Annotated in this window: 55 protein-coding genes, 2 tRNA genes and 1 pseudogene (2 of these 58 running past the window's edge); 30 read left to right on the top strand and 28 right to left on the bottom strand. The window is 63.8% G+C overall.

The window, feature by feature from the left end; translation table 11 throughout:
* The 3 genes in view from J2753_RS06160 to J2753_RS06150 are tightly spaced (at most 2 nt apart) and all read right to left on the bottom strand, a layout consistent with a single transcriptional unit that may run on beyond the window.
* A protein-coding gene (locus J2753_RS06160; RefSeq protein WP_209491048.1) for a helix-hairpin-helix domain-containing protein crosses the window boundary here: on the bottom strand, positions 1–295 show its 5' end (the start). 983 nt of this gene lie to the left of the window's left edge; the window shows 295 of its 1278 coding nt (coding positions 1–295); it begins with the start codon at positions 293–295; its stop codon lies off the left edge, out of view.
* Positions 296–297: 2 nt separating this feature from the next.
* Complete coding sequence (locus J2753_RS06155) at positions 298–1266, bottom strand: hypothetical protein (RefSeq protein ID WP_209491047.1); 969 nt, start codon at positions 1264–1266, stop codon at positions 298–300.
* Positions 1267–1923, bottom strand: a complete 657-nt coding sequence (locus J2753_RS06150) for a hypothetical protein (RefSeq protein WP_209491046.1) — start codon at positions 1921–1923, stop codon at positions 1267–1269.
* 260 nt (positions 1924–2183) lie between these two features.
* Between J2753_RS06150 and J2753_RS06145 the strand changes: the two genes are divergently transcribed.
* Positions 2184–3710 carry a restriction endonuclease gene (locus J2753_RS06145; RefSeq protein WP_209491045.1) on the top strand — a complete coding sequence of 509 codons (1527 nt, stop codon included), beginning with the start codon at positions 2184–2186 and terminating at the stop codon, positions 3708–3710.
* Here J2753_RS06145 and J2753_RS06140 read toward each other — a convergent pair.
* Positions 3707–4765: a DNA-methyltransferase gene (locus tag J2753_RS06140; protein WP_209491044.1), complete on the bottom strand. Its 1059-nt coding sequence runs from the start codon at positions 4763–4765 to the stop codon at positions 3707–3709. The genes J2753_RS06145 and J2753_RS06140 overlap by 4 nt on opposite strands.
* A gap of 192 nt (positions 4766–4957) precedes the next feature.
* Here J2753_RS06140 and J2753_RS14730 point away from each other — a divergent pair, with 192 nt between their 5' ends.
* Positions 4958–5182: a helix-turn-helix domain-containing protein gene (locus J2753_RS14730; protein WP_209491043.1), complete on the top strand. Its 225-nt coding sequence runs from the start codon at positions 4958–4960 to the stop codon at positions 5180–5182.
* Here J2753_RS14730 and J2753_RS06130 read toward each other — a convergent pair whose 3' ends face one another.
* The 7 genes from J2753_RS06130 to J2753_RS06100 all read right to left on the bottom strand — a co-directional run bounded on the left by J2753_RS06130 (position 5183) and on the right by J2753_RS06100 (position 9194).
* Positions 5183–5920 carry a recombinase family protein gene (locus J2753_RS06130; protein WP_209491042.1) on the bottom strand — a complete coding sequence of 246 codons (738 nt, stop codon included), beginning with the start codon at positions 5918–5920 and terminating at the stop codon, positions 5183–5185.
* A gap of 186 nt (positions 5921–6106) precedes the next feature.
* Positions 6107–6400 carry a hypothetical protein gene (locus tag J2753_RS06125; RefSeq protein ID WP_209491041.1) on the bottom strand — a complete coding sequence of 98 codons (294 nt, stop codon included), beginning with the start codon at positions 6398–6400 and terminating at the stop codon, positions 6107–6109.
* Between the two features lie 324 nt (positions 6401–6724).
* On the bottom strand, positions 6725–7165 hold the full coding sequence (locus J2753_RS06120) for a hypothetical protein (RefSeq protein WP_209491040.1): 441 nt from the start codon (positions 7163–7165) through the stop codon (positions 6725–6727).
* A 218-nt stretch (positions 7166–7383) separates the two neighbouring features.
* On the bottom strand, positions 7384–7965 hold the full coding sequence (locus J2753_RS06115; protein WP_209491039.1) for a hypothetical protein: 582 nt from the start codon (positions 7963–7965) through the stop codon (positions 7384–7386).
* Between the two features lie 180 nt (positions 7966–8145).
* Positions 8146–8415 carry a hypothetical protein gene (locus tag J2753_RS06110; protein WP_209491038.1) on the bottom strand — a complete coding sequence of 90 codons (270 nt, stop codon included), beginning with the start codon at positions 8413–8415 and terminating at the stop codon, positions 8146–8148.
* Positions 8416–8658: 243 nt separating this feature from the next.
* Positions 8659–8940, bottom strand: coding sequence for a hypothetical protein (locus J2753_RS06105; RefSeq protein WP_209491037.1), 282 nt, complete (start codon positions 8938–8940; stop codon positions 8659–8661).
* Positions 8941–9123: 183 nt separating this feature from the next.
* A tRNA-Gly gene (locus J2753_RS06100) sits at positions 9124–9194 on the bottom strand.
* Positions 9195–9496: 302 nt separating this feature from the next.
* Here J2753_RS06100 and J2753_RS06095 point away from each other — a divergent pair.
* Together J2753_RS06095 and J2753_RS06090 are read left to right on the top strand one after the other, a co-directional pair.
* A complete protein-coding gene (locus tag J2753_RS06095) occupies positions 9497–10015 on the top strand; it encodes a hypothetical protein (RefSeq protein WP_209491036.1) in 519 nt (172 codons plus the stop codon).
* A 128-nt stretch (positions 10016–10143) separates the two neighbouring features.
* Positions 10144–10353: a hypothetical protein gene (locus tag J2753_RS06090; protein WP_209491035.1), complete on the top strand. Its 210-nt coding sequence runs from the start codon at positions 10144–10146 to the stop codon at positions 10351–10353.
* A gap of 49 nt (positions 10354–10402) precedes the next feature.
* Here J2753_RS06090 and J2753_RS06085 read toward each other — a convergent pair whose 3' ends face one another.
* Positions 10403–11434 carry an NAD(P)/FAD-dependent oxidoreductase gene (locus J2753_RS06085; protein WP_209491034.1) on the bottom strand — a complete coding sequence of 344 codons (1032 nt, stop codon included), beginning with the start codon at positions 11432–11434 and terminating at the stop codon, positions 10403–10405.
* Positions 11435–11498: 64 nt separating this feature from the next.
* Positions 11499–12473, bottom strand: a complete 975-nt coding sequence (locus J2753_RS06080; RefSeq protein ID WP_209491033.1) for an MBL fold metallo-hydrolase — start codon at positions 12471–12473, stop codon at positions 11499–11501.
* Between the two features lie 137 nt (positions 12474–12610).
* Here J2753_RS06080 and J2753_RS06075 point away from each other — a divergent pair, with 137 nt between their 5' ends.
* Positions 12611–13738, top strand: coding sequence for a DnaJ domain-containing protein (locus tag J2753_RS06075; protein ID WP_209491032.1), 1128 nt, complete (start codon positions 12611–12613; stop codon positions 13736–13738).
* Here the strand turns inward: J2753_RS06075 and J2753_RS06070 are convergent, their stop codons facing one another.
* Complete coding sequence (locus J2753_RS06070) at positions 13739–14368, bottom strand: uracil-DNA glycosylase family protein (protein ID WP_209491031.1); 630 nt, start codon at positions 14366–14368, stop codon at positions 13739–13741.
* A 93-nt stretch (positions 14369–14461) separates the two neighbouring features.
* On the opposite strand from J2753_RS06070, the gene J2753_RS06065 reads away from it, so the two are divergent.
* Positions 14462–14965: a DUF5797 family protein gene (locus J2753_RS06065; protein WP_209491030.1), complete on the top strand. Its 504-nt coding sequence runs from the start codon at positions 14462–14464 to the stop codon at positions 14963–14965.
* 20 nt (positions 14966–14985) lie between these two features.
* Here J2753_RS06065 and J2753_RS06060 read toward each other — a convergent pair whose 3' ends face one another.
* The 3 genes from J2753_RS06060 to J2753_RS06050 form a co-directional block, all read right to left on the bottom strand.
* A complete protein-coding gene (locus J2753_RS06060) occupies positions 14986–16290 on the bottom strand; it encodes an MFS transporter (protein ID WP_209491029.1) in 1305 nt (434 codons plus the stop codon).
* 87 nt (positions 16291–16377) lie between these two features.
* The gene (locus J2753_RS06055; protein WP_209491028.1) at positions 16378–17178 is read right to left on the bottom strand and encodes an HD domain-containing protein; all 801 of its coding nucleotides are present in this window, start codon (positions 17176–17178) and stop codon (positions 16378–16380) included.
* A gap of 42 nt (positions 17179–17220) precedes the next feature.
* The gene (locus J2753_RS06050; RefSeq protein WP_209491027.1) at positions 17221–17715 is read right to left on the bottom strand and encodes a redoxin domain-containing protein; all 495 of its coding nucleotides are present in this window, start codon (positions 17713–17715) and stop codon (positions 17221–17223) included.
* Between the two features lie 93 nt (positions 17716–17808).
* On the opposite strand from J2753_RS06050, the gene J2753_RS06045 reads away from it, so the two are divergent.
* Positions 17809–18087, top strand: coding sequence for a Sec-independent protein translocase subunit TatA/TatB (locus J2753_RS06045; protein WP_209491026.1), 279 nt, complete (start codon positions 17809–17811; stop codon positions 18085–18087).
* Between the two features lie 45 nt (positions 18088–18132).
* A tRNA-Arg gene (locus tag J2753_RS06040) sits at positions 18133–18205 on the top strand.
* Between the two features lie 178 nt (positions 18206–18383).
* Here the strand turns inward: J2753_RS06040 and J2753_RS06035 are convergent.
* Positions 18384–19220, bottom strand: a complete 837-nt coding sequence (locus tag J2753_RS06035) for a proline dehydrogenase family protein (protein ID WP_209491025.1) — start codon at positions 19218–19220, stop codon at positions 18384–18386.
* Positions 19221–19455: 235 nt separating this feature from the next.
* On the opposite strand from J2753_RS06035, the gene J2753_RS06030 reads away from it, so the two are divergent.
* From J2753_RS06030 to J2753_RS06020, 3 genes are read left to right on the top strand one after another with little or no spacing between them, the layout of a single operon-like run.
* Complete coding sequence (locus J2753_RS06030) at positions 19456–20919, top strand: sodium-dependent transporter (protein ID WP_209491024.1); 1464 nt, start codon at positions 19456–19458, stop codon at positions 20917–20919.
* Position 20920: 1 nt separating this feature from the next.
* Entirely contained in the window at positions 20921–21244 is a 324-nt protein-coding gene (locus tag J2753_RS06025) for a hypothetical protein (RefSeq protein ID WP_209491023.1), read from the top strand.
* Positions 21241–22272 carry a proline racemase family protein gene (locus tag J2753_RS06020; protein WP_209491022.1) on the top strand — a complete coding sequence of 344 codons (1032 nt, stop codon included), beginning with the start codon at positions 21241–21243 and terminating at the stop codon, positions 22270–22272. The genes J2753_RS06025 and J2753_RS06020 overlap by 4 nt, the downstream gene beginning before the upstream one ends.
* 3 nt (positions 22273–22275) lie before the next feature.
* On the opposite strand, the gene J2753_RS06015 is transcribed toward J2753_RS06020, so the two are convergent.
* A complete protein-coding gene (locus tag J2753_RS06015; RefSeq protein WP_209491021.1) occupies positions 22276–23001 on the bottom strand; it encodes a helix-turn-helix domain-containing protein in 726 nt (241 codons plus the stop codon).
* An 89-nt stretch (positions 23002–23090) separates the two neighbouring features.
* Positions 23091–23684 carry an AsnC family transcriptional regulator gene (locus J2753_RS06010; RefSeq protein ID WP_209491020.1) on the bottom strand — a complete coding sequence of 198 codons (594 nt, stop codon included), beginning with the start codon at positions 23682–23684 and terminating at the stop codon, positions 23091–23093.
* 108 nt (positions 23685–23792) lie between these two features.
* Here J2753_RS06010 and J2753_RS06005 point away from each other — a divergent pair, with 108 nt between their 5' ends.
* From J2753_RS06005 to J2753_RS05965, 9 genes are all read left to right on the top strand, one after another.
* Complete coding sequence (locus J2753_RS06005; RefSeq protein ID WP_245334492.1) at positions 23793–27704, top strand: type II/IV secretion system ATPase subunit; 3912 nt, start codon at positions 23793–23795, stop codon at positions 27702–27704.
* A complete protein-coding gene (locus J2753_RS06000; RefSeq protein WP_209491019.1) occupies positions 27705–29726 on the top strand; it encodes a type II secretion system F family protein in 2022 nt (673 codons plus the stop codon).
* Positions 29723–30238, top strand: a complete 516-nt coding sequence (locus tag J2753_RS05995) for a DUF7287 family protein (protein ID WP_209491018.1) — start codon at positions 29723–29725, stop codon at positions 30236–30238. Before J2753_RS06000 ends, J2753_RS05995 begins: the two co-directional genes overlap by 4 nt.
* On the top strand, positions 30232–30822 hold the full coding sequence (locus J2753_RS05990; protein WP_209491017.1) for a DUF7288 family protein: 591 nt from the start codon (positions 30232–30234) through the stop codon (positions 30820–30822). Before J2753_RS05995 ends, J2753_RS05990 begins: the two co-directional genes overlap by 7 nt.
* Complete coding sequence (locus tag J2753_RS05985; RefSeq protein ID WP_209491016.1) at positions 30810–31769, top strand: hypothetical protein; 960 nt, start codon at positions 30810–30812, stop codon at positions 31767–31769. Before J2753_RS05990 ends, J2753_RS05985 begins: the two co-directional genes overlap by 13 nt.
* The gene (locus J2753_RS05980; protein ID WP_209491015.1) at positions 31762–33168 is read left to right on the top strand and encodes a DUF7266 family protein; all 1407 of its coding nucleotides are present in this window, start codon (positions 31762–31764) and stop codon (positions 33166–33168) included. The genes J2753_RS05985 and J2753_RS05980 overlap by 8 nt, the downstream gene beginning before the upstream one ends.
* A 55-nt stretch (positions 33169–33223) precedes the next feature.
* On the top strand, positions 33224–34720 hold the full coding sequence (locus J2753_RS05975; protein WP_209491014.1) for a DUF7289 family protein: 1497 nt from the start codon (positions 33224–33226) through the stop codon (positions 34718–34720).
* An 88-nt stretch (positions 34721–34808) separates the two neighbouring features.
* Entirely contained in the window at positions 34809–35351 is a 543-nt protein-coding gene (locus J2753_RS05970) for a helix-turn-helix domain-containing protein (RefSeq protein WP_209491013.1), read from the top strand.
* Between the two features lie 36 nt (positions 35352–35387).
* Positions 35388–35882, top strand: coding sequence for a phosphopantetheine adenylyltransferase (locus J2753_RS05965; protein WP_209491012.1), 495 nt, complete (start codon positions 35388–35390; stop codon positions 35880–35882).
* Positions 35883–35888: 6 nt separating this feature from the next.
* Here J2753_RS05965 and J2753_RS05960 read toward each other — a convergent pair whose 3' ends face one another.
* From J2753_RS05960 to J2753_RS05950, 3 genes and pseudogenes are all read right to left on the bottom strand, one after another.
* Positions 35889–36197: a transcription initiation factor IIB family protein gene (locus tag J2753_RS05960; protein WP_209491011.1), complete on the bottom strand. Its 309-nt coding sequence runs from the start codon at positions 36195–36197 to the stop codon at positions 35889–35891.
* A 40-nt stretch (positions 36198–36237) separates the two neighbouring features.
* A complete protein-coding gene (locus J2753_RS05955) occupies positions 36238–36636 on the bottom strand; it encodes an acyl-CoA thioesterase (RefSeq protein WP_209491010.1) in 399 nt (132 codons plus the stop codon).
* A gap of 41 nt (positions 36637–36677) precedes the next feature.
* Positions 36678–36869, bottom strand: a pseudogene (locus J2753_RS05950) (HVO_2922 family protein); the annotation flags it as partial.
* A gap of 94 nt (positions 36870–36963) precedes the next feature.
* Here J2753_RS05950 and J2753_RS05945 point away from each other — a divergent pair.
* Positions 36964–40071, top strand: coding sequence for an FAD-binding and (Fe-S)-binding domain-containing protein (locus J2753_RS05945; protein ID WP_209491008.1), 3108 nt, complete (start codon positions 36964–36966; stop codon positions 40069–40071).
* A gap of 139 nt (positions 40072–40210) precedes the next feature.
* On the opposite strand, the gene J2753_RS05940 is transcribed toward J2753_RS05945, so the two are convergent.
* Complete coding sequence (locus J2753_RS05940) at positions 40211–41290, bottom strand: pyridoxal phosphate-dependent aminotransferase (protein WP_209491007.1); 1080 nt, start codon at positions 41288–41290, stop codon at positions 40211–40213.
* Between the two features lie 39 nt (positions 41291–41329).
* On the bottom strand, positions 41330–41752 hold the full coding sequence (locus J2753_RS05935) for a GIY-YIG nuclease family protein (protein ID WP_209491006.1): 423 nt from the start codon (positions 41750–41752) through the stop codon (positions 41330–41332).
* A 75-nt stretch (positions 41753–41827) separates the two neighbouring features.
* On the opposite strand from J2753_RS05935, the gene J2753_RS05930 reads away from it, so the two are divergent.
* From J2753_RS05930 to dnaK, 3 genes are all read left to right on the top strand, one after another.
* The gene (locus J2753_RS05930) at positions 41828–44167 is read left to right on the top strand and encodes a DEAD/DEAH box helicase (RefSeq protein ID WP_209491005.1); all 2340 of its coding nucleotides are present in this window, start codon (positions 41828–41830) and stop codon (positions 44165–44167) included.
* An 80-nt stretch (positions 44168–44247) separates the two neighbouring features.
* Complete coding sequence (locus tag J2753_RS05925; RefSeq protein WP_209491004.1) at positions 44248–44931, top strand: nucleotide exchange factor GrpE; 684 nt, start codon at positions 44248–44250, stop codon at positions 44929–44931.
* Between the two features lie 139 nt (positions 44932–45070).
* Positions 45071–46981 (top strand): molecular chaperone DnaK, encoded by a 1911-nt coding sequence (dnaK, locus tag J2753_RS05920; protein ID WP_209491003.1) that lies wholly within the window; start codon positions 45071–45073, stop codon positions 46979–46981.
* Positions 46982–47162: 181 nt separating this feature from the next.
* Here the strand turns inward: dnaK and J2753_RS05915 are convergent, their stop codons facing one another.
* Entirely contained in the window at positions 47163–48938 is a 1776-nt protein-coding gene (locus J2753_RS05915; RefSeq protein WP_209491002.1) for a Rieske (2Fe-2S) protein, read from the bottom strand.
* A gap of 135 nt (positions 48939–49073) precedes the next feature.
* Between J2753_RS05915 and dnaJ the strand changes: the two genes are divergently transcribed.
* From dnaJ to J2753_RS05900, 3 genes are all read left to right on the top strand, one after another.
* Positions 49074–50240, top strand: coding sequence for a molecular chaperone DnaJ (gene dnaJ, locus J2753_RS05910; protein ID WP_209491001.1), 1167 nt, complete (start codon positions 49074–49076; stop codon positions 50238–50240).
* Positions 50241–50289: 49 nt separating this feature from the next.
* Complete coding sequence (locus J2753_RS05905) at positions 50290–50610, top strand: cupin domain-containing protein (RefSeq protein ID WP_209491000.1); 321 nt, start codon at positions 50290–50292, stop codon at positions 50608–50610.
* A gap of 99 nt (positions 50611–50709) precedes the next feature.
* Positions 50710–51426, top strand: coding sequence for an acetyl-CoA synthetase (locus J2753_RS05900; protein ID WP_209490999.1), 717 nt, complete (start codon positions 50710–50712; stop codon positions 51424–51426).
* 1 nt (position 51427) lies between these two features.
* Here the strand turns inward: J2753_RS05900 and J2753_RS05895 are convergent, their stop codons facing one another.
* Positions 51428–52513 carry an ABC transporter ATP-binding protein gene (locus tag J2753_RS05895; RefSeq protein WP_209490998.1) on the bottom strand — a complete coding sequence of 362 codons (1086 nt, stop codon included), beginning with the start codon at positions 52511–52513 and terminating at the stop codon, positions 51428–51430.
* 92 nt (positions 52514–52605) lie between these two features.
* Between J2753_RS05895 and J2753_RS05890 the strand changes: the two genes are divergently transcribed.
* From J2753_RS05890 to J2753_RS05880, 3 genes are read left to right on the top strand one after another with little or no spacing between them, the layout of a single operon-like run.
* Positions 52606–53757 carry an ABC transporter substrate-binding protein gene (locus J2753_RS05890; RefSeq protein WP_209490997.1) on the top strand — a complete coding sequence of 384 codons (1152 nt, stop codon included), beginning with the start codon at positions 52606–52608 and terminating at the stop codon, positions 53755–53757.
* A 3-nt stretch (positions 53758–53760) separates the two neighbouring features.
* Positions 53761–54702 (top strand): ABC transporter permease, encoded by a 942-nt coding sequence (locus J2753_RS05885; protein WP_209490996.1) that lies wholly within the window; start codon positions 53761–53763, stop codon positions 54700–54702.
* 1 nt (position 54703) lies between these two features.
* Positions 54704–55522 carry an ABC transporter permease gene (locus J2753_RS05880; RefSeq protein WP_209490995.1) on the top strand — a complete coding sequence of 273 codons (819 nt, stop codon included), beginning with the start codon at positions 54704–54706 and terminating at the stop codon, positions 55520–55522.
* Between the two features lie 12 nt (positions 55523–55534).
* Here the strand turns inward: J2753_RS05880 and J2753_RS05875 are convergent, their stop codons facing one another.
* Positions 55535–57252, bottom strand: partial view of an AMP-binding protein gene (locus J2753_RS05875; protein WP_209490994.1) — the 3' portion only. It continues 289 nt past the right edge of the window; only the last 1718 of its 2007 coding nucleotides appear in the window; its start codon lies off the right edge, out of view — the gene reads right to left on this strand; its stop codon occupies positions 55535–55537.

The following is a 57252-nucleotide window of genomic DNA, read 5'->3' as shown; positions in this document are numbered from 1 at the left end:
TCTCATCGTCTTTAGCGTTTTTGAGGTCAGAGAGTAGCTCCTCGTCTGAAGCGTCGGAATACAGTGAAAATGCAGTCGATTTCGTCTCGGATTCATATTCCAGTGCTCCTGCACGGAGCGTCTGAGTGAACCCGTAACCGTAGAAGGGGAGACTAGATACGTCCGCAATCTTCTCCTTCGTGTCAGTGTGGACGAGGAAGTTGCGCTCGTCTTTCAGGAACGCTTGCATTTTATCTCGCCCGACGAAATCCTCAACGATTTCCTGATAGTCGTTAGCTGAGGGATATTCCTCCATATTTATTCCTCCCTGAGGGTATCCGCGTGGTCTGCGTAGTTCGTTTTTCGCAGGGTCTTTAGCTTCAGGTCTGGTGCTTTGCCGGTCATCTCTGATGGACGTCCATTATTTCTGAATTCTTCTTGAACGCTCGCCATTTGAATGTCGTCTTTATCGTCATCGTAGATGTAGACACGAAGCTCATCAACGTCTTCCATCCCGTGCTCGATAACCGCTTGGTACATGAAGTTCAGCGACTCAAGGTCTGTATCGTCGAAGTGGAAGACAATCCCAACATCCCGAGTCACCGTTACATTAGATACTGACTGCTCAATCTCGGCCCGAGCGAATACAAAATCAGATAATAAGTATTCAAGGCTCACAAGAGGCATTCGAGCGGAGTGGCTATCGGGACGGGGCGGATAGAAGAAGTCGATAGAAGTCACTTCGTCCTTCTCCTGTAAAGATTGGAACTGTGCGTGGAGGCTTGCTAATCGATTCAATTCACGGTTGCCGAGAGCAAGTATCTGGTATTTGCGACGCTTCTTGGGGTGAAGATTAATCTCGTCAAAGTACCCTTGGAAGGTTTCATCATTATAGTTCTCCTCGTCCCGCGTCCAGACGCTGAGAATTCCTGCATTAACGATTCGTGACTCTCCAAAGTTTAGATACTCTTCAAAGTCGTCTGACTCCGGCACCGCCTCTACCTTCTCAAGGGTGTCGTCTGCCCAGCCACGGAATTTCTTTGGACTGGATGACTCCCACTTCACGTTCTTCGACTCAATAATGAGCCCACGTTCCTTGTCACGGTACGGGCCATTATAGGTCATATATCCGTCTACCCCGTAGGTATTACCACGGTCAGGGTGATACTTGTAATCGTATTCCACATCAATACCGATGTCTCCTCTTTTTGTCCATCCCAGCCCCTCTAACAGGGCAATAATCCTCTCTTCGCCCTCATCCCCTGCTCGACCTTGTTCTTCGGCCATTTAGGCCACCTCCGTTTCAACAATCATGTTTTTAATGTGTTCGAATAGTTCGTCGTCTTCGGCTGTTTTACTGTAGAATCGAACCGAACCACTATCATAAAATCCGACAGTTACGGGCTCTTCTCGCACTTCAAACTCTACAGTGATGTACGAGACATTGGTCTCATACTCCTCAAGAAGTCGCTCCCCTTCCTGCTCCTCGAAGACCTTGAGGTGGTAGCTCCCGTTGGTGTGTTCGTTAATCGAAAAATCCTGAATCCGGAGCCCGGTGATTGAGGTGGAATAAGTTCCTGAAGAAAGATTCTGGTACAGTGGGGTGAGATTGAGTGAGAGGGGCTCAATCGTAAGTCCCCAGTCCGCAAGACTGCTCAGTCGTGTCGTAAGCTTCCTTGTGTCCTCCTTATTCGCGTATACGACGAGTATCCCCCTCTCGTAATCTATTTCGAATGGAATCAGGTCTGTTCGCTTTTGCTCGACAGGCTCTATTTCCTGCGTGGATTCATTGATGTCAGGAATTGTCGTAGCAGTCCTAAACACGAGGTTGCCTGAGAGACTATCCTGCTCAGTCGTTTCGGGTACGAACCCGAACGACCTATCCTCAGTATACGGCGTATCTTGAATGCCGTTAATGAGGTTTTCGTAGTCCTCTCGGGACAAACTAATCTCCGAGAGGTTCGCGGTAAACGGGGAGGATTCTATCATAATACGTTTTCTGAGCTAACCTATTACCCTCAAGAAGTATTGTCAACAAAAAACTACCCCTCCACCAGAACCACCTCAAACAGAACTACAGCTTTCTATATTGGGCTGTATGTTCCTTAGGGCCTCAAAACACACTTTCGAGTTAGAATCTCCTCTAATCAGAAAGCTGTCGCCGGCAGGTTTAAATATCCGTGTCATGAGCTCACTGATAGAACATGGCGCGAGAAAATACCGACCTCCCGTTCGGAGACGCGTTCTCCATCAACCAGCTTGACCTCGACGGAGGCGAGCCCTCCCAGTTAGTCTATGTCCTCGAACTTGCCGAGGAGCACGAGGGCGACCCCGACGCCTTTGACGAGGCCATTGCTGACCGATTCGACATGCAATCGTATCGAGCGAAGAATGTCCGACTCGGTATCAGTGACGCCGGGTACCGAATCATGAACGATTCGACGGAGTTCGAGTTCACTGAATTCGGAAAAGAACTCCTCGACCTCACCGACGACGAGGACGCCCTGTACGACCGTTTCGCACAGCACATCCTGCAGGAGTTGCACGGCCAGCAGGTCATCAATGTCATCATGGACTTGCGTTCAGAGGGTAAGAGCCGCAAGTTCGACAACATACGGCGGGAACTCGAAGACAGGTACAGCCTCCACATCGACCAGACCAGCAACCACTGGAGTCAGATGCGAGGCTGGCTGTACAAAGCTGATGTCATCCAGAATCTGCGGAGCCCAAGCTACGACATCAACTGGTCGAAGATAGAGGAACTGACTGGGGCGACCTCCGACCTCGTACTCGAACTCTCCGACCTAACCGGCGAACAACAGGGGTTCTTGCGTGCATTAGCGAAGATAGACCCTGACGGTAAAATCGAGGGCACCAAAGTGCGGGAAGTCGCTGAAGTCGAATTCTCCGTCGAAATCGACCAGAACAGCATCGTCCCAAATGTGCTTGACCCCCTGCAAGACGCCGGGTACATCACGCACGACAAGCCCACGCGTGGGAAGCCCCGAGTGGTCGAGCCAACTGACCAGTTCGAAGCCGATGTGCTCGAACCCCTGCTCGATGACCTAAGCGAATACATCGGAGCACCACGCTCAGCGTTACGCAAGTCGTTTCAGGAACTCCTAGACGACCTCGACAACGGGACGAAATACGAGCGAGGACTTGCCCTCGAACTGCTAGCCATCAAAATCGGGCGACTCCTGAATCTAGACTACACCGCATGGCGTGCGCGTGGACGCAACACTTCAGGCAACGAAGTGGACGTGGTGATGGACTCGGTAGACATCACCTTCCAGAGGTGGCAAATCCAGTGTAAAAACACGACGAGCAAGCTGTCCATCGATGAAGTAACGCGTGAAGTCGGCATCTCCCGTCGTCTCAAGACAGATGTTATCCTCCTCATCGGGCGAGAGGGTGTGACGAGCAAGGCACAGCAATACGCCAACCTCACGATGGCCGACGAAAACCTCTCCATCGTCTTCCTTGATGACGATGACATAATGCAACTGGACGAGTCTCCCGAACACTTAATCAACAAACTTCAGGGGGAAGCTCGCCGTGCGAAGTCATTCAAGCGAATCGGTGACGGGCATATGGTCGAGGTAGAGGAACGGATGGTCGGTGACGAAGACGAGGAAGCCGTGGAGGAGGATGTAGACATCACCGACATCATCGATGAAGAACAGCCGTCGTTAGACGACTATACGGACGAAGAGGAAGACAGCGACTAGTCGTCGTCCAATTTGGCAAAGTCGCCAAAGTCAGACTGCGAATCGTCGAGTCGCTTTCTGATTTCTTCTTCAGTGAGGAACCTGAACTGCGAGGTCTCCAGATACTTTTCCTCCTGCTCGAATGCGAGCCAGTTGCGGCCCTTGGCCTGAGCAATCTTTCCCGTCAAGTTAGAACCGCCAAAGATGTCGAGGACGACGGGCTTGTCGAGGGCTCCCTTATCCCAGTCGTCGTACGGGGGATTCGGGGTCAGGTAGTCCACGAAGAACTCGGGAATCTGTCTCGGGAAGCGAGCAGGATGCGGGTCAAAGCCGAATTCCCTGCACATTTGGAGGTAGTGCGTGTTGCTCGCCGTATTAGAAGCTTCAATCAGATTGTCGGGAATCGACCCGTCGTTGTCCGTGGCGAATGCTTCTTCGTCAATATTGTGTCCAGAACCTCGCTCCCCATCGTTGAATTCCCCCGTCTCGATGAGGTCTTTCTGCGAGTCGGAATATTCCTGCAAGACACGCTGATTGTTAGCTTCGGGGTGGGGGTGTTCGCCCTCTTCGACCGCCGAATCCTTGTTAATCTCAGGAGTCAGCCACCAAATGTGAGTAACGGCGTCGGTGACCCGAATCTTCCGAACATTCACCCACTCAATAGGCGAGGGCAACTTGGCAGGGTTGTACCAATAGAAGTCCTGAGCGAGGTGCATCTGCCCTTCGTCTTCATCGACCAGCCGGGTCATCAGTTCGAACTGGTAAGTGGAACGCTCGGGATATCCTCGCTTGAACGCACCCCCGATTTCCACGACAAAACTCCCGTGAGGCTGGAGTACGCGACGAACCTCCGGGACAAACTCCATGAACCAATCGTTGTATCCGTCTTGGTCTTCATTTCCGTACTCCTTCTGGTGCTGGAGCGCGAACGGAGGCGAAGTGACGATGAGGTCGATACTATTGTCGGGAAGTTCTTCAAGCAATTCCTTGCTATTCCCTTGATAAGCGGCTCCTCCCTCTGCGGCGTAGTAGGGGGAAGAGTCCATCAGTTCGGTGACAGCAGAATCCTTAGTCATTGTATCACGGTCGGGGGCACTCGTTGTGAGATTCATAGTAAGTTAACCCTGATTACTTTGTTGCTCTTTGCTCTCGGCATGGTAACCGAGGTACTGCTCCCATCCTACATAGCGTAGTATGGCTAATAAGTATTCATATTTTGAGCTGTATGCCGGGGGTCTTTTACTGGTTGACACTAAAAGACTCAGCTAGTGCCTCGGAGACGCGACGCCGACACAGGGGTATACAAGCAAGCATATCCAGACGAGGATATCTTAGACCTCCTCGAAGGAACTCGATTATCTACAAGCGAGGTTGCGACTGAACTTGACTACCACCGAACCACGGCCCACGACCGATTGACGACTTTGGAGGAGGAAGGGGAAGTAGAATCGAAGACCGTCGGAAACACGCTAATTTGGGAACTCCCCGAATAACTACGGGGAGGCTTGCTCAAGTGCGTCTTGCACGCGTTCGTCTTCGGCTGTACCGTCGATATACCACGCTCTGCGGTTCTCATCCTTGTCAATCTTAGAGAGCGTCTGTCTCGTGATGTTCGGAGTCTGGTCTGCCGCCTCGTTATAGGACTGTCCAGATTCAACAGAGTCCAGCGCCTCAGTGACATCAAAATATCCCGTCTCACCATTGTCGTAGTCCGGGTTCAGGTTGGGCTGGAGGTAACCATCAGTCACTGTAAATCCGGTGGGAGGATTACCGACCCACTTTCCAGCTTCTCTCGCCCTCTTCTGCCCGGACTTAGTGCGTCGAATTAGGTTTCTCCGTTCCTCTGCCGCAACCGAAGCGATGATATCAGCTACCAGTCGGCCAGTTCCGTCTGGTTCAATACGCCGTACGGAGCCATTCGTCACATGGATGGTGACACCAGCGTCTTCACAGGCGTCGAAGAAGCGTTGTGCGAGGAATCCTTTTCGTGCGATTCGGGAAACCTCCCAGATGACGATGTTCTTGACATTCCCGTCTTCCACATTTTCAATTAGCGAAGTGAATTCATCGCGTTCTTCGCTCGCTCCACTTGCTTGTTCGGCATAGAACTCAACTTCGGAGATGTCGATGCCGTTGTTCTTGAACCAGTCTCGGAGGTCTGCTCGTTGGTGTTCGTCGCTCTGTTCTTCAGTACTTTTTCGAATGTATGCTGAGTATTGTTTTGTTGTCATTTCTCCGGCTATACCTTACATCTACTACCCTTTATAAACTGGGTGGGGTTGTTTACAGGTTGTAAGAGAGTGGTCGGTTCCTTACACCGAACACCTTGATTCCCCTACTAATATATCACCACAATACTCGATTCCAGATACAACCCTCTGAATCGTCCGTACTATCGGGCTCTTCAACCCCATCTACTAATCTACTAGAACAAGATTCTCCACTGGATAGGGATTAGCTTCTCCTTCACCATCGGCGTCGTAGTGCCACAGATGCCCCTCAACCTCGTACAGGTACGACTTACTCCCCTCCGATTCGACCTTCACGACTTCCCCAAACTCGGAATCCTCCTCCCAACCTAACACCCTCAACGGCGAAACCGGCCACTCAAAGAACTTCACTTCATCACCTTCAGCTAAATCACGGAAAGTCTCTAAATCACCATCGGTAGGTTCCCGAGCGTCCATACTCGGTTCATGGCTAATCGTCATAGCCAGCCAAATACTCCCGACTCACTTAACGATGCCACAGACTAAGTGCTCTGCATCCAGTCAACCGCATACTCCAAAGCCTCAGCACGGTCACTGAATTCCTCGGAGTAGCGAACCTGTCCACCCCAAACGGTTTTTCTCACTTCCCACGACCCGACCTCCCCATCAATCACGCACGAAGCACACTGCGAACCACGGCCATCATACCGAACGAACGAAATTTGTCCGTTTTCCCCCACTCCGTCGAAATCCCAATAACCCGTTTCGGTAGACTGCTCGAACGGAAGAACCGTGGCCAACACAGAGGTCTCGATGAACTCCCTCCTAAACATCGTATGTAACATTCACCCCCACTTCCGTCAACTCGATACTGGCAGGAACATCAGACAAAGCCAGCAACCTCTCTCCTTCCTCTTTCTGCAAAATGGCATTTTCAATCTGATTTTCTGCACCCCACTCATTGTTGAGTCTCATCCCGTTCTTCTCCCGAGGGCACACGTGGACAGTCATCTGAAAGTCGCAGTCCAAATCACGCGTATCCGTGACGGCGAGGATATCGAGGTCTTGCCTGCGATATCCATCGATGTGAGAGGCAGGAACTTTGTCAGTATCGTAGTAGACCTCCTTGCTCGGGCTAATATCGTCATCAGTGACGCCGACGACCACGCCAGACGACGGCCCAGACGCCGCCGACGCGCTCCCCGACACGCCGACTCCCAATCCCAGCGTGGCGACAACTCCTTTCAGAACTTGCCTCCTATCCATACTACAAAAATCGCAATACAATCACTTAGCCACGTCCATTTTTTCGACCTCAAACATTACCAACAGGTTCAGCCAACTCTCCCTCTCAACATTACCAACAGCCAGAGAAAACCAGTATTGAGCATCGTGAATCCCCCACCGTCGAATCTATCGAATAATGTGAATTCACTGTGTGAATTCACCCATTCAACACTGTGGTTACGGTATTGCGACACCACTCAATAGACCCCCGGGGGGAAGACAAGCGAAGCACGAACCCAATTTTCCAGAACGAACGAACCATAGAACAGCAGGGCCACGAATAGCCAGTCCAAGTAAAGATTATGACGAGGGAAGAGGAGACAGGGGAGCCTGAGTATCAGGAGAGGCAGGGCAACGACCGACGACAACACCGAGGACAAGGGCTGGGCACGCGAGACATTCAAGAAAACACCAGAGACATCAACAAAGCTCGGGGGTGAGAACCTCGCACAACCAACCCCAACGAAGAGGAAAAGAAGAGAGAACCAGAAATGCACCTCTACGATACTCCAGAACACCAGAAAAGAGGCGACGGCGACGACGGCCAAACAAATAGGAGCAAACGAGATAAGTGCAAGTTGTCCCGGAGTAGGATTCCTCATTTCCACGATGTAGTGCGAGCCCTGATGTCCTCGGTCTCGATACGCGACGCCAAGCCTCGACGCCATAACCATATGCAGATACTCGTGGGCGAGTAGGAACCGATAGAACACGGCACCTACTGCTTTCAGAACTAGGATTAGGACGCCTACGAAAAACCCCAGAACCCAGCCAATCATCAGTCATTCTCGGCTCCGCATCGGGGACAAATCCACCAAGAAGCACGGTAGATATCCCGATTCTTGTAAGTGTCCAGATTCCCCCCACAGCAATCACCAGTGAGGAATCCGCACTTCACGCATTCATAGGTGGTCTTCACCGACTGGTCGCAGAGGTCACAGTAACTAGCCATACCTGTATCACCCCAAGATGAAGCCGACATCCTCATCCTCAAGCTTCTCCCTCATCGTGTCCGCCCGACTATCCTCCAACTCCTCGATTCGGTCAGTCCACACCGTCTGAAACGCCTCCACCGTCGATTCAAGGTCTTCTTCGCTGTCCACCGTCAACGAGAACATTCCGAGCGAAGCATCAATGCGGGTGTCGCCCGCGCCCAATTCCTCTTTGAGTTCGGACTTGAGTTCCGCCTTCTTCCGATTCAGCTTCTCTTCAATTTCGTCTTCGTCCATGTCTCTACAGAACGTCTCCGACATAATGGACTCATGATTAACTTGCACTATACCAATAGGGTTAAAAAAGTAATAGAGGTGATATGAAGGATGAAAAACCGATAAACGAACGAATCAAGGAACAATTCGAAGAGTGCGAAAGCGACGAGGGGTGGTATCGATGCAAAGTGTGCGGAGTGAAACACTACTACGGCCAGTCGAGAAAATCCGACCTCCTACGCCACCTCGATTCGCACGACTAACCTATTCCCAATCTTCGCCGCGCCCCGGATAAGACGATTCCACTTCCCGCTCCGCAAGCAACTCCGCCGCCTCACTAATTAGCTGACTGTCCCCATTTCGTTCCTCCCCAACATCTGCAGAGACCTCCCTCAAGAGCACCGCGCACAGTTCGAGAGCTTGGTAGTGGTCGCTGAATTCGGACTCATCAACGCCCTGCCGTGTCCTGTGGGTCTCCTCCATTCCATCCCGAAGCTCGGTTATCTCATCAACAAGGCGGTCTACCTCAGTAATGTCCATCGACATACCCCAGTGCAAGTTATGTGCGAACTTAATACCGTGGCACACCCATATCCTACTGGAACCGCAGGATAGCGACGACCCAGAACCCAATCCATTATGCAATCTTCCGCCGAAGAACAGTTTGAATCGTCCGAGCCCACTGCTGTCTGGCGATTAACTGTGTCTTCGGAGGATAATGGCGCGAAATGCACCGGCCGGGATTTGAACCCGGGCCATGAGCTTGGAAGGCTCAGGTCCTGCCACTAGACCACCGGTGCGCACTCGGAACAACTACTGGGGGAAATAAGGATGTTCTGATGTTCTGAGGCCAACCCATAACGGCCACAGGGCCGCGCCATGGAACCCCTCCTGCCGGTCTACGGTGGTGAGCGCATAAATGTCGAAGTACGCCGGCTGGGCCGCTCGCGAGACCGGCAACGTGGACATCGGCGACTGGGACACCTCCGGCGCCGGCTCCATCACGGACGTCGATGGGGTCGTCCAGTGGGAGCGCGTATTCTCACCGGTATTCACCCCATCATTTTCAAGCCAAACTCCCGTATCACGAGGAACACGGAAGATGAATAGCTCGCACAAACGAGACGTCCTCGTCGCGCTCGTCCTCACCACGCTACTAACTGTCGTCTGGCTCGTCGTCCACGAACTCATCCACCTCGCCATCAACGTCGCCGCCACCGGCGAGATCGCGACGCACGGCAACTTCGGCCCGTTCAGCCTCGAGGGGATCACGCTGACCACCCACTACACCCCGGGTGGTGTCGGGGCCTGGAATAACCTGCTCACGCCGGTGATCGTGTCGCTGCTGGGGCTGGTCGCCGTCCACTACTCCGACCGGATTGAGTGGCACCCACTTCGCTGGGCCGTGGCCGCCGTCGGAATCACCGCCTGGGCGCACGACGCGCTGTACTCGATGGGGGTCCTGACGATCCCCGTCTTCATCGACGGCGGCGTCCATCACACCGGCGACGGGACTCACGCCCTCGCCGTGTTCGGCCCCGTCGCGATGATCCCCGGTATGCTCATTCTCGGGTTCGGGGTCTGGATCGTGATGGGGCGAGTGCAGTACGAGCGGGGGTGAATCGGCAGGATTCGTCTTCTAAGCCCGGCGCTGTAACTGACGCCCCCCAGTGGGCCGAACGTCCGGAGAGCTATTGCGGCAGCCCAGATCGGGAACGAGGCGACGACGAACTCGTTCCCGCTGTCGGGTTGGTTGAACTCGTCGAGGCTGATGTCGCGCTCGAAGCCTTCGACGACGAGGCTCATGTCGCCGGCCCCGACGAGCTCGCCGATGACGGCCGAGACGTCCGCAGCCACGGGCGTGTCGGTGACGAGTTCGGGATCCACCTCACCGCTGCAGCAGGCGAGACCAACGCTCCCGAGTCCACCGAAGGGAGGGTAGCAGCGACGGTGACCTAACGGTTGATAGGCCGACACCAAATAGGTTGAAAACTGACAGAAGAGTTAGTCAGTCGTCGTCGGTCGCCGGCGCCTCGGCGTGGCGTTCTGCCGCCGCCTCCCGGAGCTCCTCGGACACGGCGGGCGTCGCCGCCGGATCGACGCTCTCGCCGTCGAGTTCGGCCAGCGACTTGGGGTACTCCCGGAGGTCGTAGTGGACCGCGATGCCCGCCTTCGCCCCCTGGCCCATCGCGACGGGGATCTGGTTGTGGCCTGGCGTCAGGTCACCGACGGCGAACACGCCCTCGACGGAGGTGCGGCCGTGGTCGTCGACCTCCACGGGCCCCTCGTCCTCGTCGACGCGCTTGAGCCCCAGCACGTCGGCGAGTTCGGCGTGGTAGTCCGAGCCGAACATGGGGAAGCCGCCGCGGTACTCCCGGACCGTGCCGTCCGCGAACTCGAAGGACTCCAGCCAGCCGTCCTCGTCGTTGTTCATCCCCGTGATTTCCTCGTCGATCACGTCCACCGGGTGGGCGCGTAGCTGTTCGTCGGTGGTGTCGCTCCACTCCGGCGCCGACCCGCGCAGCAGCAGGTCCACGTCCTCGGTGAAGTTGAGCATGATCATCGCGACGTGGGCCGCGCTCTCGCCGGTGCCCATCACGTACACCGACTCGTCGATGAACATGTAGGCGTCACAGTGCAGGCAGTAGTGGAGGCCGCGGCCGGTGCGGGGCAGTGGCGGGTCCGGGCGCTCGTCGGAGAACCCCGTCGCGAGGACGACCCGGTCGGCGGTGTAAGTGTCGTCGCCGACATCGAGTCGGAACTCTCCCTCCTCGCCGTGGATGTCCGAGACCAGCCCACGGACGGTGTCGGCGCCGTAGGACTCGATCTGCTGTTTCGCGGTCTGGAGCAGTTCGTTCCCGGAGGTCTCCTCGGTGATGCCGATGACGTTGTGGGTGTCCTGCATCATCGCCGCCCGGCCGCCGCCGCGGTCGATGAGGACCGTGTCGTGGCCGAGTCGGGTGGTGTAGAGTGCGCTCGTCAACCCTGCGGGGCCGCCGCCGACGACGGCGACCTGGTAGTCGTTGTCGGCTTCGCTCATACCCTCTCTCCGGCCGTCCGACGTAAAAACGCACCACTCGTGTGCGTCACGAGCGCGAAGCCGTTCAGGGCGACGGGAACAGCGCGTCGACATCCGGGTCGTCGACGATCAGCCGGTACTCCGTCGCTTCTCGTTCGACGATGCCGTGGCGCTCCAGATGGTCGAGGTGGGCGAACGCCTCGCCCGGCCCGTGGAGGATGTGGATCGTCTCGAGTTCACCGAACAGGTGGTGGCTCACGGTCCACACGTCGCAGGCGCTGTGGCGCTCCAGCACGTCGACGACGTTCTCGGTTCGCTCGCGGTGGTGACTCAGGATCTCTCGGGCGCGGCCCGCGGGGTCATCGATTGGGTCGCGGTGGCCGGGGAGCGCGCGCTCCCAGTCGCGCTCGACGATCTCCACGAGACTGTCGGCGTACTGCTCCAGCGGTGCCTCCACCCGCACGTCGGCGCCGCCGACGTTGGGCGTGTACTTCGGCAGGATGGCGTCGCCGACGAACGCCTCGCGTCGGCCTTCGCGCTCGACCGCAAAGGCGGTCAGCCCTGCGGCGTGGCCAGGCAGATGGACCGCCTCGAACGTCAGCCCGTTCACGTCGAACGTATCGCCATCGGAGAACGGCGTCACGTCGACGGTCTCGCCACGGAGATCGGAGTGCCCATCGAGGAAGGCGAGTAGCTCCTCCCGGGGCTCGTCAGGGAGCTGCCACGCCTCCAGCATCTCCTGCTGGCGCGTGCGCTCCTCGAGCAGCGACGACTCCTCGCCCGCGATCAGCGGCGCGTCCGCCTCGTGGGCGTGGACCGTCGCGCCACTGGCCTGCTGGATCTCCCCCGCTAGACCAGCGTGGTCGTTGTGCCAGTGTGTGAGGAAGATCCGGTCCACGTCGGCGAATTCGACGCCGTGCTCGGCTAACCCCTCGACGAGGTCGGTTCGCGTCGGCTCCGTGGCGACGCCGGTGTCGACGAGCACGGTCTCCTCGCCCTGCAGGAGGTAGACGTTGTTCTGCCCCTCGAAGACGGAGTTCCCGAGCCGGATACGCTCCATGGGGGCCGTCCTCAGCGGGCGCCCAAGAGGGTTCCCACTTGGCACGTCTCGGGGGCCGGCGGACCTGTCAGACAGCGGCTTCTTTCCGTCGGCGCCACGGCGGTAGATTCAAACACGGACTGGGCGTAGCGGGAGGCATGCCGGCGGACCTCTACGACGTTCTCGGTACCTCCGACGACGCCTCCGCCGAGGAGATCAAGCGAGCGTACCGAGAGCGGGTTCGGGAGTACCACCCAGACGTGAACGACCACCCCGAGGGGGACGCCCAGTTCAAACTGATCCGAACGGCCAACGACGTGCTCTCGGACCCGGGCCAGCGCAAGGACTACGACCGGATGGGCCACCGGGAGTACGTCGAGAAGCGCCTCGACGACCTACCGGCGGTCTCCGTGTTCCCCGACGAAGACCTCCCTGACGGCACGACGACGGACACCGTGTCGACGACGGGAACGTCGACGACGGCCACAACCGGATCGTCGACGAGTACGACGAGCACAACACGCACGACGAGCGGTCGCTCCCAGTCCTCGCGGAACGGCCGCTCGCACACGTCCCAGGACTCGAGCGGGGGCACGACCGACTCCGGATCGTCTGAGTCTGGGACATCGTCGACCCAGACCGGGTCGACCAGCGGCGGAGCGACCAGCGACACAACGACGAGCGACATCGGCAGCCAAACCACCAACGAGCAGACGAGTACGTCCGGCGCCGAACGCGACTCCTGGGACGCGGCTGCATCGGCGCGCGCGACGACGACCGAGTCGGAGTCGACCGTCCCGGCGGGCGTCCGTCGACGCCGCGGACTGAAGCGCTGGTACGGCGTCGTCTTCGTCTCGCTGCTGGCGTATCTCGGCGGGCTGGGGCTCTACGCCTACGGCCGGCTGGGAGCGGTTCGTGGAGCGATCAGTGACATCACAGCTGCCCCGGTGGCGACGCTGCTCGGGGCATTCCCACTGTCGTCGCCGACGGCGTACCTGCTCGACGCCGCGCGAGCGGCGACAGCCGGGACGCCGGCGCCCGGGCTGCTGCTGCTCGCCGGGACCGTCCTGCTCCCGCTGGTGGTGCTGACCACCGTCGGTCGATTCGGGCGCGGGGCCGCGTGGATGTACGCGCTGCCGTCGCTCGCACCAGCGGTGTGTTTCGGCCTCTGGTACGTCCTGGCCGTGCCGACATGGCTCGCGCTGGTGGGACTGATCGTCTTGCCGATCCTGAGTGGCGGCGGCTTCCTCGTCGACGTGGGGCGGTATCTCCGCGCGACGCGCTGATCAGCGGACGTGATAGGACTCGCCGCCCGGCGTGAACCGCCCGAGGTCCGTTTCTCTGCGGAAATCCGTCGACTGGAGTTCGAGGAGCGACTCGACGAGTCGTTCGTCGTCGTCCGTGTCCCACTCAGCGGGGTCCTTGATCGGGAGGACGAGCCAACCGCTGCCGAGTAGCTCCTCCCCGTGGAGCTGATCCATGTCGATCTCGGTCCGGTAGGCTTGGGCGGTGTACGTCTCGAGGACGTGCCGCGTCGCGCGCTCGCCGACGGGGAGGAGCACATGGGCCGCGATGGCCCGCAGTTCGGCGTCGAAGAAGCGCTCCATCTCGACGTAGTCGGCGTCGCTCCGTCGGTCCTCGGCGACGCACATGTTGAGGTACGAGAGGAACGTCCGGTCCACCTCGGGGTCGTCGCCGACGGTCTGGAGCAGGCCGGCGTCCCGGAGCGCGCGCTGGAGCCGTTCGGCAGCGTCGGTGCCGGTGAACGGGACGCCCGTCTCGGCGCCGCCGTGGACGCCGGGGTGGTCGCCGACGACGTGGAAATCGGCGTTGGCGTCGCCGTAGCCCGGGACGAACCGCCCATAGGGCGGCGTCATGCCGAAGGGGTTCGACACCCGGTCGGTGACGTGTTGCACGGGGACGGGTAGTCGGGAGGGAGGTTTATCTGGCGCGGTTCCGCTGCGCCGCGACCGGAATAGCCATACGCACCGACGCCCCAGCCACGCCCAATGAGTCTGAGCGACGAGGCGAAAGAGCGCCTCGCCGACATCGTCACCCTCCAGCCGACCAAGAACAAGGAGCTACAGGACCGCTGGGGGATGGAGTCCGGCAGCGAGGTCCACCAGTATCTCGAGGACGAACTGAGCGACTACTACTACCGCGACGACGACAGCCTGATCCGCGCGACTGAGGAGGGCGTCGACCTCGTCGATGTCGAACCGAGCGTCCCCGCCGAGGACACCGAGGGCGTCCCGGAACTGATTCGGGTGCTCGAACTCCACGCGCAGGTGCTCGAGGTGCTCGCGGGCCCCGAGGAGCGCTCCGAGAGCGTCGTGAGCGTGCTCCAGAAGCTCCGAGCCGAGTTCGATATCGACCCCGACGTCGAGGAGGTTCGGGACGCGCTGGGGAGCCTGCGCCGGAAGAACGTCGTCGAGGTTGAGTATCGCACAGTGCCGACGTTCCGACTCGCGGCCGAGCGCGACTCGTTCGAGGTCGAGGCGCTGGAGGACTGAGCGGTCGGGGGACCCGAGTGTCAGTCGTCGAGAGACGGGTCGACGCCCTCAGGCTCTTTCGAGAGCGTGTGGGTGAGCCAGAACACCCCGGTAGCGAAGATGACGAACACAGAAGCGGTGAGGAACGCCTCGACCGTTCCGACGAAATCCTTTATCAGCCCGACCCCGAGCGGGCCGGCGGTCTGGCCGATCTTCCAGGAGATCGAGCGCAGCGACATCGCGCTGGCGACCGAGTCGTACTTCTCCCCCTCCTCGACGAACAGCGCCATGCTCGCAGGCAGGCGGATCGAGTCGCCGATCCCGAGCACGGCATAGGCGCCGAACAGGACGAGGAAGCCACCCCCCAGTTCCTGCCCGTGGCCGAAGTAGCCGAGGTAGAACCGGCCCACCATCTCCTCGGCCGGCAGGGAGAGCGGAATGAGCGCGATGCCGATGCCGTACACCAGCGCGCCCGCGGCGACGAACTTCGCGCGGTCGCCGATCCGGTCGGTCAGGTCGCCGACGTAGCCCTGAAACAGCGACTTGGTCAGCTTCCCGCCCGCGAGGATCCAGCCGATGGCGAACGCGCCGATGCCGAACTCGGTGCTTGCGAGGATCGGGAGGAAGATGATCACCGCCATCTTCCCGACCGAGAACGACAGCCGGAACAGCACCAGCGAGCGCAGTATCGGCAGTTTGAGCAGTTTCTTGACCGTGCCGACGCCCGACTGGGCCTCGGGGTCGTCGACGCCGCCGCCGGGGTTGTCACGGAGGTTGGAGTAGACGAGGACGAACGCGAGGATGGTCACGGCCGTGAGCACCGCGAACACCACGCGGGACTGGAGCGGGTCGTAGATCGTCAGCAGGAGGCCCCCCACCACGTCGCCGGCGAGCGAGGAGAACGCTGCGACCTGGTTGTAGGATCCCAGCCAGCGCCCGCTCTCGTCGTCGGGGGAGATCTGCCCGACGACGGTCGACCCCGTGATCCAGAGCATGCTCGCGCCGATGCCCTGCAGCATCCGGACGAAGATCACGTCGACAGAATTGCTGACGAACATGTAGCCCAAGAAGACGAAGACGTTGACCACCAGCCCCCCGAGCAGCCAGCGCTTGGCGTTGCCGGTGTCGATCTTCCGCCCCAGCGGCAGCACGATCAGCAGTTGGACGACTGCGAACGCCGTGCCCCACATCCCCTCGATGAAGCCGGAGGTGCCGAAGGCGTCGGCGTAGAGCGCGAGCGCGATGATGATGGTCGAGTACGCCTGGCTCCGGGCGAAGGCGGTCCCCGCCAGCGCGAGGAACTCCCGATCCCGGAGCAGCGCGACCGAGTTTCCGAAGCGAGCCACTATCGGTCAGTCCGACGAGACAGCGAGGCAAAAAAGAATCCATCCCCCGCGCGGATTTCCGCCGATGAGCGGCAGCCGTCGCCGGTTTTAGAGTTCGATTCGCTCGACCAGGTCGTCGTCGCTCTTGGTGTTGATGGCGACGATACGGACCACGTCCTCGATGGTCGAGTCGTGGAGCTTCGACTTGAGGAGATTGTCGACCTGATAGACGCCGGCGGCGTTGATCATCTCGATCTCGACCATCACCGGCGTCGCGTCGCCAGGTTCGAGGCTGACCCGCCGGATCGCCTGACTCGACAGCGTGTTGATCCCGCGACCGCCCTCCTCGTAGGGGATGCGCGAGCGGCCGTGCTCCATGTCCAGCGCGTCGGCGACGCGGATCACGCCCGCCTCCCGGGTCAGCGGCGTCTCCGGAGTATGGTGACAGAGTATCGCATGGAGCACCTCGGCTTTCACGCGCACCTTCGCGGGGATCTCGTAGAACCGGTCGAGGAATCGGTCGAGGAAATCCGCCGCCAGCGGGATCGAGTAGTAGGCGTGGTCGTCGCGGTGGACGATGTGGCCGATGTCGTGGAGCGTCGCCGCCAGCGCGATGATCACGGGTTCGTCGGCCTCGTCGAGGCCCTGATCGCTGGCGCCGTTGAACGCCACGTCGCCGGCTTTGAGAAGGTCGTAGAGCCTGAGCGCGCGGTTCCGGACGATCTCGATGTGTTTGCTCCCGTGGTCGTTGTACCCCTTGCGGGTGACGGCATTGACGTTCTGGGCGTCGAGATACGCGACGAGTTCGGGGTCCTCGAGCAGTTCGGGGAGGACGCGGTTGAGACGTTCGTCGGGGAAGGCGTGGCTGGCCTCGGGATCGTACTCGTAGCCGGCGGAGTCGGTGGCCATAGCCGTACCTCGCGCGGCGAGCGGAAAAAGAGCGTCGGGGCGTTAGTCGGCAGCCGCGCGCACGGCCTCCTCGACGGCCTCGTAGTCGGGTTCCTGCCCGGAGTCGTCGGCCAGCCAGCGATACGTGACCCGACCCTCGGCGTCGACGACGAACACCGAGCGTTGGGCGGTGCCGTCGATGCCGAGGCGCTCGAACTGCGTCCGGACGCCGTAGTCGGCGGCGATGGCGGCGACGTTGTCGGAAACGAGGGGGAACGGCAGCGACTCCGCCTCGCGGAACTCGGCGAGCGCCCACGGGAGGTCGGTACTGATCCCCAGCACCGTCGCCTCGCCGCTCGCCAGCGGGCCGAGTCGGTCCCGGAACGTACAGAACTCGGTGGTACAGGTGTTCGAGAACGCGGCAGGGTAGAACGCCAGCACGGTCGGCGTCCCGTCGAAATACGCGTCGAGTGAGCGCGAGGTGATCCCCTCGTCGTCGGCGACCGGGGCGGTGAACTGCGGGGCCGCATCGCCGACGGCAGGTGCGGAGTCGTCCATATCCCCGCGTGGGGCGTCGACGCCAAAAGCACTCCCCCGTCGTCCCGATATCCAAAAGGCCTATAGTCGGGAGTGAGGTACATCCGCATAGAGATGTTCCAGATTGCGCCGCTCCAAGTACCGATTCCCGGGGGTCCCGAGCTCATCATCATCCTCCTCGTGCTCGTGCTCCTGTTCGGCGCGAACAAGATCCCGAAGCTGGCTCGTTCGACCGGGCAGGCGATGGGTGAGTTCCAGAAGGGCCGACAAGAGCTGAACCAGGAGCTCGAAGATATGAAAGAGGGTCCGGAGGCGGAGGCCAGCGGCTCCTCGGAGAGTTCGACGACCGCAGAGAGCGTCGAAGACGAGGAAGAGACGGCGACCAACGAGTAACGCGGAAGCGGGTTCTTTTGACCCCCGACCCAGTAGCGGCGGGTAGGGCGTGTGGCCTAGCGGACAGGGCGAGGGGTTCCTAACTCCTCGATCGTGGGTTCGAATCCCACCACGCCCGTTTTCCGGCGAGCGAAGCGAGCCGTGAAAACGGCTCAGTGGGATTCCGAAGCAGGGAGCGGGAGGCGATTGCGTCACTTCGCGAACGGGTAAGGCGTTGAAGAATCTGACTGCAGGACGTTTCTGTCCCCCTATTCGGCGTTGTAACGGGGTTTGTCGTCAGTGCCTGTCAGACTGTGTCAGGGCAAGATAGCGCGGGCCGCGAACAGGAGGTTCTCCTTGCGCTCCCGGATTCGGCGGTAGAAGTAGGACAGCCATCTGTCGCCGTACGGGATGTACTGGTTGACTTCGTACCCCGCTTTCGCGAGCTCGTACTGTGCGTCGGTCCGGACCCCCATCAGCATCTGAACTTCGAACTCAGTCTGATGCGCTTCCCCAAGCGCTTTTGCGTAGTCGATCATCGCAGGGTCGTGACTTCCGACGGCGATCCCACTATCGAACGTCTGGAACATGTATTCCAGATTCTCTCGATAGGCCTGATTGACCCGTTCTTTCTCCTGATACGCGACAGTCTCGGGCTCGTCGTACGCCCCTTTGACGAGCCGTACCTTTCCGGGAACGTCGGCGAGTCTCTCGAGGTCGCTGCTCGTCCGCTTGAGGTTTGCCTGCACACAGAGTCCAACATCACCCCCATACCGAGACGCGAACCGTGAGAACGCATCCAGCGTGACATCGGTGGTGGTGTGGTCCTCCATATCGACCCACACGAACACGTCGCTGTCGTTGGCGGCTTCGATGATCCGACCGAGGTTCTCCACGAACACGTCTTCCCCGGCGTCGATTCCGATCTGTGACGGTTTGACCGAGACCGACGTAATGAGGTCTGTGGCTTCGAGTTCGGCGAGAACTGCGAGATACTGTTTGACGTCTTCCTCCGCAGCCTCACGTGTTTCGTAATGTTCACCCAGCAGATTCAGTATCCCGCCGATGCCGCCCTGGTTGAGATCAGAAACGTGGTCGAGCGCCTCGCTTGCTGACTCACCGGCAACGAACCGACTCGCAATAGGCGGGATCATCTTTTGCGACGACGATACAGAGCCACCTCAATAGATCACCTACCAAAGTATCATCCAATACTGAGTTGGAAATTGGACGGTTTTTTCTCGCGTGTTCCGAAAAGTAGCGCCAGTAGTCGAACGGACATATAGACGCTGATATGGAGGTATATAGGCAACGTGTCCCGTTTGTAACAGCCTCGTATGATAGGTGGTGGATATAATTACCCCCTTCCGCATCGTTTTTGTGGACCATATGGGAGACTCAGAGACGAGAACAGCAAGAGAAGAATGGGGCACTCGGTTCGGCTTCCTCATGGCACTGGTCGGCGCCATGGTCGGGGCCGGTAACATCTGGCGAATGCCGTTCACCACGGGGCAGAACGGTGGCGGTGCGTTCCTCGTTGCGTACGTTCTCCTGTTGTATGTGATCGCCGTTCCCGGCCTCATGGCTGAGACGATGCTCGGGCGGTACACCAACAAGGGCGTTATCGGTGCGTTCAACGAGATTCTTGAGGGGAAAAGTTTCCGTGGGCTGGGACTCGTCGTTCTCCTCGTCAACGTGGCGTTGATGTCGTACTATGCGCCGATTATCGGGTGGTCGCTGTACTACGCCGCCCACTCGTTCCTGATGACGTTCACCCAACCCGGGTTCCAAGCGCAAGCGTTCTGGAGCGGGTTCATCTCGAATCAAGCGCTCGTCATCGGGATGCATACGGTGACGATGGCCGGCCTCGCTGGAATCCTCGTCTTCGGGATCCGCCGGGGGATCGAGCGCGTGGTCAAGTGGATGATTCCGCTTCTCGTCTTGTCCCTTATCGCGGTCGGGATTCGTGGCATCACCCTTCCGGGCGGGATGGAGGGGCTAGCGTTCGTCTTTACTCCTGAGTGGTCGTTCCTGACTCGCGGGAGCACGTGGGTCGCAGCACTCAGCCAGGCCCTCTTCTCGACGGGGTTAGGGTGGGGTATCGCACTCACGTACGGGAGTTATCTGAATCGGTACGACGACGTGCCGTTGGGTGGCGGGATGTTCACCGCCATCGGGAACACGAGCATCGGCCTGCTGGCGGTGTTCGCAACGTTCCCGATCGTCTTCGCGTTCGGAATCGAACCGGCCGCGGGGTCGAATCTGCTGTTCATCTCGCTGGCAGAGGTGTTCCCGGCACTGCCCGGCGGAGCGGTATGGGCAATCGTCTTTTTCGTCTCGTTTTTCTTCGCGACGTTCACCTCCGGGCTCGGAATCACTGAAGTCGGCGTGACGACTGTCGCCGAGGAAACGCGTCTCTCACGAACGGGCGCGGTGCTCGCGGTCTGTGGATCGATCTGGCTGCTTGGGCTCCCAAGCGCGTACTCGACGTCGTTCCTCGACCAGATGGACTTCATGTTCGGGAGCTTCGGTCTCCCGCTCGCGACGCTTTCGATCATCGCGCTCGTCGCATGGAAGATCGGCCCGGAACGCGCCCGCGTCATCGACCTCAATCGGAACGCCGGCATGTACGTGGGACGATGGTGGAACCCCGTCGTCAAATACCTCGTCCCCGCAGTCGTCGTGTTCATTCTGGGGTACGGCGTCATCACGAGTATCGGAACGGACAATCAGTTCCTGATGCTATTGGGTGTCGGCGTCATGCTGGCGCTCGTCGTTGTCAGTATCGTCGTGATGTATCTCATCGAGAACGTGCGCAGTTCTCAGGTCGCCGCGTCGGAGGGGGGTGATTGAGATGGCACTCTCACCCGTCGCGTGGGCGACGATGTTCGTTTCGATCATCCTGCTGCCGGGCGTCGCGAGCGCCATCCTCATCAGGTCGCTCCGATCCGAGGAACGGAAACTGGAGCTACTCGACAGTCAGGGGAAGGTCGACAGCTACTCGCCGCGCGCGCTCCGTGAACTCGAGGAGTGGATCGAAGCGAACCCGAACGACCCGTACGCCCCTGAGGCGCGAGAGCGGTACAACGAGTGCGTGCGCTCGCTCCGGGAGGTCGACGAACCGTACTACGACTGGTCCGACGAGCAGATAGCGGGACTGGAGACGATCCAGGAATGAAGGTGGACGTGAACCTCGAAACCCTGCCTACCGAGGAGACGTTCACCACCCTCGATACCCACACGGCGGGAGAACCGACTCGGATTCTCCTCGACGGGTTCGACCCTTCGACCCTGGAGGGCGAGAGCGTCCGCGCCAAGCGTGACTCCTTTGCCGACCGGTACGACCGGGTTCGGGAACTCCTCCTGAAGGAGCCCCGCGGCCACGACAACATGTTCGGCGCTGTTCTCGTCGAACCCCACGCCGACGACGCTGCCCTCGGCGTGTTCTTCATGGACAGCAAGGGGTATCTGGACATGTGCGGTCACGGGACCATCGGCGTCGTCGCAGCGCTCGTAAAGTTGGGGCAGCTCTCCTCCGACCAGACGATACAGGTGGAAACACCGGCAGGCGTCGTCGAAGCAGAGCTACAGTACGCCGACGGCGGCGTCGAAGCAGTCACCATCGAGATGGTCGACTCGTTCGTCTACGAGACGGTGACAGTGTCTGTGCCGTTTTTGGACTCGCCGCTCGAGGTCGACGTTGTCTACGCTGGCAACTTCTTCGCGATGGTCGACTGTCAACAGCTGGAGGGCTCCCTCGAGACGGCCCGAACGGCCCAGTTCGTCGAGTGGGGGCTCGCCATTCGGGAGGCCATCAACGAGGAACTCGACATCGTGCATCCGTTCACGGATGAACAGGCCCAGGTCTCGATCACGGAGATCTACGAGTCCGGCGACGACGCGGATCGGAGTATCGTGGTCTTCGGTAACGGACAGGTGGACCGCTCCCCCTGCGGGACCGGCACGTGCGCGAAGATGGCACTGCTACACGAGGCCGGGAAGCTCTCGGTCGGGGAGCCGTACGCCTACGAAAGTATTATCGGAACGCGGTTTCAGGGCCGACTCATCGACGCCTCCGAGCAAAACGGCATCACGGTGACTACCCCCACGATCACCGGCTCTGCCTGGATTACGGGGACGCACACGTTCGTCAAAGAGCCGCGAGACCAGATGGACGGGTTCACTCTCTATTCGGCGGACGAGTAGCCGCTATTCGTACTGGTTGAGGAGTTTTGCTTCAGCTTTTCGCAGGTGTTCGAGCAGCGTCGTTTTCGAAATATCCAGTTCGTCCGCCAGTTCGCGTGTCGTCGTCTCCCGTGGCCAGGCGTAGTAGTTGTGCGCACAGGCGAGATCCAGCACTTCCCGCTGTCGATCTGAAAGCCGATCCGTTCGATGGCTGATGTCGCCTTCGGCCTTCGTAACGGAGGAAATCTTCGTGACCGTGATTTCGGCGTCTTTCGCCGCTTCGAGCGACCCGAGTCGGTCGTCGAGATCACCCTCGCCGGTATCGATGACCGGCCAGTGCTCCCAGCCATCGTTGACCCGGACGGGTGCGTCGTGGACGAACCCGTACTCGAGCAGCGCGTTCGTGATGCTGTTGTCCGGGTCGTACTCCACCATGATCTCCCGGGTCGTGTTCCCGATGTTCGAGGAGTTCTTGTCGAACTCGTGTCGCGGAGTTAGTTCGGTGATGGAGTCCGTTAGCCGCGACTCTCTTGCCGTCTCGATGAGTTCGGTCACTTCCGCGATGTGATCAGCGAAGACGGTGAAGTGCCCTTTGACGGTGTCCTGTGGGGTGTTGTAGACGGTATGTGCGACGATGCCGGCCGCCGTCTCCTCGGTCACTTCGAGTGTCCAGCAGTCTGCGTGCTGGATTTTCAGTGTCAACCTCGTCGTCCCGGCCGGTTCCTCTTCGGATATAGTATTCTCTGACATTATGATCTCCGTTCCTCGACGACGCCGATATAGTCCCTACCATGGTCGGAATCTACTAAGTACCTGGCTAATACGCGATAATCAGTCACCTACTCGGCGCCCGCCTCCATGCGCTCGTAGCGCTCCACGAACCGCGAGCGACAGGAGGGACAGCAGAAGTGATACACGTCGTCGCCCAGCCGTTCGATCTCGCCCTCGCTGTCGACCGTGTTGCCACACTCCGCGCAGGTGAGCGCGAACTCCACGCCGCCGAGCGCCGGCGTCCACTCCACGTCGTCGACGACGGTCACCTCGCGCTCGCGCACGTCGGCGTCGCCGACGAGGTCGTCGAGCCAATCACGCACGCCGGTGGCCTCGGCGCGGCCGTAGAACATGAGTTCCTCGTCGGCCGTGACGAAGAGGTGCTCGACCGCGCTGTCGGCCGCGATGCGTTCGCGGAGCGCCGACATGGCGCCGCGGCCGACCGCGAGGCGGACGAACACCGGCACCCCGGCCCGGAGCTGTGAGCGGTCCACGTCGACGGTGAACCGGCGGAGAACGCCAGAGTCCTGTAGCCGCTGGACGCGGTCCGAGACCGCCGGGCCGGAGAGCCCCACGTCCTCGCCGATATCGCTGTACGACCGGCGGGCGTTCGCCGCCAGCAGTTCGATGATCCGGAGGTCCGTCTCGTCGAGGTCGCGCATGGCCGTGGTAGCGCTGGCGGGCCCAAAGAACTTCCCCGTGGGACGCCGTTCTCCGTGTTGATACTCCCGGGGGAGACTTTTTGCGTGCGCGGACCGACCCCGCTAGCAATGGCTACCGACGATGCTGATTCTTCCCCCAGCGCGCTGGAAGGGGAGGTGGAGGAGGGGGCCGAGCCCGCAGACGGCGCCGGGTCCGGCCCGGAGGCCGTCGTCGGGTCGTACACGTGGGGCGACTTCCTTCGGGAACACGGCGAACCTGACGCCGCAGCGGCGCTCTACGAGCGCTTCGAGGCGACGCCGGGGAGCGAGCGCTGGGGCGAGGGGGAAGCGGAGCGCACGCTCACGCCCGAAGACTGGGAGGGGACCGACATCGACCCCGCAGAGTATCTCGGCTTCCCGCCGTGGGAGATCGAGGCTCGCATCGGCGCCGCCCACCGCGTCGCTGCGGACATCACGGACTACTCGCCACTGATCGGCTACGAGAACACGCCGGTCATCAAGGATATCTACGGCTGGGAGGACTACAAGCGGGAGTACTTCTACACCGACGAGGGCGAACCGCCGACCGACGGCGAGGGCGAACCCGAGTCGTTCGACGCGGCGGAAGCGCTCGGCTTCGCGCCGGAGGCGCTCGGCGCCACGATGGCCGACTGCGAGCGCGCGGGCGAGGAGCTAACAGACCTGATCGACGAGCGAACCGTCGACGTCGACGAGGAGGTCGACGAGGACGCGTTCTTCTCGGATCCCCAGGGGCGGACCACCGTCGCGAACCGCTACGACCTCGAGAAGACGGTGCCGATGGCGAAGAAGACCCACTTCCGGGAGGAGGACCGCTACTGGGTGAACAAACCCTACTCCTACGTGGTGATCTTCCACTCGACGAAGGAAAACGAGAAGAAGTACTACGTCATCCAGCCCCACCTGACGGAGATCGAGCAGGACCTGTCGGACTACCTCACCGACAAGCTTCGGGCGTCGATCAAGTACGAGGACGGGGGTAGTACCGCGGGCGACGAGGAGCATCGCCGCTCCGTCATCGAGAACAAGACCCGCGAACTGCTGGATCGCTACGACCTCTACGAAGACCCCAACGATTCGGAAAAGCGCCGCGGGCTGGGTAACACCATCGTGGATAAGTTCGGCGTCGACCCCGGCGGCGGCCTCTCGGGCCGGGTCATCGACCTACTCGGCTACGAGGAGCCAACCGAGGCGATCCGCGAACTGGTGGGGATCGAAGTCCGACCCGAGCCGGTGCTCCTCGAGGAGGACGCGGACATCCTCAACGAGTACCAGGTCGAGAAGCTGCTCTACTACCTCGAACGGGACTTCATCGGCTACGAGCGCATCGACGGGATCAAACACGACATCAACGTCGAGGACATCTCGTGTGACGGCTACAACTCCCCCGTCTTCGTCTATCACTCCGACTACGAGCAGATCATCACCAACATCTACCACGGCGAGAAGGAACTCGACGACTTCGTCGTCAAACTCGCCCAGCGCTCGGGGAAGGGGATCTCCAAGCGCCGGCCACAGGTCGACGCCACCCTGCCGGACGGCTCCCGTGCCCAGCTAACGCTCGGGCGGGAGGTCTCTGACCACGGGACCAACTACACCATCCGCCAGTTCAAGGACGTGCCGTTCACGCCGGTGGACCTGATCAACTGGCAGACGTTCAGCTTAGACGAGATGGCGTTCCTCTGGCTCTGTATCGAGAACCACAAGTCGCTCATCTTCGCGGGCGGGACGGCGTCCGGGAAGACCACCTCGCTGAACGCGGTGTCGCTGTTCATCCCCTCGAACTCGAAGATCGTCTCTATCGAGGACACCCGGGAGGTCGAACTGCCCCAGCGTAACTGGATCGCGTCTGTCACCCGTCCCTCGTTCTCCGACGACGACAAAGGTGACGTCGACGAGTTCGACCTGCTGGAGGCCGCACTCCGTCAGCGTCCCGACTACATCGTCATGGGTGAGATCCGTGGTGAGGAGGGGCGAACGTTGTTCCAGGTCATGTCCACGGGCCACACGACCTACACGACGTTCCACGCCGACAACGTCGGCGAGGTGCTGAAGCGGTTCACCACCGAACCGATCAACGTCTCGAAGACGATGTTCACGGCGCTGGACCTCGTCTCCATCCAGACCTCGACGCGGGTGCAGGGCCACAAGGTGCGCCGGAACAAATCCCTGACCGAGATCAACCACTACGACGCCGAGAACGACGAGATCAACGTGCAGGACGTCTACCAGTGGCAGGCAGAGACCGACGAGTTCCTCAAAATGGGGGACTCGAACACGCTGGACGAGATCATGTTCGACCGTGGGTGGGACCACGAGAAACTCGATCTCGAGATCTTCAAGCGCCGGGTGGTGCTTGCCTACCTGATCCACGAGGGGCTCAACACGTACACGCAGGTGGCCGCGACGTTTCAGGCGTTCATCAACGACCCCGAGACGATCCTCTCGCTGATGGCCAACGACCAGCTGGAGGCCTCGCTTGAGGACCTTCGGGAGATGGAGTCGGTCCTGATCGACATCGACCCCGAGAAGGAGGAGATGGTCCCCCGGCCGGACCCCAACGAGGGGATCATGGCCGAGGCCGAGGAGATCCTCGCGGAGGCCGAGGAGCGCCTGTTCGAGCAGTACTACGGCGAGACCCCCGACGACGTCGCCGACGCACTGGTCGACACCCAGCCACAGGGGAACGTCGAGGCGACGCACGACGCCGCCGGGGAGCTTCCGGCAGGCGCCGACGAACCTTCGGCGGCCGACGAAGCCGTCGAAATCGGCGAGGACGAACAGGGTCGCTCGGCGCTGGGGGACGTCGCCGAGGCCGAGACCGGCGGGCCGACGCCGGAACTCGAAGCCAGCGACGAAGGTGCCGAGGAAGGCGTCGCAGAAGTCGACGAAGCCGACATCGAGGCGGTTGACGAAGACGAGAGCGAACCAGTGGATGAACCCGGCGGCATCGACGACACGCCTGCGGACGCCGATACCGACGCCGCTGCGGGCGACGCTGCCGACATTGCGGACTCCGACGACGATAGTTCGGACTCCGACGAAGACACCCCGGCCAGCGCCGCCGATGCCATCGCCGATACCCCGGACGACGACACGCCGGACGAAGATGGCTCGACCGAGATGGGCGTCCTGCCCGAATCGGAGCGCGAGGACGAAGCCGTCGGCGAGCCGAATAGCGGCCCGGAGATTTCCGAGGGCAGTACTGCCGACCAACTGGACGACGACCCCGCTATCGGCGGCTCCCCGGAGACGGACGAGGCTGTCGACAACACGCCCGAACCGGACGAATGGGACCCGTTCGAGGGCAACGAGGACACGGAGTACGTCATCGGCGTCCCGGAAGACGAAGAGATGGACGACGCGCCGGACGACGACCCGGACGGTTCCGCCGAAGCCGAGTCTGACCCCGAGTACACTATCGGCGTTCCCGAGGACGAGCAGGACGACGACCCGGAAGACGATCAGTTCGGCTCTGTCGAGTCCGAGACGGACCCCGAATACACCAGCGGCCTCCCCGAGGAGGGAGACGACGAACTCGACGGGTTCGAGGAACCGAACACCGAAAAAGCGGAGCTTGCTGACCCGGAGCTCGATGAACCCGAAATCGGGGAACCAGAGCTCGGTGAGCCGGAAACCGATGGGATCGATATCGACGAGCCGGAGTTCGACGAGCCTGAACCGTCCGGGATCGACGTTCAGGAACCCGACATCGACGCCACCGAGGAAACGAACGGCGGGCCTACCGGCTGGAAGTCCTCCGGGTCGTCGGTCGACGAGGGCTACACGATCCGCAGCCCCGAAGAGGAAGACGACGAATCGGCTGAGGCAATCGACGAGGAGCCGTCGTTCGACCTCTCGCCGGACCCCGCGGAGCTGACCGGGGACGACGAGACTGACGACGAGGCGGACCTGTTCGACTCCGACGACGAGAACGACGATGTCGACGTCGACTCGTGGAAACTCGATGGCGAAGACGACCTCTGGGAGGGCGAGGGGTAGATGAGCCTCGAACTCGGCGAGGGGTCGAGCAGCGACGCGGGGCGACTCGCCGACGCGTTCTACCCGCTGTACGACTTCCTGTTCAACTCGGAGGGTGATTTCGTCGCCGACGTCGAGTCCGCACTGACCGAGGCTCGGATGAATCAGGCGGTCGAACTCTACCTCTCGAAGGCACTCGCGGTGGGCGTGCTCGTGGGCGGGGTCCTCTGGATGCTGGGGAGCCTGATTGGCTGGGCCATCTTCGAACTCGGCTTCGTCACCGCCGAGTCACTGAGTCTGGGCATCCCCGTCGGGAACAGGGAGACGGCGGCGATGCTCGAGGCAGCGACGGTGCCGGTGGCCATCCTGCTGTCGGGGCTCGTGTTCGGCAGCCTAGGGTTCACGATGGGCTTTGGCACGCTGGCGGCGATCCCCTACTCCAAGGCGTCGGGGCGCAAGCGGGAGATCAACATGCTGCTCTCGGACTCGGTCTCCTACATGTACGCGCTGTCGGTTGGGGGGCTGAACCAACTGGAGATCCTGGAGTCGATGGCCGAGGCCGACGACACGTACGGGGAGGTCGCAAAGGAGTTCCAAAGCATCGTCAACGAGACGGAGTACTTCGGTACCGACTACCGGAACGCGGTGCGCAAGCAGTCGACGGAGACCCCCAGCGACGAACTCGCGCAGTTCCTGACGGACATGCTGTCGATCATCAACTCCGGCGGGGACATGGAGCAGTTCCTCTACGACAAGAAGGAAAAGCACATGCGTACCGCCAAGCAGGAACAGGAGACCACCCTCGAGACCCTGGAGCTGTTCGGCGAGATGTACATGACGCTCTCGCTGTTCCCGCTCCTGCTGATCATCATCCTCGTCGTTATGAGCATGATGGGCAGCGGCCGGGAGCAGTTGATCTACGGCACCGTCTACGCGCTGATCCCGCTGATCGGCGTCGGCTTCCTGGTGCTGATCTCGACGGTGAAACAGGACGAACCCGGCGACGGCTATCTCTCGCCGGGCCTCGGCAGCGAGCGGCTGGAGGCGACCCAGAAGGAGGGGCTGATGCATCTCGGCCTGATCGAGGCGTTCACGGGGCGATTTAGCGTCTTCAAGCGGATCAAGTCCCGCGAGGGCAACTACAAGACGAAAGAGCTCCTGTCGGCGCCCCAGATTTTCTTCCGGGACAACCCCCTGTTTACGCTGCTGCTCACGGTGCCGACGGCGATGGCCGTCGTGGGACTGCTGTTCCTCGACGGCTCGGCACCGACGGCGTGGGACGCGATGATCGCGAACCCGATCTGGGGAACGGTCGTCTGGTTCTACATCCCCTCCTACATGATCCTCCTGCCGCTGGCGTTCTTCTACGAGTGGAACCAGCTGACCCGCAACGCCATCACCGGGAAGCTCTCGGAGAACCTCCGGAAGCTCTCCTCGGCCAACGACACCGGGCAGACGCTACTCGAGTCGATCCAGACCGTCTCGGACACGTCGACGGGGAAGATCGCCGACGAGTTCGAGGTGATGTACGCGAAGGTAAACTACGGGATGAGCCTCCGGGGGGCGATGGTCGAGTTCAACAACAAGTACCACATCCCGCGGCTGGCCCGGACGATCAAGCTGATCGCCGAGGCACAGGAGGCCTCCAGCCAGATCACCGACGTGCTCTCGACGGCCGCCCAGTCCTCGGAGAACCAGGACGACATCGAGCGCGAGCGTAAGTCCCGCACGCGGATGCAGGTCGCCATCATCCTGATGACGTATCTCACGCTGCTGGCCGTGATGGCGATCCTGAAGGTGCAGTTCCTCGACACCATGGCGCAGATGGGCGGTGGCGGGAGCCAGAGCGCCGGTGGGCTGAGCTTCGGTGCCAGCATCGACACCCAACTGCTTTCGCTACTCTTCCTGCACGCGGTGACGCTGCAGGCGGTGCTCTCGGGGTTCATCTCGGGGTACATCCGTGACGCGCAGATCATCTCCGGGGTGAAGTTCGTCGTTATCCTCCAGACGTTGGCGCTGGCGGTCTGGGTGGTGGTGGTGTGAACCCGTGCCGTCGACTCGCCGCCGACGACCGGGGGCAAACAGTGCTCGACTACGCCATCGGCGTCGGCATCTTCTTCGTGGCGCTGACGTTCGTCCTCGCCACCATCCCCGGGATGTTCTCGCCGTTCGTCGGCACCGGCGACACGCAGATCGCCGACCGGATCGCCACCTCGACCGCGACCGATTCGCTGGGCGCGCCCGATCAACCGTACGTGCTCAACCGGACCTGTACAGTCGCCTTTTTCGAGCAGATGAACGGCGGCCCCTCGGCGCCGACGGACTGCCGCTTCGACACGACGGCGACATCGCTCGGGGGGGTGTTCGCCCTCGACTCCTCACAGTCGGTGCAGATCCGGATCGAGAACGGGAGCGGCAACGTCGCGGAACTCGGCACCGACAACACGACGCTCGAAGCGGGCAACGATCCGCCGGGCAGCACCTCAGTCACTACCGCGCGCCGCACCGTCGGCATCGACGGGACGACCTACTGGCTGGAGGTGCGTGCGTGGTGAGCAACGACCGCGGGCAGGCCCACGCCCTGGAGGCGATCACCGCGGGGATGCTCCTGCTCGCGAGCGTGCTGTTCGCGCTGCAGGTCACCGCCGTGACGCCCCTGACCGGGAGTACCTCCAGTCAACACATCGAGAACCAACAGGCCAGACTCGCGGAGGGGGTGCTGGCCGCCGAGGCCGAAAACGGGACAGTCGTGCCGACGGTACTCTACTGGAACGAGAGCGAGAGCCAGTTCCACGGCGCCGCGGACGACGGCTACCACAGCGGCGGGCCGCCGACGGCGTTCGGGACGGTGCTCAATCAGACGCTCCGGGATCGCAACATCGCGTTCGACGTGAACGTGTTCTACGTCCGGGAGAACGGCCAGCGCGAGCGTCACTCGATGGTGGATCTGGGCTCGCCGTCGGATCACGCGTCGACGGCTACCCGGTCGTTCACGCTGTACGACGACGACCGGATCCGGTACGAGAACGGCTCGGCCGGACCGCCTCTCGAGAACGCGAGCTACTTCGCGCCCGACGTCGGGCCGGACAGCCGCCTGTACAACGTTGTGGAACTGGAGGTGGTCGTATGGCGGATGTAGACGACCGCGGGCAGTTGCTGCTCGTGGGCGCGCTGACGTTCGCCGTGATGCTGGTGGCGCTCGCAGTGCTGCTCAACGCTGCCATCTACACCGGTAACGTCGCCACCCGCGACGCCGGTCCGGGGACAGGCGAGGCCATCGAGTACGAGAACGGGGCGGCAGCGATGGTCGAGACGACGATCGCCTCGCTGAACGAGCGGGGGAACGCCAGCTACGCCGACCTCCGGCAGACCCTCAATCGAACGATCGTCCGCTGGAGCGAGGTGATGCGACCCCACTCCGGGGCGACGCTGGCCGACACGACGCTGCGAAACGTCTCGATCGAGAACGGGACGCGGATCGCACAGACCGAAACCGGCGCGTTCACCAACAACAGCACCGCCGCCGGCGCCAGGAACTGGAACGTCTCCGCCGACAGCCGGGTCCGGGCGTTCCGACTGAACGTCAGCCGATCGTCGCTGAACGACACGGACAACCCGGTCGCCGACGGCGCGTTCGAGGTGCGGTTCGCCAACGGCAGCCACGACTGGACGGTCTACCTCCACCGAACCGGGAGCGGTAACGTCTCCGTGACTGCCGTCGGCGTCGACGACGCATCCGAGAGCTGCTCGGTCGACACCGGCTCCCGGGCGATAGTTGATCTCACCGCGGAAACGATCGACGGACGGGAATGTCCGGCGCTCGCGTCGTTGAGCCGGCTCGACGGCCCGTACGACATCCAGTACCGCAATGCCACCGACGGTGCCGGCGACCCGCAGGTCACCGGCACGTACTCGCTGGTCGTCGACCGGTCGCTCGACCCGTCGGTGACCGAGGCCGACACCGACGCCGACGGGCTGAACGCCACGGCCGCGCTCTACGGCGCCGACCTGCGTCTCACCTACCGAACGGCGGACGTTTACTACAACAGCGAGTTCCGGGTCGCGCCGGGGGAGGCCGATGACTGACGACCCGCCGGCGCCGGAACCCGGCGCCTCGCTGGCCGACGACGACCGCGGCGTTTCGACCACGCTGGGCTACACGCTGACGCTCTCCATCACGGCAGTGCTGGTGGCAGGGCTGCTCACAGCCGGCGGGACGCTGATCGAAGGCCAGCAGCGCACCGTCGCCGCCGACGAACTCAGCGTCTCTGGCCAGCAGCTCGCCGCGGGGTTCGAGGATGCTGATCGCCTGGCAGCGACCACCGACAACGGGACCGTCCGGGTGAATGTCTGGCTGCCGGAGGGCGTCGCCGGCGGCGGCTACACGCTGACCATCCGGAACGAGTCGACTGCGGCCGGACAGCCGGCGCGGGCGACCATCGTCGCCAACGCGGACGGGATCAATGTGACGCGGAACGTCAGCTTCTGGATCGAGAACCCCGCCGCGAACCGCACCGTCCCTGGGGGGCCGGTGACCATCCGGTACAACGACACCGACGGCGACCATACGCGCGAACTCGTGGTCCACGAGCAACAGCGCATCGTACCGAACCCCGCGGATCCGGCGGCGTTCCCCCACAACGAGATCGTCTACGTCGACGCCACCACGGATGAGCTCAAAAGCATCGCGCCGGACAACACAGTGACGAGCTACGGCGTCGACGCAGCGGCGATCGGTCCCAAACAGGCCGATCTGGACAACGACGGCCTCCGGGAAGTTCCCTATGTCACGTCCGCGAACAAGCTCCGACTCGTCGACGAGGAGGGCGAGACCCGGACGTTGGCAAGTGACGCCGCTACCGCCTCGCTCCAGAACTCCTTCACCTCGCTGATCACGATCGGCGAGTGGCGCGGCGAGACGAGTGTCTTCTTCATGAATACCTCCGACATTGGGGGGAACGACGAGGCGACCATCTATCGCGTCGGCGTCGACGGCTCGCCGGAGAAAGTGACCGTCGGTGGAAACGAGGTGGAGGCGAACGCAATCGCCGGGATCGGCGACATTAACAACGACAGTGATGCGGACCTCGTCTACCTCGGCACGTCACAGCGGATCCGGTATATCGACGACAACACGACTGTCGACACGGATCAGGGAGTTGACGCCGACGTGGCGGAGGGCGTCGGTGCACCACGAACGTTCGCCATCGGACAGGTCGATCGAGTCCCGTTCGTTTCGAGCCAGAACGTGCGGCTTCTCAGATACACCAACGGGAGCGGCACCGTCGAGGATCTCACTGACGGTGGCGCCGAAAAGACCCACGTCTCCGGCATCGACTGGACCGGTAACGAGTCACTCGAAGTGATCTACGTCGATAGCGAGTCCGGGACGCTGCAGTACGTCAGACTCGATAAGTCGACCGGGACCATCGATGGGCCTGACGGGACCGCAATCGAGGTCAACGAGAGCGTGGGGGTCGCATGAACCACGAAACCCCCGAAGCATGCATCTATCAGCGTGGAGGTCGTAGCTAGCCGTGATGCGACCAGATAGCGTCCGTGGCCAGTCGAGCGTGGTGGGGGTGGTGCTCCTGTTGGGCATCACCATCATCGGCACGGGCGCCATCGTCACCATCGGCGCGCAGGCGTTCGCCGACACCGAGCGCACGGCCACCATCTCGCAGGCAGAGCACTCGCTGACTCAGTTCGACTCCAAGGCGGCCGTCGTCGCTCTCGGCGAGAGTCATAGCCAGCGCGTCGATCTGGGCTCCTCCGGCAGGGGGAAGTTCGTCAGCGAGACCGACTCCGGATGGATGCGGGTGGTCCACCACAACGCCACCGGAACCGGCGACAACGAAACCATCTACAACGCCACGCTGGGATCGGTCAGCTACCGCAACGAGGACGTGGAGGTCGGCTATCAGGGCGGCGGCGTCTGGGAGCGCCGCGGGAACGGCAGCGTGATGCGCTCGCCGCCGGAGTTCAACTACCGCGGTGCGACGCTGACGCTGCCGGTGGTCCGGGTCACCTCCGACCAGCAGGCCGCCGGCCGGACCACCGCAATCGTCACGCAGGCGAACGAGTCGCGGCGGCTGTTCCCTAACGAGACGACCGACGGTAACGAGACCTGGGACGACGAAGGCGCCCCCTACGGCGACAACACGACGTACGCCAACCCGGTCACCTCCGGGAACGTCACCGTCACGGTCCAGAGCCGGTTCTACCAGGGCTGGGCGGAGTTCTTCCGAACCCGGACGACCGGCGACGTGACGGTCGACCACGGGAACGAGATGGCGACGGTCGAACTGGTCACTGCCGACACCGTCGGGGAGTTCGCGCTCGCGGACGCGATGGACGAAAACGGCGTCACTGCCCGCGGGCAGGCCCCCGAACACAGCCTGACCGACTTCAACGTCACCTTCGTGAGCGACGGTGGGAACGACTTCAACAACCACTACACCGGCTTCTACGCCGAATCCGGCCCACATCGCTTCGAGTACGTCGTCCACGTCCCGCAGGGCAACCCCAGCAATCTCGAACTCCGGATGTTCTACCGGAACACCGACACCGGCGCGCAACACGAGTGGGTCAAGAGCTCCATTCCCATCGACAGCAGACCGATCAGACTCGAGGAACGGTCGGGAGAAACCCACTTGATCGTCAACCTCACCGCCGGCAACGCGACCGATGGGGTGAACCTGACGTATAAGGACACTACCCCGGGCGAGACCTACTACAACTGGAGTGGGAACGCCTCGAGCCAGGCCGAGTTCAACCACACCGACGAGGACGGGGAGGACAGCACTTTCGAGACCGGCAACGAGACGACGACGTACCACCTCTCCCGGCACTATATCGCGCTGCTGGGCGAGGAGTTCACGATCAACGCCCGGAGCAGCACCGGTGGAAGCGGGAACGGTGCCCAACTCGACCTCGATGCCTCCCGGGGGAACCTCGACTACGAGTCCCGACAGGGCGGGACGTACATTACCTACCTCCACATCACGGAAAACGAGGTCGAGGTCGAGTTGGAGTAGCCGGGACGCGTCGCCACCCAGAACCCCACAATCACGCCGCGCGGCAAACGTTTTTCAGCGCGTAGTTCTGACCTCCGGTAGAACACATATGTCCGAAGAGCCCCAACCCGACGAGGAGACCGACGATCCCGGTTCGGCCCGTGAGCGCCTCGAGGAGGGCGCAGACAAGGCAGTCGGCGAGTTCGACCAGGGCGTCGTCGATCTGCTCGCGTGGCTGCTCGACACCGAGACTCGGGCGCGGATCTACGTCTACCTGCGACAGCACTCCGAAAGCACCAGCGAGGAGGTCGCTGAGGGGACGGGTCTCTACCCCAGCACCGTTCGCGAAGCGCTCGCCGAGCTCCACGAGGAGGACACCGTCTCCCGTGGCAAACGCGAGAGTGAGGGCGCCGGCAACAACCCCTACGAGTACGAGGCCATCTCGCCCAGCGAACTCGTCTCCGGCGCCATCGGCCAGGTACAGAACCAACTCAACGCCGTGTTCAACCTCGACGACCGCCTCGACCGCGACAGCGAGGGTGACGACGAGGGGCCGGTGACCATCTCGGTGACCGACGCCGACGCAGAGGACGCGGACGAAGCGGAGGAGTCCACGGACGAGGACGCCACCGCGGCCGCCGAGGACGAATGACGGCGCTTTAACCGTCGGCACTCCGAGCACCGGGATATGCAGGTCGCCATCGGGGGGACGTTCGACCCCGTGCACGACGGTCACCGCGCGCTGTTCCGCCGAGCGTTCGAACTCGGCGACTTGACCGTCGGGCTCACCTCCGACGAACTCGCCCCGGAGACACGCCACGTCGAGCGCTACGTCCGTCCTTTCGCGGACCGGAAACAGGACTTGGCGGACGAACTCCAGCCACTCGCCGCGGAGTACGACCGGGAGTTCGAGGTCCGCGAACTCGAGGAACCGACCGGAATCGCGACCGAACCCCAGTTCGACGCGCTGATCGTCTCCCCCGAGACCCGCGACGGAGGCAAGCGCATCAACGAGATCCGGGAGGAGAAAGGGTACGACCCGCTCCAGATCGAGGTCGTCGACCACGTCCCCGCAGAGGACGGGAAACGCATCTCCTCGACGCGGATCGTCACCGGCGAGATCGACCGTCACGGCAACCTCACGCCCGAGCGCGAGGGCCGGGGCAAAACGAGACCCGAGTAGCCACAGTCACCACGTCGGCGTCCGGAACCCGGCGTTTTCCAGTAACGTCTTCCAGCGCTGCTGCACCGACAGGCGAGAGACGTCCATCGCGTCGGCCACGTCGGTCTGTGGGCGCTCCTCGCCGGCGATCAGCGCGCCGGCGTAGAGCGCGGCGGCCGCGACGGCGGGTTTGGAGCGCTCGGCGTCGGGGACGTTGCTCAGAAACAGGTCCTCGGCCGTCGAGCGTGGCTCGCTCCCGAGGCCGAGGCTGTCGGCCGCGCGACCCATCTCCGTGAGCCACTCCTCTTCCCGCACCCGGTCCCGAGCGCTGTACACGGTTGGAGATGGAGGCGGGGACTGATAAACCGCTCCCCGCTCAGAGTCCGTGGTAGGACGTGATCGCCTCGCGCCAGTCGTCAGGCAGGGGCATCGACTCCCCGGCCTCGCGGTCATAGGCCACCTGCACGCTCTCGATTTCGGCGGCGACCGTGCCGTCGGCGGTCCGGACCTCGTACTCCATGGGGATGCTGGACTCGCCGAGGTCGGGGACGTCGATGGCGACCGTCAGCGGGCCGTCGTCGATGTGGATCGGCTGCCGGTAGTCCATCGTGATGGTCGCCAGCACCGACCCGACCGCCGAAAGCTCCCGGTCGAGCACGTCGACGAAGTAGTTGGCTCGCGCCTGCTCGGCGTAGGTGGCGTAGACGGCGTTGTTGACGTGGCCCATCGCGTCGATATCGCGAAAGCGCACGTCGACGGTGGTCTCGTACTCCATAGCCGGCGGTCGCCGGCCGGCGAAAAAGGTGCTCCGGTCTCTCAGTCCTGCTCCACGACGTCGGCGTCCGGCGCGTTGTCCCGGACGCTCTCGATGCCCTGCCGGGCTTTCTGCTTGCTCGCGTACCCCTCGCCGCTGTCGGCGACGATGTTGCCGTTGTCGTGGCGAAGCCGCCAGCGGTACTGATCCGCGTCGTCCTCGTACAGTTCGAAGGTCGCTTTCGAGCCTGCCATCGGTTGGTAGTTTGTCCCATCCCGGAAACCTCTTCCGGCCACATCGCTCGCCGGAGGGGGTGGGCTTTTCCCGGTTCCGTCGCAACCACAGTTCATGGCAGCGGATCCCGACCCGTCGACGGCGGGCGACTTCGACTACACGGGCGGCGACGTGGCCCGCCCGGGGCTGGTCGAGGACCTCGAGCGCCTGGTCGACGGCGACGTTCGTTTCGACAGCTACTCCCGACAGCTCTACGCGACCGACGCCTCGGCCTACGAGGTGACCCCCATCGGCGTCGTCCTTCCCGAATCGACCGCCGACGTGGCCGCGGTCGTCGAGTACTGTGCCGACCGGGATATCCCGGTGCTCCCGCGCGGCGGCGGCACCAGCCTCGCCGGCCAGACCGTCAACGAGGCGGTCGTGCTCGACCTCTCGGCAGAAATGGACGACATCGTCGAGGTCGATCCCGAAGCGGCGACGGCCACCGCCGGCGCCGGCACGGTCGTCGCGGAACTCAACGCCGCCTGCGAGCCCCACGGGCTGAAGTTCGCGCCCGACCCCGCGTGGCGCGACAAGTCCGTCCTCGGCGGCGCTATCGGCAACAACTCCACCGGCTCCCACTCGCTGAAGTACGGCAAGACCGACGCCTACGTCGAGTCCTGCGAGGTCGTACTCGCTGACGGCACGGTCACCCGACTCGGCGAGGAGCGCGTCGGTGACCTCCGGAAGCGCGCGGACACGGAAGGCGATCTCGAAGCCCGCATCGCCGCGGGGGTCGTCGACGTGCTCGATTCCCACGCCGCGGAAGTCCGCGAGCGCTACCCCGAACTCAAGCGGAACGTTTCGGGCTACAACCTCGACATGCTGGTCGACGAGGCGACCGAGAACGGTGACCACGCTTCCGGCGACGATGCCGGTCGCGGCGAGGTCGACGACGACGCCACGGTCAATCTCGCACGCCTGCTCGCGGGCAGCGAGGGCACGCTCGCGGTGGTCACCGAGGCGACCGTCTCGCTCGAACCGATCCCCGAGACCAAGGCGGTCGCCCTCCTCGCGTACGACGGTCTCGAAGCCGCGATGGAGGACGTGACGGCGGTGCTCGAACACGACCCCGCGGCCGTCGAAGTGATGGACGACACGCTGCTGGACCTCGCGCGGGACACCCAGGAGTTCGCGGATGTGGTCGGGATGCTCCCCGAAGGCACGGACTCGGCACTGCTCGTGGAGTTCTACGCCGAGAGCGACGACGACGGCAGACAGAAGGTGGCGGACCTGCTCGCGGATCGGCGGCCGGGGACCGAGATGGCTGCCGAACCGAGTGACGACCCGCCGAGCGCTGGCGACCCACCGCGGGCGACCGAGGGGATGGAGGCCCACGATCAGGAAACCCGCGACCGCTTCTGGAAGATGCGCAAAGCCGGGATGCCGATCCTGCTCTCCCGGACCAGCGACGAGAAACACCTCTCGTTCATCGAGGACTGTGCGATCCCGCCCGAGAAACTGCCCGAGTACACCCGGCGCTTTCAGGAAGTGCTCGAGGCCCACGACACGTTCGCCTCCTTCTACGCCCACGCCGGCCCGGGGGTGCTCCACGTCCGGCCGCTGATCGGCACCAAGACCGACGCGGGCGTCGAGCGCTACGAGTCCATCGCCGACGCCGTCAGCGACATCGTCGTCGACCTCGGCGGCAGCGTCTCGGGCGAGCACGGCGACGGCCGCGCGCGCACCCAGTGGAACCGGAAACTGTACGGCCAGGAGCTCTGGGAGGCGTTCCGCGACCTCAAGGGCGCGTTCGACCCCAACTGGCTACTGAATCCGGGGCAGGTCTGTGGCTACGCCGACGACGAGACCCGACCCCAGTGGCTTCCCGAGCGCGCCGATGCCGTCGAGATGACCGAGAACCTCCGGTTCTCGCCCGAGTACGAGTTCGACGCCGGCTTCGAGCCGGAACTGCGCTGGGAGAACGAGAACGGGTTCCAGGGGATGGCCGAACTCTGTCACGGCTGCGGGGGCTGTCGGGGCGAGCAGAAGACCACCGGCGGGGTGATGTGCCCGACCTACCGCGCCGCCGACGAGGAGATTCAGGCCACCCGGGGGCGTGCGAACCTCCTCCGGCAGGCCATGAGCGGCGACCTCCCGGACGACGAGATGTTCACCCAGGAGTTCGAGGACGAGGTGCTCGACCTCTGTATCGGCTGTAAGGGCTGCTCGAAGGACTGCCCCAGCGAGGTCGACATGGCGAAGATGAAGACCGAAGTCGAGCACGCGCGTCACGAGCGCGAGGGCGCCGGCCTACGCGAGAAGCTCTTCGCCAACGTCGACACGCTCTCGAAAATCGGGAGCCGGCTCGCGCCGCTCTCGAACGCGGCGTCGAAGCTCCCCGGCGCCCGTTGGGCGATGGAGAAAACCGTCGGCATCGCCGCCGACCGCACGCTCCCGACGTTCCACCGCGAGAGCTTCGCGGACTGGCTGGCCGACCGCGAGCCCGCAATCCCCGAAAGCGAGGCCGAGCGCAAGGCACTGCTCCTCCCCGATACGCACACGAACTACAACAACCCGGCACAGGGGAAAGCCGCCGTCGACGTGCTCGAAGCCGCCGGCGTCCACGTCCGACTCGCCGAGGAAGCCGGTTCCAGCGGCCGGCCGCCACTCTCGAAAGGGTTTGTCGACGAGGCTCGCGAACGGGCCGAACGGAACGTCGACGCACTCGTGCCGGAAGTCCGGGATGGCTGGGACGTGGTTGTCGTTGAACCCTCCGACGCGGTGATGCTCCAGTCGGACTACCGCGACCTGCTAGGCGGCGACGACGTCGACGCCCTCGCGAACGCCACCTACGGCGTGTTCGAGTATCTCGACGCGTTCCGCCTCGACAACGCGCTCGACGCTGCGGGCGAGGGCTCGCTGGCCTACCACGGCCACTGCCACCAGAAGGCGACGAAGAAGGACCACCACGCTGTCGGCGTGCTCCGCCGCGCCGGCTACGAGGTGGCGCCGCTCGATTCGACCTGCTGTGGGATGGCCGGGAGTTTCGGCTACGAGGCCGAGCACCACTCGATGAGTAAAGCTATCGGCCAACTGCTCTACGACCAGGTCGACGATGCTGACGCCGAGCAGGTGGTCGCCCCCGGCGCCTCCTGTCGAACGCAACTCGAAGACCGCCCCGACGCCGACGAGGAGCCGCCACACCCCATCGAGACGCTGGCAGCGACCCTTGAGAGCTGAGGCCGCTTTTCAAGTAGGAAAGCGCGACCACTCCCCCGCGTGACCTGAGAACCGCGGCGAGGGAGCAGCGGGAGCGTGGCACCTCCCTCGCCGGCCGTGTCGCCACCTGTTCGCTATCGGCCAGCGGCGCGACCGGCGCTCAGAGGTCGTCGAGCACCGCGCCCAGCGCATCGAGCCCCGCTTCGATCTCCTCGGGGCTTCGCCCAGCCGAGAGTCGGATCCCCGACGGCTCGTCGAAGAACCGTCCCGGAACGACGAGTACGCCGGCGTCCCACGCGGCCTCGGTGAGTTCGTCGCCGTCGACGCGTTCGTGCTCGACCAGCCCGAACGTGCAGCCATCGGCGATCTCCCCCGAGAGATCCGGCCGGCCGTCAACGAACGACACCAGCAGCTCGTGGTTCTGCCGGAGGTGTGCCCGGGAGTCGGCAACCAGTTCGTCGCGGTGGGCGAAGAAGCGCCGTGCGAGCGCCCGGCTCGGCGCTGCGACCGTCGGGACGTGCATGAGCACTTCTCGCGCTCGGTCGACGAACGACTCCGGCCCGATCAGCCAGCCGATCTGGAGGTCGCCGAGCCCGTGGAACTTGGTGAACGACCCGGTCGCGACGGTGTTGGGCAGCCCCGCGGCCGTCACGCCGCCGAAGGCGCCGCCGGTATCGTCCTCGGTGTAGGGGCCGTACACCTCGTCGACGAGGAGGTAGGTGTCCTCGTCGACCGCGACGGCTGCAATATCGGCCAACGCCGACCGGCTGGTGAGCCGTCCCGTCGGGTTGTGGCGGTTCGTGACGGTGACCATCGCCGTCTCGTCGGTGACCGCGCTCCGAACGCGTTCCGGAAGCAGTGCGTACCCCGACTCCGCGGGGCGCATGAACCGCGTCACTTCGCCGCCGACACCCGACGGCGTGTGGACGAGGGGGTCGTAGCCGGGGCGCTCGACGAGCACCTCGGTACCGTCGGCCAGCGACAGCGCTGTCGCGGCGGCGAGGAAGTTGGCGTGGGTCGCCCCGGCGGTCACCAGCACCTCGGACTCGTCGACGCCGTACTCCGTGGCGAGAGAGTGCTCCAGGGATGGCGGATCGTCCGGGTCGGACAGGTCCCGGAGCGGTGGCAGGACCACCGAGCCATCTGTCTGTTCCGTCCGGAGGTCACTCGATCCGAGGTCGTAGGTTGCCGCCTCGGGGCGGCCGTGGATCCACTCCAGATAGGGCATCGGCTCGAACATGCCTCGGGAGTCGACGCCGAGCGGCTAAGAGCCACCGGCTTACGGATTCCCCTGCCGAGATCGGCGGGCCTCGCCCGCTCGTTCCCGTGCGGCGTCGACGCTTCCGAATAGCGCGAGATGGGTCTCGCAGTCACAGTCCGAGGCGCCGAACCCAGAAACAGGGCCATCGCCGAGTTCCCGCGCGACCGCGCATTCGCAGTCCTGCCCGGGCGTGCGCTCGACGGCGACCAGTTGGGTGTCTGGGTGGCCGCCGAAGTAGTCGACGTGCCAGTGGCGCACGTCGTGCTCGCCGGCGGCGACGCGTCGGTGGCGGTCGATCCGGGCGAATCCGCCGCTGCCCAGCGCACTCCCGGTGTAGCAGTACCCGCCCGCCGGGAACCGATGCTCGCCCAGCGCGCCGACCTCGATATCGGTGGGGTTGGAGAGCGCGAACACGAGCGTGTAGGTGCCGCCCTCGGCCATGCGTGTCGGTTAGCGGCGGTGCTCAAAAGCCTCCGGGACCAGAACCGTCATGGCCGGCGGGCGCCGAGCGCGCCCGTGCACGAACCGCTCGACTGGCTCCGCGAGCGCCCCTACTACGCGGACCAAGTGGCCGCCCATCGGCGCGTGCCGGCCCAGAAGCCCGCGTTCGCGGATCTCAACCTCGAACAGCGCCTCGAGAGCGCGCTCGCCGACCGGGGGATCGAGCAACCGTTCCGCCATCAGGCCGACGCGATCCGGGCCGTTCGAGCGGGCGACGACACCGTCGTCGCGACGGAGACCGCGAGCGGGAAGAGCCTCGCCTACACCGTCCCCGCCTTCGAGAACGCGATGGATCACGGCGGCCGAACGCTGTATCTCGGCCCGCAGAACGCGCTGATCTCGGATCAACTGGAGACGCTCTCCGAGTTGGCTCGGGATCTGGGCTTTGGCTCCCGGGTTTCAGTCGATCAGTACACCGGGCGGCTCTCGAAATCCGAGAAACGTGACGTGCGGGACCGCCGGCCGACGGTGCTGCTGTCGAACCCCGACATGGTCCACTACGCGCTGCTACCCCACGCCCACCGGCTCTGGGAGTGGTTCTTCAGTTCGCTGGAACTGGTGGTGATCGACGAGGTCCACAGCTACCGCGGCGTGTTCGGCTCACAGGTCGCGCTGCTGCTGCGCCGCCTGAACCGCATCTGCGAGCGCTACGGCGCCGACCCCACGTACGTCTGCTGTTCGGCGACCATCGGCAACCCCGTCGAGCACGCGGCGACGGTTACGGGCCGCGACCCCTCGGGGTTCTCGCTCGTCGACGACGACGCCTCCGCGACCGGGCCGCGGGACTGGGTGCTCTGGAACCCCCCGGAGTACGAACAAGACCGCGGGACGGGCCGGCGTCGATCCAGCCACACCGAGTCGATGCGGCTGTTCACCGACCTCGTGGAGGCGGGCCAGCAGACGCTGGTGTTCACCCGGAGCCGCCAGACTGCCGAGCGCTACGCCTCCGAGTCCGCGAAGGAACTCCGGAGTCGCGGGGCGAACGAACTGGCAGGGAAGGTCGGCGCCTATCAGGGCTCGCTCACCGACGAGCGCCGGCGTGAACTGGAGGAACAGCTCCACAGCGGCGATTTACGAGGTGTTTGGAGCACGAACGCGCTCGAACTCGGCGTCGACGTCGGTGGACTGGACGCCGTCATCATCGACGGCTACCCCGGAACCCGGATGGCCGCGTTCCAGCAGGCCGGACGCGCGGGCCGCGGGGAGGATCCGGCGCTGGTGCTGATGGTGGCTGGCGAGGACCAACTGGACCAGTACCTCATGCGCGACCCCGAGACGTTCTTCGAGGGCGACCCGGAGGACGCCATCTCGGACCCGGAGAACGAGGCGATCATGCCCAACCACGTCGCCTCCGCGGCCGCCGAAAACTGGCTCTCGGCGGACGACGAGCGCCACTTCGGCGACCCGTACCCCGACGTGGTCTCGGACCTGGAGGATGCTGGAGTGCTGGCGCGCCGCGACACCGCCGAGGGGACGCGCTGGATTCACGACGGCGACGAGAGCCCGCAGCACAGCATGAACCTCCGGACCATCGACGACCGCGAGATCGACCTGCGGGACGCCCGCTCGGGCGACGTGATCGCCTCGCTGTCGTTTTCGGACGCACTCCGGGACGCGCATCCGGGCGCCATCTACCACCATCAGGGCCAGCGCTACGAGGTGGCGGAGTTGGACCTCGAACGGGATACGGCCCGCCTTCAGCCGACCTGGGCCGACTACCACACGAAAGTGCTGACCGAGAAGGACGTGACCGTCCACGAGGACCTGCGCGAGAAGCCGCTCTCTGCGCGGCCTGACACTGCTGTTCGGTTCGCGGACGTGTCCGTCACCGAGCGCATTACGGGGTTCGAGCGCCGGGATGCCGCCTCCGGCGAGACGATGGGGCACGAGCCACTGGACCTCCCCGAGACGACGCTCCGGACGAAGGCGCTCTACTGGACTGTCCCGGAGGACGTCGAGGTCGAGATGCGCGCGATGGCCGCCGAGGACGGCGACCCGGAGTACGGCTTCAACGGCGGCATCCACGCGGCCGAGCACGGCGTCATCTCCCTGTTCCCGCTCTACCTGCTCTGTGACCGGGCGGACATCGGCGGCCTCTCGACACCGTACCACAGCCACACCGACCAGTCGACGATTTTCGTCTACGACGGCCATCCCGGCGGCGTGGGGCTGACCCGGCGGGGCTACGACCGGATCGAGGACCTGATGGCCCGGACCGCCCGACTGATCGACGACTGCGACTGTGCGGACGGCTGCCCCTCTTGCGTGCAGTCTCCTCACTGCGGGAACGCGAACGATCCGCTCTCGAAGCCGGAAGCGGTCCATCTGCTGGACGAACTCACCGGGGGAAGCTGAGAGGCGGGGGCTGAGCGGCGGGGCCCCGGGGACGCCGCACTTCTGCAACGCTTAAACCCACGGCCGCGCTCTCTTTTCGCATGACCGAGGACGCCGACGCGGCAGCCGAGGAGCCGACGGAGGACCCCACGAAGACCGAGCCAACGGCCGGCGCGGACGAGTCGGCCGTCGACGCCGAGGCCGGCGCAGACGCCGGCGCCGAAACCTCGGCGGACGCCGAGGGCACGCCCGAGGACGAGGGCGAGGACGCCCCAACGGAGGAACTGGACGAGTCGCTGATCGAGCGCATCGCGGCCCAGGACGAGCAGCTATCCCAGAAAGTCGAGACTGAGCGCGAGGAGTACGAGGAACGCATCGACGACCTGGAGGGCAAACTCGCCCGCAAGCAGGCGGACTTCCAGAACTTCAAGAAACGACAGCAGAAGAAGCTCGAACAGCAGCAGTCCCGGGCAACCGAGGACCTCGTCGCGCGGCTGCTCCCGGTTCGGGACAACCTCGCCCGCGCGCTGGACCAGGACGGCGACGCCAACATCCGGGAGGGCGTCGAGAAGACGCTCGCGGAACTGGACCGCGTGCTCGAGGACGAGGGCGCCGAACGGATCGAACCCGAGCCCGGCGAACAGCCCGACCCAGAGCGCCACGAAGTGTTGATGCGCGTCGAGAGCGACCGCCCCGCCGGCGTTATCGACGAACTCTACCGCCCCGGCTACGAGATGGGCGAGAAAGTGATCCGGACCGCGCAGGTCACCGTCAGTCAGGAGTAGCCGAGCGGTCGTCAGCCGGTTCGTGTTAAACCCTTCTCCGTTCACCGCCGCCCGTCAGTAGAACCGCAAGCGGGCGCAGCGGTCGTTCGCGCTCGTTAAAGCAACATTTAACCGATTCAGCCCGGAACGTACGACCAAGATGGCGAGCAACAAAATCCTCGGAATCGACCTGGGGACCACCAACTCCGCGATGGCCGTCATGGAGGGTGGCGACCCAGAGATTATCGTCAACAGCGAGGGTGACCGAACCACGCCGTCCGTCGTCGCGTTCTCCGACGACGGCGAGCGACTGGTCGGCAAGCCCGCGAAGAATCAGGCGATCCAGAACCCCGAAAACACCATCGCCTCCATCAAGCGCCACATGGGCGAGGAGGACTACACCGTCGAGGCCGAGGGCGAGGAGTACACGCCCGAGCAGATCTCGGCGATGATCCTCCAAAAACTGAAGCGGGACGCCGAGGAGTATCTCGGCGACGACGTGGAGAAGGCGGTCATCACGGTCCCCGCCTACTTCAACGACAAGCAGCGACAGGCGACCAAGGACGCCGGCGAGATCGCCGGCTTCGAAGTCGACCGCATCGTCAACGAGCCGACCGCGGCGTCGATGGCCTACGGCCTCGACGACGACTCGAACCAGACCGTGCTGGTCTACGACCTCGGGGGCGGGACGTTCGACGTCTCCATCCTCGACCTGGGTGGCGGCGTCTACGAAGTCGTCGCGACCAACGGGGACAACGACCTCGGTGGCGACGACTGGGACGAGGCGCTGATGGACCATCTCGCCGACGAGTTCGAGAACGAGCACGGGATCGACCTCCGGGAGGACCGACAGGCGCTCCAGCGGCTCAAGGACGCCGCCGAGGAGGCCAAGATCGAGCTCTCGAACAAGAAGGAGACGACGGTCAACCTCCCCTTCATCACGGCGACGGACTCCGGCCCGGTCCACCTCGAGCAGTCCGTCACGCGAGCGACGTCCGAGTCGCTGACCGAGGATCTGATCGAGCGCACCGTCGAGCCGACCGAGCAGGCCCTCGAGGACGCCGACTACACGAAAAGCGACATCGACGAAGTGATCCTGGTCGGTGGCTCCACCCGGATGCCGCAGGTCCACGATCAGGTCGAGGAGATGCTCGACACCGAGCCGAAAAAGAACGTCAACCCCGACGAGGCCGTCGCGCTGGGCGCGGCGATTCAGGGTGGCGTGCTTTCGGGCGACGTGGACGACCTCGTGCTGCTCGACGTGACGCCCCTCTCGCTGGGGATCGAGGTCAAGGGCGGCCTGTTCGAGCGTCTGATCGACAAGAACACCACGATCCCGACTGAGGAGTCGAAAGTGTTCACGACCGCCGCGGACAACCAGACCTCCGTACAGGTCCGGGTGTTCCAGGGTGAGCGCGAAATCGCCGACGAGAACGAGCTCCTGGGCGAGTTCCAGCTGACCGGCATCCCGCCGGCGCCGGCCGGAACGCCCCAGATCGAAGTGACGTTCAACATCGACGAGAACGGGATCGTCAACGTCGAGGCCGAGGATCAGGGCTCGGGCAACGCCGAGTCGATCACCATCGAGGGCGGCGCCGGCCTCTCCGACGATCAGATCGAGGAGATGCAGCAGGAGGCCGAGCAGCACGCCGAGGAGGACAAGCAGCGCCGACAGCGCATCGAGGCCCGCAACGAGGCCGAGGGCTCGATCCAGCGCGCCGAAACCCTGCTGGAGGAGAACGAGGAGAACGTCGACGAGGAGATCGTCGAGAACGTCGAGGCGGCCATCGAGGACGTCGAGGAAGTCCTCGAGGACGAGGACGCCTCCGCCGAGGAACTCGAGGAAGTGACCGAGGAACTCAGCGACGAACTGCAGGAGATCGGCAAGCAGATGTACCAGGAGGAGGCCGCTGCCGGCGGCGCCGGCGGTGCAGGTGCCGCGGGCGCCGGTCCGGGCGGCATGGGCGGCGCCGGCCCCGGCGGCATGGGCGGCGAGCCTGAAGGCGACGACGAGGAGTACGTGGACGCCGACTTCGAAGACGTCGACGAGAACGACGACGAGGACGAGTAACGCGAGTCCGAGGAGGCGTTCTCGTCGATTCGAGGGACGAGCGAAGCGAAGTCTCTCGTAATTTCAGAAAGCGAGCGAAGGGAGCTTTCTGAACCGTACTGGGTCCCCAACCACGAGCGACGTCACGATTTTCAGGAACTCACGAACGGATTAGCCACTCACGAACCCACCACCAGCGCCGCTACTCCGCCTCGTGCAGTCGCTCCCCACGGTGCAGGCGCGTCGCGATGGAGAACGTCTGCTCGTTCTCTCGCCGGGTCGGGGAGTGTGCAGCCAGATAGCGGGCCGGCGCGACCAGCGCGAGTCGCTGTTCGGACTCGGGCGCGCCCCGGGCCGCGAGCGCGTCGAAGCGCTCGAACGACCACGAGACGTTCTGGATCGTGTGGAACCCCGCGTCCTCCCGGAGCAGACCACGACCAAGCACCCGCTTCAGCGCTTCGGGGTCGCCCCCGGTCTCGAAGTGTTCGGCGACCAGCGTCGCCACGCGATTCACCTCGCCCTGTTCGTCGAAGCAGGCCAGTAGCGCCTCGCGGATCGTCTCGGGGTTACGACTCGACTCGCCCGGGTCGGGCGTCGGCGCCCGCGGGCTGTTGAGGAACCGATCGAGATACACCGAGATGGCGGCGTCGAAACACCCCCGGTAGAGCGCGTCCGTCGTGGAGCGCTTGGTCGCCTCGTACACCGCGTTGGCGTAGGAGAACGTGTGGTGGACGGTGTCCCAGTCGCCGAACTCGTTGTTGGTCGCGAACCACGCCACCCGCCGGGTCGCCGCGCGGACGACCGCGTCGGCGAGTTCGGTCCGGGTCGCACCCTCGCGGATGGCGCCGGTGAGGGCGTCGATGATGGCCGCCGGGTCGTCGCCGAGCAGCGTGTCGAGGAAGTCGGCCGGTTCGTCCCACGTCTTCCCCGCGCCGGCGGCGACACAGCCCCCGAGCCGGTCGTGGGCATCGAAACACAGTCCCGCCACGTCGATGGGGTCGCGCCACGAGGAGAGTTCCTCCGAGCGCGTGGCGTCCGTGAGTCGGTCCACCGTCGATGCCAGCACCTTCGCGGCGTTGGCGTCCTCGTCGTCGCCAAGCCCCTCCCAGCCGATGTGGTCGAGCGTGGCGAACGCGGTGTTGAGGAAGTCGAGGGTGTGGCCACTGTCGAGGTACAGCGAATCAGTCGCGGCCGTGAACACGATATCCGCCACGTCCTCAGGGTCGAGACAGCCGACGGCGGTGAGCAGACACCGCTCGGCGCCGTCGGCGTCCCGAACCTCGACGGTGTCCCGGAACCACCCCAGCAGGCGCTCCTTCGAGAGGTCGCGGTTGTCGAAGGCGTACTGCTGGAAACGCGGCGGCTCGCCCGCACAGTTGTCCGCCACGGCGCGTACGCCGGTGAACATCGCCCGGCGCTTGTCCCGGCCACCCACCTGCGAGTAGAGGTTCGCCGTACAGCCAAGCGTCGTCAGCCCGCGCCCCCAGCCGCCGGCGCGGTACTTCGTGCCGAAGTTCACGGCCGTTCCGACCGGCGTGTGGAACCCCTCGCCGGCGTCGTCAAGGCCGATGGCGGCCTTGGCCATCACCAGCGTGAGGTTCTCGTGGAGACCGTCCGCGAGCCGATTGCGCCAGCGCACCGCGGGCGGGAGGTCCGTCGGCGGGTCCGGGTCGAGGTAGATCTCCCCGTCGCGGATGTCGACGGGGAACGTCTGGACGTCGTCGGCCCACGGGTCGAACGTGTCGCCCTCCTCGAGTTCGAAGCGTGCATGATGCCAGTGGCAAGTGAGGATGCCGTCCTCGACAGTCCCGCGACTCAGCGGGAACCCCATATGCGGACAGCGGTTGTCGACAGCGTACAGTTCGCCCTCGTGGCGGAACAGCGCGATCGCTTGGCCGTCCGTTTGGACCACGGTGTGGCCGTCCGCGAGGTCGTCGAGCGACGCGACGGGAACCATCTCGTCTGTTTCGGTCGCCATAGAGTCTTGTTAGGGACACCCTCACTTGAGCGCTCGCTGAACCCGAATTTTGTAACTGATACGTCACTTTCGGGGACGCGGGCACGCCCGACCCGTTCCTTTCAAACGTCTTCGCGGGATAGCCACCACTAACGAATGAGCGAGGACTTCTACGAGGTGCTGGGGGTCTCGCGGGACGCCGACGAGGACGAGATCAGCCAGGCGTTCCGCAAGAAGGCCGCCAAGTACCACCCCGACGTGAACGACGACCCCGATGCCGAGGAGAAGTTCCGCAAGGCCAAGAAGGCAAAGGAGGTGCTGACCGACGAGGAAAAGCGCCAAGCCTACGACCAGATGGGCCACGAGCGCTTCGAACAGGCCGAGAAGCGCGGCGGCTTCGATCAGGGCGCCGGCGGTGCCGGCGGAATGGGCGGGGGCCCGTTCGGCGGCGGCATGGGCGGCGGTGGCGGCGGCTTCGGGGACATCTTCGAGCAGTTCTTCGGCGGCGGCGGCCGCGGCCGCGGTGGCGGCGGGAACCGACCGCAGGCCGGGCGGGATATCCGCACCAACATGCACATCAGCCTCGAAGCGGCCTACGAGGGCGTCAGCAAGGAGTTCACCATCGAGCGCCCCGAGGACTGTCCGGACTGCGGCGGCGCCGGCCACCCCGCGGACGCCGACGTGGAGACCTGTCCGGAGTGTAACGGGCAGGGGCAGGTGACGCAGGTCCAGCAGACGCCGCTCGGCCGCGTCCAGCAGACCCAGACCTGCCGGCGCTGTTCGGGAGAGGGCGAACTCTACTCCGAGGACTGTTCGACCTGTGCCGGTGAGGGTATGGTCCGGAACGAGGCAACCCTCCAGGTCGACGTGCCCGCGGGGATCCGCAGCGGGCAGAGCCTCCGGATGGATCGCGAGGGCGCGCCCGGCGAGAACGGCGGCCCGAAAGGCGACCTCCTGATCGAGGTGGCGGTCGAGGACCACCCGGACTTCGAGCGTGACGGCGCCGACCTGATCCATCGCCACGCCATCTCGTTCCCGCAGGCCACGTTCGGCGCCACTGTCGAAGTCCCGACGCTCGAGGGCACCGTCGAGATGGACATCCCCACCGGCACCCAGTCCGGCGAGCGCTTCCGCCTGCACGGCAAGGGGATGCCCCGCCTGCGCGGCCGCGGGCAGGGTAACCTCTACGTCGACGTGCAGGTCGTCACGCCCGACGACCTGAACGAGGAACAGCGCGAAGCACTCGAACAGTTCGCGGAAGCCGGCGGCGAGGAAGTCGACGTGGAGCACGGGTTCTTCGAGAAGCTACGGAACTCCTTCTGAGCCGTCGCCGCCAGTCGACTTTTCCCGGTGGCGACCGATCTCCAACCCGATGAGCTACGACGCCGTCAACTACGAGGACGTGGAACCGAAAGCGCCCGGGATGTACTTCCTGCGGGAGGCACTCGACTGCGGGGAACTCGGCGTCACCGTCGTCGAGGCCGACGAGGGCTGGGAGGGGATGGAGCACGCCCACGACGAGGACGGACAGGAGGAGGTGTACGTCCTGCTCGAGGGGGCCGCCGAACTCTCAATCGAGGGCGACACCGTTTCGCTCGACCCCGGAGACGCCGTGCGCGTCGACGCCGAGGACGACCGGATGCTCGTCTTCCACGAGGACGACTCGCGGATGGTCATCGCCGGCGCGCCCTAGTCGTCGGGCCGTCGGTCGAACCGTCGGATCATCCGTCGTAACCCGGGCGCCACGAGCGACGACCGGTGGAGCCTTGTCGCTCCCCACACCCCGTTCCGTATGGACGTAGTCGGCGACCTCCTCGCGCGCGAGCGGCGGAGCGACCGCCCCGCGCTCTACACGGCCGAGCGGGAGATGGATTACCGACGGTTCTGTACGACGACGTGGAAGGCGAGCAACTACCTCCGCCATCTGGGGGTGGGCGACGACCGTGGCGTCGTCGTCCTCGCGGACGGCTCGCCCCCACCCCTGCTCACGTTCTTCGGCGCCGCGTTACTCGCCACGCCGACCCGGTTCGCCGACGACATCGCCGACGTTTCGGCGGCGGTCGACGCCATCGACGCACGGGCAGTGCTCGTCTCCAGCGAGGACGAATCGGCCGTCGATCCGCCAGCCGGGACGACACTTACTGTTCACGGCGACGCGCCAGCGGCGGCGACGACCGAGAACTGGGAGGAGGGCGTCTGGAGCGAGAACCCCGCGTTCGTCTCGACGGCGACACCGGCGTCGACGGTGCTCGTGACCCCGAACGAGACTGTGAGCCACGGGGAGCTACTGACTGCAGGCGAGCGGATCGCGGCCGAGTTCGATCTCGGGACCGAAGATACGGTCCACGTGCAAGCGTCGCTCGCGGATCCGCGCGCGGTCGCCGGCGTCGTCGCGCCGCTGTCGGTCGGCGGGGCCGTTCGGTTCGGCGAAGAAGGAGAAGACGGGGACGTGACCGTCGGCGAGGGCGGGGATATCCCGCTCAGTTCGATCTCGCTCAGCCCGGCGTAGCTCAGTCGAACAGTACGGGCGCGTCTGGGGCGACGGTCACCGAGACCTCGTCCCCGCGGTCGACCGGGCTCTCCCGCCCCTGAGCGACGACCGTCAGGGTCTCGATATCCGCTTCCGGTTCGATGCGGTAGTTCGTACTGTCGCCCTGGAAGTAGCGCTCGGTCACAGTTCCGACGAGCGTGCCGTCGTCGACGAGTTCGAAATCCTCCGGGCGGATCGAGACGGTGACCTCGCCATCGGCGGCCGTGTCGTCGACAGCGAAAGAGACGCCGTCGGCGAGTTCGATGGCCGTCCCGTCGCCGTCGGTGTGTACGGTCCCCGTGAACAGGTTCGTGTCGCCGATGAAATCGGCGACGAACGGCGTCGCCGGCTCGCGGTAGATCTCCTCGGGCGGGCCCACCTGTTCGAGTTTCCCCTCGTTCATCACCGCGATGCGGTCCGAGAGCGTCATCGCGACCTCCTGATCGTGGGTGACGTAGAAGAACGCTCCCTCGGTGCGCTCGTGGATGCGCCTGAGTTCGACCTGCATCTGCTTGCGCAGCTTCCGGTCCAGCGAGGAGAGCGGTTCGTCCAGCAGGAGCACTGAAGGCTCGTTCACGAGAGCGCGGGCGAGTGCGACCCGCTGTTGCTGCCCGCCGGAGAGTTCCGTCGGGTTCCGGTCGCCGTACCCCGAGAGGTCGACGAGGTCGAGATACTCCCCGGCGAGCTCCCGCCGCCGGGCCTCGGGGTCGTCCGGCTCTTCGCCGTCGGGGAACCCACTTTTCTTCAGCCCGTACTCGACGTTCTCGCTGACGCTCATGTGCGGGAACAGCGAGAGGTGCTGGAAGACGAGGTTCGTCTCCCGAGCCTCGGGGGGGATACCCGCCATCGAGACGCCGTCGATGGACAGTTCGCCGTTGGTCGGCGACTCGAAGCCGGAAATAGTCCGGAGCGTCGTCGTCTTCCCGCAGCCAGAGGGGCCAACCAACGAGAAGAACTCCCCCCGTTCGATGGAGAAGTCGATCCCGTCGACGGCAGTCACGTCGCCGTACTCCTTTCGGATGCCGTCGAGTTCGACTAGCGTCTCTCCGTGATCTGCGGTAGCCATTGCCAAGTTAAAGCGAGCCGGGGGATTTGAATATTCCGGGGACCCTTTCGGGGGGAGCACTTTTATAGCTCCATGGTAACGAATAACCCGGAATGTCTGGCAACCCTAGTGATTCACCACGAACCAAGAGTCATCAGAGCCGCCGAGCGTTCCTCGCTGCGACCGGCGCAGCGGGACTGACCGCGGCGGCCGGCTGTATCGGCGGTGGCGGGAGTACCCCCACGATCAACATCCTGACCTGGGAGGAGTACGCCAACGAGGACATCAAATCCCGAATCGAGGAGGAGGTCGGCGTGACCCTGGAGATCACGAAATCCACGTCCTCCTCGAACATGTTCTCCTCGTGGAACGCTGGGCAGTACCAGCAGTACGATATCGCGATCCCCAACAACAACTACGTCCCGAAGATGATGGACACGGAGAAAGACGGGGAGCCGATGATCGCACCTGTCGACGAGGAGGCGGTCTCGAACTTCGATGCGATGTACGACGTGTTCCAGGGGTTCGCCGACTCACAGTTCACGGCGAACGGGAACCGCTACGGGGTTCCAATTCGGTTCGGCTGGTACGGCTACTCCTACGACTCCCGGAGCGTCCCGGACCACGAGGACAGCTACAAGGCGCTGTTCGACGAGAACTACGTCGACGCCGACCTCTCCGGGAAGATCGTGATGTACGACAACCACTTCAAGGCGATGAGCGCCGCCGCGCTCTATCTGGGCCACGGCGACGCGTTCGAGGGATCGCGGGTCACGCTCTCCCAGGACCAGATCGACGAAGTGAAACAGACGCTCATTGACCAGAAACCCAATCTCCAAGGGTACATCGCGGCCGACCCGACGTACATCAAGTCGCTGAAGCAGGGGAACTTCGTCATCGGCCAGTCCGGCCGGAACGAGATCGTCGAGATGTGGTCGAACGACAACGACTGGCCCAGCATGGCGACCCCCAAGGAGGGGTCGCTTGCCTGGTTCGAGTCGGCAGTCGTCTCCAGCGCGTCCGAGAACAAGACGAAGTCCTGGGAGGTCATCAACGAGTACATCTCGGCGAAGAACGGGGCGACCCTCGCGAAGACGGGCTTCTCGCCGAGCGTCAACCCGAACACGCAGGAACAGCTCACGGACGAACAGAACGAGATGTACGGCGCGGTCGACCCGTCGCGCCTCGAACAGATGATCCCGTTCAAAGCCGTCGAGAACGAGGACGCTTGGATCACCGCGTGGGAGGAAGTCAAGTCTGCCTAAGCGATGGGTGACAGTTCATCGGCGACGTTCCGCGATCGACTCCTCTCACGGGAGGAAGTGATCGCCTGGTTCGACAGCCGTCGTCGGAGCCTCGGCATCACCGCCGGCCCCGCGCTGGTGTGGCTCGTTCTGCTGCTCGCGGCACCGCTGACGTTCATGGTGTCGGTGAGTTTTGTGAACGTCAACGAGAGCTATCAGATCGTCTGGCAGCCGACGCTGGCGAACTACGAAGCACTGTTCGCTGGCGGCGGACCGCTGTTCCAGCGGGCGTTCGTCCAGTCACTGGTGCTCTCCTACGCGATCGCGGCAGTGACGACGATTCTCTGTCTGGTGCTCGCGTTCCCGCTCGCGTACCTGCTCGCGCGCAAAGGGGGCCGGACGTTCAAGGTCGTCATCTTCCTCGTGCTACTCCCGTTTTTCACCATGTATCTGGTGCGGGCGTACTCGTGGTACCTCATGTTCGGGCCGAGCGGGGTGATCAACGCGACGTTGCTCAAGTTTGGGATCGTGAACGAGCCCCTCGCCATGTTCAGCTACGGCGTGACGGCCATCATCGTCGGCCTGACGCACGCCTACTTCCCGTACATGCTCCTCTCGCTGTACGCGAGCCTGGACGGGCTTGACTACTCGCTGGTCGAAGCATCGCGGGATCTGGGTGCGAGCCGGACCGAGACGCTCCGGGACGTGATCCTCCCACTGACGCTGCCGGGGATCATCTCCGGGAGCCTGTTCGTGTTCGTCCCGTCGCTGGGTGCGTTCGTCACCCCGCGGTTCCTGGGACAGGGGAAGGTGCTGATGATCGGCCAGCTTATCAAGGACCGTATCGGCTCACTGTACGCGGTGGGATACGGCAGCGCGGCGTCGATGTTCATCGTCGTCTCCATCGTCATCGCGTTCGCCGTCGCGTTCCGCTACGTGAGCATCGAAGATCTGGGGGGGATCTGAGATGGACCACGAGACCATCGAACGGCTGATTCGACTGGGACTGTACGGCACCGCGGGTGCGCTCTTGGTGTTCCTCTGGGTTCCGCTCGTGGTGATGATGGTGCTGTCGTTCGCGGTGAACTCCTCAACGCTGTTCCCGTTCGAGGGGCTGACGCTCGCCCACTACGGGGCGACATTCGCCGACAGCGGGCTGATCGGGGCGATGTTCACCAGCATGGCCATCGCCACGATCTCGGCGACGATCGCGACGGTGCTCGGCGTGCTCGCGAGCATGGCGCTCGCGCGCTACGAGTTCCCGTACCGCGAGCTCTACCGGACGCTGGGTATCCTCCCGATGGTGATCCCGGGCGTCATCTTCGGTATCGCGATGCTCATCTACTTCCGGACACTGCTCGGCATCGTTCCGGGGTTCTGGACGGTCGTGCTCACACACTCTGTGTACGGGCTCCCGTTCGTGCTCCTGATCGTCACTTCCCGGATGTACACGTTCGACGAGAGCCTCGAGGAGGCGGCCCGCGACCTCGGCGCCGACCCCATCGAGACGTTCGTCGACGTGACGTTCCCGGTGCTCGCGCCGGCGATCGGTGCCGGGTTCCTGTTTGCGTGGATCAGATCGTTCGAGGACTTCATCCGCGCGTTCTTCGTCCGCGGGACGGCGAACGTGCTCACGACGTCGATGTTCTCGATGATCAAGTACGGGACCGCGCCGAAGATGAACGCCATCTCGACGTTCATCGTGTTCGTCGTGGCCGTGCTGCTGGCCATCGCGATGAACGCCGGCGACGTGGCGAGCTACGTCGCGGACACTGACGGGGAGTAGCGCCGCGTCGCGCTACTTCGCGTCCTGTAGCTGTTCGAACGCCTCGGGGTTCTCCATCGACGAGAGGTCCCCGGGGTCCTCGCCGCGGTAGGCGGCCTCGATGGCCCGTCGGATCACCTTGCCGGACTGCGTTTTCGGGAACTCGTCGACGAACAGCACCTCGCGGGGCCGGAACGGCTTGCCGTGCTCCTCGCCGACGAGCGCGCGGAGTTCCTCGGCCAGGTCGTCGCTCGGTTCGGCGTCGGCCTCCAGCACCACGTAGGCCACGACGGCAGTGCCGGTGGTGTCGTCGGGGACGCCGACCGCTGCGGCCTGATTCACGGCGTCGTGTTCGACGAGCACGGACTCGATCTCGGCGGGGCCGACCTTCCGGCCGGCGACGTTGAGCGCGTCGTCGGCGCGGCCGTGGAGGAACCAGAAGCCGTCCTCGTCCTTCTGGGCGAAGTCGCCGTGGTCCCAGAGATCCTCCCACGTCGACCAGTACTCCTCCAGATACCGCTCGTCGCCCGACCAGAGGCTCTTGGTCATCGACGGGCAGGAGTCCCGCGCGACGAGGAAGCCGCGCTCGTGGTCCTCCTTCACCGACTCGCCGTCGGCGTCGACGATGTCGATGTCCATGCCGAGGCCGGGGCCGCCTAGCGTCCCGGGCTTGAGGTCGTTGATGGGCATCGGCATCAGGAAACAGCCACAGATCTCCGTCCCCCCGGAGATGTTGATGATCGGCGCCTCGCCGCCGCCGACGTGTTCGTAGAACCACTGCCAGGACTCTGGGTCCCACGGCTCGCCCGTCGAGCCGAGAATCCGCAGGCTGGAGAGGTCGTACTCCTCGACCACGTCGTCGCCGTGCTTGCGCAGCGCGCGGATCGCGGTCGGGGAGACGCCGAACGTCGTGATCCGGTGTTCCTCGATCATCTCCCAGAAGCGGCCGGCGTGGGGGTGGTCGGGCGCGCCCTCGTACATGAACGTCGTGCCCGCAAAGTGGTGGTTGCCGATCAGCGTCCACGGCCCCATCATCCAGCCGATGTCGCTAACCCAGAAGAAGCGGTCGTACTCTTTCTGGTCGAAGCCGAAGTGGATCTCCTTGGCACACTGCATCAGCACGCCGGCGTGGGTGTGGACGATACCTTTCGGCTCCCCGGTCGTCCCGGAGGAGTACAGCAGCATCGACTCCTGATCCGACGGGAGGGATTTGGTGTCGTACTCGCCGGACAGGGTGGCGACGGCGTCGTCCCACCAGCTATCGCGCTCGTCGGTCCACGGCACGTCCGCATCGGCGTCCTCGCGGGAGCCGAGGCGGTCGAAGACGACCACGTCCTCGACGTAGCCGGCCTGCTCGATGGCCTCGTCGGCGCTGCCCTTCAGACGGACGGGGCTGCCACGGCGGTAGAAGCCGTCGCCGGTGAAAAGCACCGAGGGCTCGGCGTCGTCGATGCGGGTCGCCGTCGCCTCGACGCCGAACCCGGAGAAGATGGGCACGGCGATGGCGCCGACCTTGAAACAGCCGTAGAGAATCGAGATGACCTCCGGGACCATCGGCATGTAGAGGCCCACGGTGTCGCCAGTCTCGATGCCGGCCTCCTCGAGGTAGTTCGCGACGCGGTTGGCCTGCCGGTAGAGGTCGTGAAAGGTGTCCTCGCGCACCTCGCCGTCCTCCCCCTCCCAGATACAGGCGACCTTGTTGCGCTCGGGGGCGTCGACCTCGGCGTAGCGATCCAGCGTGTTGTGGGCGA

Origin of the sequence: Halolamina salifodinae (genome assembly GCF_017874235.1) — an archaeon.
GTDB lineage: Archaea > Halobacteriota > Halobacteria > Halobacteriales > Haloferacaceae > Halolamina > Halolamina salifodinae.
The sequence above is the reverse complement of the archived record's forward strand: the minus strand, read 5'-3'. Positions and strand labels throughout refer to the sequence as shown.

Coding starts and splice junctions, on each gene's coding strand:
- J2753_RS05940 (WP_209491007.1), bottom strand. CDS start 41,290: ATGTTCGAGCCGATGCCCTATCTGGAGTGGATCCACGGCCGCCCCGAG.
- J2753_RS06155 (WP_209491047.1), bottom strand. CDS start 1,266: ATGGCCGAAGAACAAGGTCGAGCAGGGGATGAGGGCGAAGAGAGGATT.
- J2753_RS05955 (WP_209491010.1), bottom strand. CDS start 36,636: ATGGAGTACGAGACCACCGTCGACGTGCGCTTTCGCGATATCGACGCG.
- J2753_RS06105 (WP_209491037.1), bottom strand. CDS start 8,940: ATGTCGATGGACATTACTGAGGTAGACCGCCTTGTTGATGAGATAACC.
- J2753_RS06095 (WP_209491036.1), top strand. CDS start 9,497: ATGAATAGCTCGCACAAACGAGACGTCCTCGTCGCGCTCGTCCTCACC.
- J2753_RS06030 (WP_209491024.1), top strand. CDS start 19,456: ATGGGAGACTCAGAGACGAGAACAGCAAGAGAAGAATGGGGCACTCGG.
- J2753_RS05985 (WP_209491016.1), top strand. CDS start 30,810: ATGGCGGATGTAGACGACCGCGGGCAGTTGCTGCTCGTGGGCGCGCTG.
- J2753_RS06110 (WP_209491038.1), bottom strand. CDS start 8,415: ATGGACGAAGACGAAATTGAAGAGAAGCTGAATCGGAAGAAGGCGGAA.
- J2753_RS06115 (WP_209491039.1), bottom strand. CDS start 7,965: ATGATTGGCTGGGTTCTGGGGTTTTTCGTAGGCGTCCTAATCCTAGTT.
- J2753_RS05890 (WP_209490997.1), top strand. CDS start 52,606: ATGTCTGGCAACCCTAGTGATTCACCACGAACCAAGAGTCATCAGAGC.
- J2753_RS05925 (WP_209491004.1), top strand. CDS start 44,248: ATGACCGAGGACGCCGACGCGGCAGCCGAGGAGCCGACGGAGGACCCC.
- J2753_RS06050 (WP_209491027.1), bottom strand. CDS start 17,715: ATGGACGACTCCGCACCTGCCGTCGGCGATGCGGCCCCGCAGTTCACC.
- J2753_RS06120 (WP_209491040.1), bottom strand. CDS start 7,165: ATGGATAGGAGGCAAGTTCTGAAAGGAGTTGTCGCCACGCTGGGATTG.
- J2753_RS06010 (WP_209491020.1), bottom strand. CDS start 23,684: ATGCGCGACCTCGACGAGACGGACCTCCGGATCATCGAACTGCTGGCG.
- J2753_RS05980 (WP_209491015.1), top strand. CDS start 31,762: ATGACTGACGACCCGCCGGCGCCGGAACCCGGCGCCTCGCTGGCCGAC.
- J2753_RS05885 (WP_209490996.1), top strand. CDS start 53,761: ATGGGTGACAGTTCATCGGCGACGTTCCGCGATCGACTCCTCTCACGG.
- J2753_RS06125 (WP_209491041.1), bottom strand. CDS start 6,400: ATGACGATTAGCCATGAACCGAGTATGGACGCTCGGGAACCTACCGAT.
- J2753_RS05935 (WP_209491006.1), bottom strand. CDS start 41,752: ATGGCCGAGGGCGGCACCTACACGCTCGTGTTCGCGCTCTCCAACCCC.
- J2753_RS06020 (WP_209491022.1), top strand. CDS start 21,241: ATGAAGGTGGACGTGAACCTCGAAACCCTGCCTACCGAGGAGACGTTC.
- J2753_RS06035 (WP_209491025.1), bottom strand. CDS start 19,220: ATGATCCCGCCTATTGCGAGTCGGTTCGTTGCCGGTGAGTCAGCAAGC.
- J2753_RS05905 (WP_209491000.1), top strand. CDS start 50,290: ATGAGCTACGACGCCGTCAACTACGAGGACGTGGAACCGAAAGCGCCC.
- J2753_RS06015 (WP_209491021.1), bottom strand. CDS start 23,001: ATGTCAGAGAATACTATATCCGAAGAGGAACCGGCCGGGACGACGAGG.
- J2753_RS05915 (WP_209491002.1), bottom strand. CDS start 48,938: ATGGCGACCGAAACAGACGAGATGGTTCCCGTCGCGTCGCTCGACGAC.
- J2753_RS06130 (WP_209491042.1), bottom strand. CDS start 5,920: ATGACAACAAAACAATACTCAGCATACATTCGAAAAAGTACTGAAGAA.
- J2753_RS05975 (WP_209491014.1), top strand. CDS start 33,224: ATGCGACCAGATAGCGTCCGTGGCCAGTCGAGCGTGGTGGGGGTGGTG.
- J2753_RS06085 (WP_209491034.1), bottom strand. CDS start 11,434: ATGAGCGAAGCCGACAACGACTACCAGGTCGCCGTCGTCGGCGGCGGC.
- J2753_RS06005 (WP_245334492.1), top strand. CDS start 23,793: ATGGCTACCGACGATGCTGATTCTTCCCCCAGCGCGCTGGAAGGGGAG.
- J2753_RS05895 (WP_209490998.1), bottom strand. CDS start 52,513: ATGGCTACCGCAGATCACGGAGAGACGCTAGTCGAACTCGACGGCATC.
- J2753_RS06055 (WP_209491028.1), bottom strand. CDS start 17,178: ATGGCCACCGACTCCGCCGGCTACGAGTACGATCCCGAGGCCAGCCAC.
- J2753_RS06140 (WP_209491044.1), bottom strand. CDS start 4,765: ATGACTAAGGATTCTGCTGTCACCGAACTGATGGACTCTTCCCCCTAC.
- J2753_RS06145 (WP_209491045.1), top strand. CDS start 2,184: ATGGCGCGAGAAAATACCGACCTCCCGTTCGGAGACGCGTTCTCCATC.
- J2753_RS05965 (WP_209491012.1), top strand. CDS start 35,388: ATGCAGGTCGCCATCGGGGGGACGTTCGACCCCGTGCACGACGGTCAC.
- dnaK (WP_209491003.1), top strand. CDS start 45,071: ATGGCGAGCAACAAAATCCTCGGAATCGACCTGGGGACCACCAACTCC.
- J2753_RS06075 (WP_209491032.1), top strand. CDS start 12,611: ATGCCGGCGGACCTCTACGACGTTCTCGGTACCTCCGACGACGCCTCC.
- J2753_RS05900 (WP_209490999.1), top strand. CDS start 50,710: ATGGACGTAGTCGGCGACCTCCTCGCGCGCGAGCGGCGGAGCGACCGC.
- J2753_RS05970 (WP_209491013.1), top strand. CDS start 34,809: ATGTCCGAAGAGCCCCAACCCGACGAGGAGACCGACGATCCCGGTTCG.
- dnaJ (WP_209491001.1), top strand. CDS start 49,074: ATGAGCGAGGACTTCTACGAGGTGCTGGGGGTCTCGCGGGACGCCGAC.
- J2753_RS06045 (WP_209491026.1), top strand. CDS start 17,809: ATGTTCCAGATTGCGCCGCTCCAAGTACCGATTCCCGGGGGTCCCGAG.
- J2753_RS06065 (WP_209491030.1), top strand. CDS start 14,462: ATGAGTCTGAGCGACGAGGCGAAAGAGCGCCTCGCCGACATCGTCACC.
- J2753_RS06025 (WP_209491023.1), top strand. CDS start 20,921: ATGGCACTCTCACCCGTCGCGTGGGCGACGATGTTCGTTTCGATCATC.
- J2753_RS06080 (WP_209491033.1), bottom strand. CDS start 12,473: ATGGAGCGTATCCGGCTCGGGAACTCCGTCTTCGAGGGGCAGAACAAC.
- J2753_RS05945 (WP_209491008.1), top strand. CDS start 36,964: ATGGCAGCGGATCCCGACCCGTCGACGGCGGGCGACTTCGACTACACG.
- J2753_RS05880 (WP_209490995.1), top strand. CDS start 54,704: ATGGACCACGAGACCATCGAACGGCTGATTCGACTGGGACTGTACGGC.
- J2753_RS06000 (WP_209491019.1), top strand. CDS start 27,705: ATGAGCCTCGAACTCGGCGAGGGGTCGAGCAGCGACGCGGGGCGACTC.